Genomic DNA, 57,671 nt, shown 5'->3' on the forward strand with positions numbered 1-57,671 from the left:
AAAATACAAAAGATAATCATTTAAATCTCTAATAAATACCCACCTTGCCACTACTGAATCGACATAGACAAAATGAGAACTTATGCAAATATTTGTCTATATTTTTAGTTATAGTTAATTACTCTGTTCATTATTAAAATCATTCGTGCTTGGAATAAGCCTTAAATTAATAAAACCACATACACCTTATGGCGTATGTGGTTTTTTAGTGAGATCAAGACGATGTAAAATGAATCTTGTCTTTACACTGCACAAACTTAGTAGCGCACCTGATCTACATCAATTTCAACACGTTTTGCAGGTTTGTGGTCTACATCCACTTCACCAATTAAAGTTACAGGCGTTTTGGCAGAAACTGCTTTGCCATTCCATAAATCATCATCAATATCAACAGTGATGGTGCCCGTGCTATCACGGAACTGATATTTTTCATCACCAATGGCTTTAACGACATAGCCTTTTAACTGCACTTTGCTGTCATCTTTTAAGCTTAGGGCTTGTTTCACCGTCACATTTTTATGCAGTGCTTGGGTGTTAATAGTGTCATCTGCCATCGTAACTGATGCTGCTGCCATTAAACCCGCCATCAATACTGCTTTCATTGTAAATTTCATTGCTTCACCTTTTTTGTGTGGCTCATTTCGTTAAATGTATTAAAACAAAGTAAGATGAGCTGAATCTTAAGATTGCATCATTTTTTTAATTTAATGGCACCACACGCAATACTTCTTCTAATGTAGTCACGCCTTCCAAAACTTTTCGTGCGCCTGCAATACGCAAGGGTTCAATCCCCTCTTTTTTAGCTTGCTGACGCAATTCATTTAAATTGGCATTAGCGCTGATCAATTGTTTGGTATCCAAACTTAAAGGCATAAATTCGTAAATTCCGACTCGACCTTTATAGCCAGTTTGACGACATTCATCACATCCAACCGGTTTAAATACCTGTGCTGGCATTTCCATAATGTAGTCAAAGGTCAAATGTTCCCAATCTTTTTCATTGATTGAGCCTTCCTGTTTACAGTGTGGGCATAGTTTACGCACCAAACGCTGCGCCAAGACTCCTAAAATTGTGGCGGCTGTTAAAAACGGTTGCACACCCAAATCATGCAAACGAGTCAAACTTGATGGTGCATCATTGGTATGTAGTGTAGATAAAACCAAGTGCCCTGTGAGCGCCGCTTGAATTGCCATGTTTGCCGTATCATGATCACGAATTTCCCCGACCATAATAATGTCTGGGTCTTGACGCATTAAGGCGCGTACCCCATCGGCAAAGCCAAGATCAATTGCGGTATTGACCTGCATTTGGTTAAAACTCGGTTCTAACATTTCAATTGGGTCTTCAATAGTACAGACATTGACTTCTTCTGTGGCCAATTGCTTCAGAGAAGAATACAAGGTGGTGGTTTTACCCGAACCTGTTGGGCCTGTCACTAAAATAATGCCATGACTATGTGCCGTCAGTGCATACCATTCGTTCAGTAAGCGACTGTCAAAACCGAGCTGCTGAAAGCTGCGCACCAGAACTTCAGGATCAAAAATACGCATGACCAGTTTTTCACCAAATGCCGTGGGTAAGGTCGATAAACGCAGTTCTGTTTCTTGTCCTTTAGGTGTTCGGGTTTTTAAGCGTCCATCTTGCGGCTTGCGTTTTTCAGCGACATTCATGCGACCTAAAATTTTAATTCGGGAAATTACTGCTGTGAGCGTATTGGCCGGCATGTTGTAGATGGTATGCAGCACCCCATCAATACGAAAACGCACTTTACCTGTGTCTTTACGTGGTTCTAGGTGTATATCACTTGCACCCTGCTCAAAGGCAAATTGCAGCACCCAATCCACCAATTTCACAATATGCTGATCATTGGCATCTGGGTTTTGGGTGTCGCCCAATTGCAATAATGCTTCGACCCCTTTATTTTCACGGTCATGCGCAGAAGATTTTTGCGAAGAATGAACAGCGCGACTGACTTGGTAATATTCAACCAAATAACGCTGCAGTTGATCTGGACTGAGCAAAACTCGCTGAATTTTTTTAGGCAATAAACTACGTTCTAAATTTGCGACCCATTCATTTTTATAAGGTTGGTCTGTCGCAATCAGCACCGCATCTGCGGTAATTTCAACGGCTAATATGCGATTACGCAATGCAAATTCTTGTGACATCACTGCCGTTAAAGCAGCAACATCGGCTTTTAGAGGATCAATAATATAAAATGGTAAGCCTGCTTTATCGGCCAGCCACTGGCATAAACGGTTGAGGGTAAGTGTCGTTTGGGGATGGCTTTGATCGACCAAATTAAAGTTTGCAATCCATTGCAGCGGATGCCATTTTAACTGGTCACGCTGACGATGCGTGGTTTGTACCAAAGCCTGATCGCGCTCGGTAATTTTGCCATCTTTGACTAATTGTTCTAAGCACCAAGTACTGTCTATCTCAAAATTAAAATTCATTGTTATTTGCCCCAAAATCTGGGTTTACTATAGCAGAGTTTACTTTCAGGACTGAATGTCTTCTTCAACTCATGTATGCCGTATTGTTTAATCTAGTCAGGAATTTACTGGAAAAATCGATTCTTAAATAGCGATAAGCGCATTTCAAATATATGATGTTTAAAATAGCGTATTGTATTTGGAATGTTGCAGTGGATTCACTTACACCACCCTCTTTAATCACAACCAATTTCCCCGAACTGCTCACCATTTTTGCAGCAGCGCTAGGCTGTGGTTTACTCATTGGTTTAGAGCGTGAGCGCAGCAAGAGAAATGGACAACATCATCACTTCGCGGGAGTGCGTACCTTCGGTATTTGCTCGCTGTTAGGTGCAATCTGCTTTTTATTTGGCACACCGCTCGCTATTGTGGGTGCACTGATTGTTGGTGGAATTGGTTTGTACTCCCTTAAAAACCAAACGGAAGATGACCCCGGTGCAACCACCGAATTGGCCTTTGTTATGACCTATTTTATAGGCGCATTGTGTTTGTGGAATATTCCACTTGCTGCGGGTTTGTCGGTTATTTTGACTGGCTTACTCATGACCAAACACACCATGCATGGTATTGTCAGCCAATGGATTACCGAAGCAGAACTGCGTGATGGCTTGTTCTTATTGGCCCTAGTGCTGATTGCTTTGCCATTGACTCCCAATACACCTTTATGGGGCAATGTCCTTAATCCTTATGTGATTTTAAAACTGCTGATTTTAATTTTAAGTGTGCAGGCGTTGGCACATATTGCTAAACGCTTACTTTCCAGCAGTAATGCGCTCATGCTTTCTGCCATTGCTTCAGGTTTTGTTTCCAGTACAGCAACCATTGCTAGTTTAGGCATGGAAGTGCGTGCAGGTCGTGGTGATGCACGTGCTAATGCTGGTGCAGCTCTGATGTCTTGTGTTGCAACACTTGCGCAAATGCTAATTATTGTGGCGGGAGTCAATTTGGCATGGTTTAAGCTGTTAATTCTGCCATGTTTAGCAGGAATATTGGTGCTCACTGTTGCAGGGGTATGGCTGCTCAAAAAGCATAAAAGCACCACAACAACAAAACCTGAAACCGACACACGTATGTTCAGCCTAAAAGAAGCTGCAATAATTGTAGCGACTTTAACAGCCATTCAAGCAATGGTTTACGGCTTAGAACAAACCTTGGGCGATGCAGGCTTAATCATTGGGACCTTACTCGCATCTTTATTTGAAGTTCATGCCGCCATTGCAACAGTGGTGATGCAAGGCCCACCTAGCCAGCAAACATTACTCTATGCCTTAATTTTAGGTGTGGTTGCGCATGCCATTGCCAAATGTGTGAATGCTGCGCTGATTGGTGGTTTGCGATTTGCCTTATATTTTGCCCCGACCCAAATTTTACACATGCTGGTTTTGGTCGGTATTTTATATATGTTGGTTTAATCCGTATGAAGTAAGACGATTTTGCAAATATAAACGCAGTTCAGATCAACTTTAAAACTCACATCAAAATCTGCAAAACGCATATTGTAAATTCGCTCAGGGTCATCCTGATATGCAGGTCGTGGGTCTAAAGCCAAGACCTGTTCCAGTTCCTGCACAATCTGCGGCTGCAACAAGCCTAAACTGAGCAACTCAGCTTTTTGTATTTCAGCAGTCTCCATCCACAATACTGTTTTTCGTATCGGCTCATCTTGCGCATAGCCACTTTGTGCATGAGGCACAGCATCTGAATATTGAATATAGGGCTTAATGTCTAAAATAGGCGTACCGTGGAGTAAATCTGCCCCTGTCACATAAATTCGGAGTGACTTACCCACTTTTTTGACCTGTTTAAATTGCACCACAGATAAACCAATGGGTGCAGGACGATACATACTGCGTGTCGCAAAGACACCTATTTTTTGATTACCGCCTAAACGTGGCGGGCGCACTTGGGCACGAAACTTATTGTTTTGCTGGGTTGATGCTGTTTGCTGATCTTCAATTTGATTTTTATTGTCATGAAACTGCCAAATTAACCATAAATGACTAAATGCTTCAATCCCTTCAAATGCCAGTGCATCATTATACGGCGCCTGCATTTCAATATAAGATTCGACCTGTACCAGATTCGGTTGACGAGGAATACCAAATTTTTCTCGGTAGGGAGAATGCATAAATCCGATTATTGGCATTTTTAGATCAGTCTTCATCACTTTTTCTGATAAGCTCAATTAAATATATTCAGTTTATAGAGAATGAATTTAGATTAGAATAGCAAGCTGTTCTAATTTGATAATTTATTGAGACCTTTAATGGCTGCTTTCAACGTCGAAAAGATTACTCACGTACACCACTGGAATGACACCCTATTCAGTTTTAAAACTACCCGTGACACGTCACTGCGTTTTAAAAACGGTCAATTTGTGATGATTGGTCTGGAAGTCAATGGCAAGCCCTTAATGCGCGCTTACTCAATTGCCAGTGCTAATTATGAAGAAGAACTAGAATTCTTCTCTATTAAAGTACCTGACGGCCCGCTTACTTCAATTTTACAAAAAGTGAAAGTTGGCGATGAGTTACTTGTTTCTAAAAAGCCAACAGGAACTTTGGTACTTGACGATTTAAATCCAGGTAAAAACTTATACTTGCTTTCATCTGGTACAGGTTTAGCACCGTTCTTAGCAACCATTCGTGACCCAGAAACGTATGAACGCTTTGAAAAAGTCATTGTCGTACACGGTACTCGTTTTATTTCTGAATTGGCATATCAAGACTTAATCTTAAATGAACTGCCAAATCATGAGTTTTTCCAAGAACTTGGTATTCGTGAAAAACTTGTGTATTACCCAACAGTGACCCGGGAAGAATATCCAAACCAAGGTCGTGTGACTACAGCAATCGAGTCTGGCGAAATATTTGAAAAAATTGGTTTACCACGTTTTAACCCTGAAACTGACCGTGCAATGTTATGCGGTAGCCCTGCTTTCTTAAAAGATGTTGCATCTTTGCTTGATCAGCACGGTTTAAAAGAATCACCACGTATGGGTGAACTAGGTGACTATGTGATTGAACGTGCTTTCGTTGAAAAATAATTGAATGTAGAAATAGTCTATTTAAATAAAAAACCGAGCATTGATGCTCGGTTTTATATTTAATATCAATTAGCGTACACTACGGCCTTCTTGGTTGGCACGCCCTTCACAGTGTGCACCACCGCCAATTACAAAACCACGCTCTGCTTGACATGAACCAATTACACGACCACTCGAATCATAAGTCGTAACTTTTGAAGCACAACCTGTCATTAAAATAGCCGCTGTTAATGCGATTAAACTAGAAATTTTCATTGGATTACCCCTCTTAAAAAATTAATCTTGTTGCAGCGAAATCTGCGTATTGGTCGGTACGGCAGGCAATAAACCCGTACGTTCATCTACTTTAGAATAGTTAATCCCTTGTAAATTGGCACCGCCATAACACACCGCTTTTGCCCCTAAAATAAAGCCCTGTGTCGCCACACATGAACCAATTACCTGCCCCGCAGTGTCATAAGTAACAACTTTAGAACTGCAACCAGCCAAAGCAACTAGGCTTGCTATAGAAATTAGTTTGATTAGTTTCATTAAACCCTCAATTCAAAAAAAATAATAAATATAATTTTTAAAATCATTTAAAATACATCAATTTATTTTTAATTTTAGATATATATTATTTTTTGTAAATAGCAATTCAGCATAACTTTCAAATATTTTTGACGTCAAATTCAACTTTCTCAACCATTAAAAAAACTCAGGAAAGTGTTTGACCTGAGTTTTCTAAATTAGATTTAAAATTTATTCTTTTATTCAGGCACATTCATCCGTCTCTCCGCCAAGGCTTGTTGAATCACATGATAACCTGCGGTTAAACCTAAACTGGCCATAATCACTGCTACCACAAGGTCAGGGATTAAACTGCCTGTGCCAAACACACCAATGGCCGCTAAAATCACTGCAAAATTACCAATCGCATCGTTTCGGCTACACAGCCAAACCGATTTCATATTTGAATCACCATCACGGAAGGTAAATAAAATATAAGCAGTAAATACATTGGCCAACAAAGCGATTGTGCCAATAACACCCATGGTCATGGCTTCAGGAGGAATGTCTTGCACATAGGCATATATCACCTTGCCCAACACAACAACACCGAACAAAGCCATAGTCATACCTTTCAGCAATGCCACTGTAGCACGCCAATATAAACTTGCGCTCAGCACTGCCAGTGAAATACCGTAATTCACAGCATCGCCGAAAAAGTCCAGCGAATCTGCCCATAAAGCAGATGAATGTGCATAAGCACCACCAATCAACTCCACCACAAACATGCTCAGGTTAATCACCAAAGCAATCCACAGTGCTGTTCTAAATTTACTGTTGGGTTTAATGGGTGCAGGTTCATGACTACAAGTACAGGCCATAGATACACCTTCTTTCAAAATACAACTGAGATGATGCTGCTGATTTAAAAAGACAAACTAGTCTTTATTTCATTTTAACAAATAAGATTATGCCTTGCTGATGATTGAGCAAAACTGTCATATTTAGCTACCCTGATCAATCTGCAGCATTTCTTTTTGAGTTCATCACTTATTTTTAAATTTTAATCCACAGCAAACCTATCTTTGATATCCAAATATTGATGGTCAACATGAGTTTTCTTCTGAATCCCGAGCTATTTACTAGGTTGAATCCTAAATTTAGATTCATACAATAAAGCCATATTTCTGCTATTGCTTTTTTGATCATGACCATTTCCCACGTCACCGAACTTCTTTCTCCTGCTGGCTCTTTAAAAAATATGCGCTATGCCTTCGCTTATGGGGCAGATGCTGTCTATGCAGGGCAGCCGCGTTACAGTTTACGCGTGCGCAACAATGAATTCGATCATGACAATTTAGCCATTGGCATTCAAGAAGCCCATGAATTAGGTAAAAAGTTTTATGTAGTGGTCAACATCCAGCCACACAATAGCAAACTGAAAAACTTTATTCGTGACCTAGCACCTGTGGTGGCGATGCAACCTGACGCCCTGATTATGTCTGACCCAGGTCTGATTATGATGGTGCGTGAAAACTTCCCTGACATGCCTGTGCATTTGTCGGTACAGGCCAATGCCGTGAACTGGGCCACGGTGAAATTTTGGCAGAATATGGGACTCACTCGTGTCATTCTTTCACGTGAGTTGTCGATTGATGAAATCGAAGAAATTAAAAACAACGTGCCTGGCATGGAAATTGAAGTATTTGTACATGGCGCATTGTGCATGGCCTATTCAGGTCGCTGCATGCTTTCAGGCTATATGAATAAACGTGATGCCAACCAAGGTGCATGCACCAATGCCTGCCGCTGGGAATACAAAATTCACGATGCTGTTGAAGATGAAACAGGCGACGTGATTCCTGTCAAAAATATTTCAGCAGAAGCCGATGCAGATGAACAGCACATGCAGGCGCAGCATCAATTCAACGAACCTGTACTGTTACAACGTAATGAAGAAGATATGTTTGCTGCCGAAGAAGATGAGCACGGCACTTACTTTATGAATTCTAAAGATTTACGTGCGGTACAACACGTAGATCGTTTAACTAAAATGGGTATCCACTCCCTTAAAATTGAAGGTCGTACCAAGTCTTATTTCTACTGTGCACGTACCGCACAAATTTACCGTAAAGCCATTGATGATGCGTTGGCAGGTAAACCATTTGACCCAGCGCTTATGACACAGTTAGAAGGTCTAGCCAACCGTGGTTATACCGAAGGTTTCTTGCGTCGCCATGTTCACAGCGAATACCAAAACTACGAAACAGGCTCATCTAGTTTTGATCATCAACAATTCTGTGGTGAAGTTTTAGAGCGCAATGGCGACTATATTAAAATTGATGTGAAAAACCGTTTTGTGGTGGGCGACTCGTTAGAATTGATGACACCACAGGGCAATATCTACTTCAACTTAACCGAAATTAAAGACAAAAAAGGTAATTTGATTGAAGATGCCAAAGGTTCAGGGCATATTGTAGAAATTCCTGTTCCTGCGGATGTTGATATGCGTTATGCCCTGCTCATTCGCAACCTGCCAAATTCGACTGCCGATATTTCTGCGTCTTCTTTGGCCTATCAAGCCTAAGTGGCAATGAACTAAGCGAGTTTCTGCAATGGCACTACTGATTACCGATCAATGCATCAATTGCGATATGTGTTTGCCAGAATGCCCGAATGAAGCGATTTATGAGGGTGAAAAGGTCTATGAAATTGATGTAGATCGTTGCACGGAATGTGTTGGATTTTACGACTATCAAACCTGTGTATCTGTCTGCCCAATTGAATGCATTATTCCGCATCCTGAGCATGTAGAAACCAAGGAGCAACTGCAAGAAAAGTTTAAGCAACTGAATCTGTTTGGACAAAATAATCCAAGTCATTAAAGCAAGCCTGGAACTATCTTCAGAAAGTCCAATCGTAACTTAGAAATAAAGCGGACTATTTAAGAAAAAAAGAACTGAGTTGTTAGCCGACTCAGTTCTTAAAACAAAAAATAGAATAAATAATCAATACTGTGCAGATACGCACTTTAGCGAATATAGCGCCTGAGTATTGGGGAACTCAGGCGCTATCCTTTTAGTTCGATGGGTTCAGCACTTACTGACCTGAACGGATGATGTAATCGAATGCTGAAAGTGATGCTTTCGCGCCTTCGCCAGTTGCAATAATGATTTGCTTGTACGGTACAGTTGTACAGTCACCCGCAGCAAATACACCTTTTACATTGGTTTCGTTGCGCTCATTAATCACAATCTCACCACGATTCGTTAACTCTACTTTTGACTCTTTTAAGAAGTCCGTATTTGGCAATAAACCAATTTGTACGAAAATCCCTGCAAGTTCAACCGTATGCTCTTCATCTGTCTCGCGGTCTTTGTATTTCAATGCAGTGACCTGTGCACCATCACCAATCACTTCAGTCGATAATGCATTGGTAATCACGGTTGTATTTGGCATGCTATTTAATTTGTTTTGCAAGACTTGGTCAGCACGTAATTTAGTATCGAACTCAACCAAAGTCACATGCTCTACAATTCCTGCAAGGTCAATCGCAGCTTCTACACCAGAGTTACCACCACCAATTACTGCAACACGTTTGCCTTTAAATAATGGACCATCACAGTGTGGGCAATACGCTACACCACGAGTACGGTATTCTGCTTCACCCGGTACATTCATTTCTCTCCAACGTGCACCTGTAGATAAGATGACCGTTTTCGATTCAAGTACTGCACCATTTTCCAAAGTCACTTCAACCAGACCATTGGCAGTTTCATCAGCACCTTTAATTGCAGATACTTTTTGTAGATTCATAATATCTACATCGTATTCACGCACGTGTGCTTCCATTTCTGCTGCAAATTTTGGACCTTGGGTTTTCTGGATTGAGGTAAAGTTCTCAATGTCCATCGTATCCATAACCTGACCGCCCATGCGCTCAGCCACAATACCGGTACGGATACCTTTACGTGCAGAGTAAATTGCAGAAGTATTACCTGCAGGGCCACCACCAATCACCAAGACATCAAACGCTTCTTTGGCATTCAATTTTGCAGCATCTTTGCTTGCAGAATCTGTATCCAATTTAGCCACAATCTCTTCAAGTGTCATACGACCTTGACCAATATGGTTGCCATCTTGGAATACCATTGGTACAGCCATAATTTTGCGTTGCTCAACTTCGTCTTGGAAGAAAGCACCATCAATCATGGTTGCAGTTGTACCTGGGTTGTAAATCGCAATCAGGTTCAACGCTTGCACCACGTCTGGACAGTTATGGCAGCTTAGCGATACAAACACATCAAAGTTAGATGCAAGATTTAATTCTTTGATTTGCGTTAAAACTTCATCCGATACTTTTGGTGCATAACCTGAAGTTTGCAATAAAGCCAAGATTAATGAAGTGAATTCATGTCCCATTGGCAAACCTGCGAAAAATACGCGCGGTTGCTCACCTACTTTTGCAATCCCAAAACTTGGTGCACGTGAATTTTGACCGTCAAAACGTGCAGTAACTTGAGGCGAAAGTGCCGCAATTTCTTCGACCAATTCTTTAATTTTGGCAGATTTATCTGAACCATCTAAAGTCGCCACAAGTTCAATCGGGCTTTCAAGACGTTCTAATAAAGTTTTAAGTTGTGCAGAAGTATTTTGATCTAACATGGCTAACGTCTCCAATGGAGTAAAATTATGTCGTTGAAGTTATCTTACGAAAATTTCATGTATAGGTGAAACGGTTTATTTTTATATTTATGATCGTTTTTTCAAATGGTTGCTCAATTTTACAAATACTGCATAAAATTTAGCGACACTCATTGAACACAGCAACTACACCTAAATCATTCATATTTCACAATAACATAATTTAGGTGTGACTGCTGAAGCGATTACTACGAAATCACGTTTTAATCCTACTTTATTCTAAACGCTGTTGAATACGGTAGATGCGCTGCTGCAAGTGCCATGATAAAAACCACAAAAATGCCGAAACAATTGCCATCATAACAATGAGCGCAAGACTAAGATAATGTGCCACTGTATTGAATTGTTCGGCTTGCTGCACTTGTTTACTTACACTTTGTGCCATAGGCGTTAGTGCTTTTCCATAAACCTGTTGCTGCATCGTCCATAACTGCTCAGGCTTAAAGCCATAATGTAAAAACTGAGGGTCTAGCTGTTCTGCTTTAACCAAATTCAGCACTTGTGGAATAGCTGCATCTTTATCTGCAGGATGATGCATCAGCGCAGTTTGTGCCAACAAATAGGCTTCCACTGGTGCAGCAAGGTCGGCCTCTTGTAAATAACGTGCCAGTTCGCTTTCCTGAATATTGCGCTCATAATGCACAATTTTGGCATACACATCCTGCGTATCATCTTGCAGATCATGCTGTACATAGCTCAAAGCCGACCATAACACAATAAAACTGATTAACCAGCCTACAAATTTCAGCACAAAAGACTGAAAGCGAATATAAAAAAAACGTATTTTTTTAAGCAAATAAATAAGGAAAAATGCGCCAATGAATGAGACCGATAATTTCAGTATCAGCCAGCCAAACCAAGACAACAAGCTAAAAAAATAATCAGGCTGCTGCCCTAAATTGGCTAATGTCGCATCCACACTTGCTGGCATGTGTAACTGCTGAACTTCAGTGCTTAAGCCAAAAAAACTGTAAATTACGTCTTGCTGAATAAAAAAGCCGATCACCGATGCTAGCAAAAGTGTCATAGACACTACTGCCAAAATACCCAGCTTTTTTTGGCGCTGCTGTAATGCCACAACACCTGTTTGCAACTGTTGTGGCTGGATGGCATATTCATCGAGTGGTGGCAAAATTAAACTCCTATTCAGCAATTTTCAGATTAAATTTACAATACCTGCCCATTAATGGCCTGAATGTTGACTGGAACTAATGACCAGTTGATTCAGATTATCCTGCAAAGCACGCAGACGTGTAGTTGCTTCAGCACGTTTTTGCATCCCCTCTTTTTGCACCTGAATCACATCATTAACCGTTTTAATGAGGGTATTTTGTACGTGTTCAAGGGTTTCAATATCAATCACCGAACGTTGATTGGCTTTGGCGGTATCTACAGAATTTTGATGTAATAAGTCTGCATTACGGCGTAGCAATTCATTGGTGGCATCATCAATACTGTTGGCCAACTGCACACTATTTTTCTGCTCGTTTAGAGAAATTGCTAAACTGATCTGGTTTTTCCACGCTGGTAAAGTAATGTTCTTAATCGCATAAAACTTATCGACCAACATTAAATTATTGGACTGAATAATCCGAATCATAGGTAAAGTTTGCATGGCAGATTGCTGCAACACTTGTAAATCACTGACCCGTTTTTCCAAATTATTGGCAAGATGATTCAGGTCATAAATTTTTTGCGTTGTGGTTTGGTCTTGGGGTTGTGCTGAAAATTCAGCGAGTTGCTGCTGAATTTCCTGCTGCTTTAGTTTGCCCGCTGCAATATAAACTCCTAGTTGCTTATATTCATCCTGCACACCCTGAAACATTTGATCAAGCGTGTTTACACGGGTTTTTAAACCATTTTGTGAGCTTTCAATTTCAGTGACTAAACTATCAATCTGCTCTTTGGTACTGTTAAAATTTTGATCAAAACTTTGCTTAGCGCCTTTGAGTTTATTGAATAAACCACCTAAGAAACCACTACTTTTTTGTGGATTTAAAATACTGTTGGTATTTAACTGCTGTGCAACCTGCACCACCTGATTCAGCTTCTGCCCAGTCACATCTAAATCTTTATTTTGTACTAAGCCTAAAAGCTCATCGGTATAAGCTGAGGTTTTACTGGCAATATTTTTTCCATATTCTGCAACTGCATGATGATTCAAATCACTCAACTCTTTACGCACAGCCAATACCTCTTGAAAATCTTCAGCCTGCAAACCAATTTCCTGCAAATTAAGTTGCTGAAACTGCTGTTCAGCCTGCGCATCACTCACTTGGACAGATAGCTGATGTTGTTCAGAAGTTGACATATTTTTACCTCTCTATAGTGCAAGACTGAACGCATTACGATTGCGCAGGCTTTTCTAAGGATTTTCTTAAACTCTTAATTAAATGTTCACGACTATGATCCAGCTTTTCTAACTGACTGTGCGAACCACTTTGCTGACTTTGTTTAACATGATATTGCCATGCAGGAATCAACACCTGTTGTGCTTCTTTAAAACGGTCTAACAAACTAAAAGAAAGTTGCTGTGAAAGTTGCATTTGTGTAATGGCAATATCATTGCTGCTTTGCAACGTCTTTAAACTATAAATTTTCTTGGTCAGTCTTTCGTTAAAATTATCTAAGGGATGCTGATTACGCACAAACTTAGGATATTCCAATAAAAATTCATCAGCCGCTTGAATATATTTGGCCATTTGCTCACGTAAACCAATAAGCTGCTGAAAACGTGATTGGGACTTTTGAATCTCAATTTGTAGCTTCTGACTCAGCGTATCTGCTTGCTGTAACAAAACATCTAGATGCTTATAGTATTGCACCTGCCCTGCACCATATTCCAAATCAATACCCAGCCACTTTTGCAGCGCATTGAACTTACGTTGCTTCAACACTTTTTTAGAATTACCCAAGGCTTGTATGAGTTGCTCAATGGTCGCACTCAATTGTTGGGTTAAATGCGGATCTACACCATCCAACAATACTGCTTGTGCCTGAATCAGCTGATCTGCATAATGATTTAAACGATATTGATCATTCAGCAAAGGCACCAAGTCATTACGCTGAATAGCCAATAGCTCAGTACGATCGACTGGAATATCTTGCAAGGCTGGTAAAATTTCAAACTGAGACATAGACCAATACAACCCTCGTTTCTGATTTTATAGTACGTGTTTTATGGCTAAGGTCATGTAATATTTTGCAATTTTTTATTTCGATCTGCATTCAAGGCTAATTAATATTCATGCTCACTCATCCATGTGTTAAAGCCTAATTGATAATTTCAGTGCATAAAAAAGCCATGATCTACATGGCCTTTGAATGTTCCAAACGCAGGATTATAAATAATCCCCTTCGCGCTCTGGTTGATACAGAATTTTCTCAATCTTGACTCTCATCAAATGACCGTCTGGCTGTGGCCATTCAATTTCTTGCCCTTCAGCTAAACCTAAAATGGCCGTGCCTACAGGTGCAACCACATTCACCTGTCCTTTCTCACCTTTAAAATCATGTGGATAAACCAAGGTAATTTCAGTCGGTTCTTTTGCAGGTGCAATGGTAATCAACGCACGGGCATTCATACTCACTACATTTGCAGGTACGTCTTGAGGAGCAACGACTTCGGCACGTGCTAACTCATCTTCTAAATGTTGCATCGTAGGCGTCAATTTTGGTTGATGCTCAAGCATTGTTTCTAAACGATGCAAATCTTGTTCTGAAATAATAATCTTTGGTTTAATCATTTACTTATATTCCTGTCATTAGACAAACACTGAATCAATCAGCTTATCTACCCTCATATTCAATACGCTTAAGTTATAACAGAAATTCAGCTTATTGAATGAAGAATCATTTTTTTACATCCATAAAAAAAAGCCCCTTGAGGGGCTTTTCTCAAGGATGTGCTTATTTTGCGTAAACTGGGAATTTCGCGCAAACAGCTTCAACTTTTGCTTTTACAGTATTAATTACAGCTTCGTCACCTTTGCTGTCAAGAATGTCTGCAATCCAACCTGCAAGATCACGCACTTCAGCTTCACCAAAACCACGTGTAGTTACTGCTGGTGTACCAATACGGATACCAGAGGTTACAAATGGAGAACGTGGGTCATTTGGTACTGAGTTTTTGTTAACAGTAATGTGCGCCGCACCTAACCATGCATCTGCATCTTTACCAGTAATATCTTGCTTGATTAAAGAAAGCAAGAACAAGTGGTTTTTCGTACCGCCAGATACCACATCATAGCCACGTTCAATAAGAACTTCAGCCATTGCTTGTGCATTTTTCACAACTTGTTGCTGATAAGCTTTGTATTCAGGCGCCATTGCTTCTTTAAAGCAAATCGCTTTTGCTGCAACTGCGTGTACCAATGGGCCACCTTGGTTACCTGGGAATACAGCAGATTGTAATTTTTTCTCGATCTCTTCGTTGGCTTTAGCAAGGATTAGACCAGAACGTGGACCACGTAATGTTTTGTGTGTAGTAGTGGTCGTTACGTCTGCAATTTGTACAGGGTTAGGATAAACACCTGCTGCCACTAGACCCGCAACGTGAGCCATATCTACGAATAAATATGCGCCTACTTTGTCTGCGATGTCACGGAAACGCTGCCAGTCTACAATTTGGCTATACGCAGAGAAACCCGCAACGATCATGCGTGGTTTGTGTTCAAGCGCCAAACGCTCTACTTCTTCGTAATCAATTTCGCCAGTTTCTGGGTTTAAGCCGTATTGAATAGCATTATACGTTTTACCAGAGAAGCTTACTTTTGCACCGTGAGTCAAGTGACCACCGTGAGCCAAGCTCATGCCCAATACAGTATCGCCTGGGTTAAGTAAGGCTAAGTAAACTGCAGAGTTTGCTTGCGAACCTGCGTGTGGTTGAACGTTAGCATAATCTGCACCAAAGAGTTCTTTAGCACGGTCAATCGCCAGTTGTTCAATAATATCTACGTACTCGCAACCGCCGTAGTAGCGTTTGCCTGGGTAGCCTTCTGCATATTTATTGGTAAGTTTTGAACCTTGTGCTTCCATTACTGCAGGTGAGCAGTAGTTTTCAGAAGCAATTAACTCAATATGAGCTTCTTGACGCGCATCTTCATTGGTGATCGCTTGAGCTAATTCTGGATCAAATTCGGCAATAGAAATATTGGCAAACATTAGCGAGGTCCTATTAATTTAGGGCTTTTAAGCCGTGCTAAGATTGGCGCGTATTGTAGCATAAAGTTTGCGAACTGAGAGAATGAACTTTGCTCAGTTTTACATAAAAATAGCTCATGTTTCGGATAAAACACGAGCTATTTCAGATCAATTCAATATTATATCGGTATTCAAAGACTTATTGAATAGGCATTAAAGCTTTTACATCATTAACGATATATTCAATATTATTTGTTAAGACCGTGTGGTGATCCCAAGTTGCTTCTGCATGATATTGAATACTCGATTGCTTTGCTGCTGCACCACTCAACAATAAATCTGTTGCAACTTTAGGTACCACCGCATCAGCTCCACCTTGGTAAATAATAACTAGCTAATTAACTTTGACTTGTAATGGTTGTGAATCTTTCGATAAAAATTGACTCACATCTGCCAAGCTTAAGAAATTCGGTTGCGTCCGAGGATACCCATCGATACTCCACTCATTTCCAGCAGCGTATTGCCCCATTGCCACCCCTAGTTTAACACCTAAAATATCAGAATATTCAGTGTCTGCAAGTGCAGCAATCCCATCAGTTGGAGATTTAAACACTTGCTGATAACTTAGACTAGGATTTTTATTTCTTAGACCCGCCGTAATCAGTGCTGTATATGTATCCAGCATAGCTAAAGTATTAATTTTTGCTTCTAAATTTGTTAATTGAGCTGCCTGCTGTTCTCCCATGGTCAAAATCGCAGCTAAATTAGAAGCAGGGGCTATCGCAATCGTACCTTTATAATCCAACTGAGCACGTGAAGCATACTGCGCAGCCCCTAATGCAGCATGTCCACCTTGCGAATGTCCTACAGTCATCCATTGTTTAGCGGCTTGATTACCCAAATAATTACGTGCTGCAACCACCGCGTCTGTAATAGAAAATGCAGTACTCTGCAAGTTTAAGAAAGGATGGGCTTCATTTTCACTTGGCTCACCTAAACCCTCATAGTCTGGGGCGACCACGACATAACCTGCTGCCAGTAATTGATCAATCATCCCCTTAATATACATATTTAAAGGTGCTTTACTCGGTGCACAATCATCTGCCACACCTGTCGTGCCATGAGCCCAAACCACAATAGGCCAACCCGTGATTGGTGGTGCTGTTTTAGGTGTAAATAACAAAGAAGTCGCTTGTACTTCATTTCCATTTACCCCTAACATTTTATAGGTCATTATGACACTTTCCGCTGCTGTTGCTGACATATCTGACGCATCATAAGCTTTAGGTGTAAGCACCAAAGGATTGATAATACTATGTTTCGGAATACCATCATCAATTACTACAACGCTAGTATCGTCATGATCATCATTACATGCTGTTAACAACAAACTACTGCTGGCCAAAGCCACACTCAGCCATATTTTTTCATTGCTTCGCCCTTCTCTTAATATTGTTATGTATGCGTCCTTCGCAATTTATAGTTGTACGCTTTTTTAGCAATTCAAGCAAGATTACGTCAATTAATATGCAAATGCATTTTATTTAAAATCAAATACTTACAAATAAAATGCAAGATTCATCACACATCAAATATCCAACATCAATCTAATTCAATTTGTCATACGTACATGCAAATGTTAGATTGCTTTTTTCACTATTCAGCAAGCGAATCAGGACATGCAAGCCATTATTCTCGACACCGAAACCCATACCTTAAATGGTCAACCGATTGAGATTGCCTATGCCCCTATTCAAATTGAAGATGGAAAAATCAGCTTAGATAAAAGTCAAATTTTCGATCAGCTGTATCAAGTCGATGAGCCGATTTCATTTGCAGCGATGGCAGTTCATCATATTTTAGAGTCAGATTTGGTCGATCAACCACACTACAGCAGTTTTGAGTTGCCTGCTGAAACGACCTATATCATCGGTCACAATATTGATTATGATATTCGTGCACTGGAAAAATGTGGTGTAGATACCCGTAATATCAAAGCGATTTGCACGCTGGCGTTGGCACGTCGTGTTTGGCCGAATGCCGAAGCACACAATATTTCAGCCTTAATTTACATGATAACCAAAGGCAGTGAAAAAGCCCGAGACATGATTAAAAAAGCACATCGTGCCGATATGGATATTATTTTAACGGCCAATATTTTGATGCATGAAGTTCATCAACTCCAAATTAAAAGTCTTGAAGAGTTGTATGTCGCTTCTGAAGAAGCGCGTATTCCACAAATCATTAATTTTGGTAAACATCGCGGGACTGCAATTGCAGAACTCCCTGCAGATTATGTGCAATGGTTATTACGTCAAGAAGATTTAGACCCATACTTACGCAAAGCCTTAGAAAATACCCGAATTCAAACTTTATAAAAGTTTCAAGTGAAATTTATTGCATTTACTTGTCATAAATTGTTCATATTAATGTAATTATCAACATTTAAGCTGTGCCTTAATTTATTGGGGAATAAATTAAGGTCATGTTTAATTATCAAAAAACTCAACTCGGTTTAGATGCTCTACAACAACGCACTCGTGATTTAAATGCACGCCAACGTCGTTTGTTAGTACTCATAGGTACTGAAGATTTTGATTTATTGGGTGATCAGTTCAAGCAACGCCTTGCACCACCTGAACTCATTGAGCAGCTTTTAGATATGCAACTCATTGCGCCTGCTGCGCTTGATGAAACCCCAGACTTAACACTTACAGCAACAATCGAAAATACACATCAAGCAGAAACTACTTCTGCCCCGCAGGTTTTTCAAACTGAAATTCAAACTCATCTTTCCAGTGCTCCCCAGCCCTCTCATGCAGAAAGTTTGGCAGCGCCGATTCAAACACAACATTTACACCTTACCCCACCACGTGTAAATACAGAAACATACGCCGAAGCTGTAACATCCACAGAAACAGTGGTAGAAGAAAAAACTGTACAGCATGAAGCAGCTCAACTAGAAATTTCAGCCCTAAGTTTTGAAGATATTAAATTTTTAATGATGGATACTTTGCAGCGTCATTGTGGGCTCATGGCCAAGCAATTAATTCAGCGCATTTTACAATCGCAAGATATTCGCAGTTTAAAACTATGCCAAATGCAGTGGATTACCTCTTTGCAAGAAACGCGTTTGCCACCTAAAGAGTTAAATCGAGTTTTGCAGCAAATTAATTATTCTTTACAGAAACTTAATCCTACTTAACGCTTAGATGTTTTTAATTCACTCTAAGTCTTTTAAACGATTAAAAAACCATAAATAAACTTAGGTCTATTCTATTTTTTATTATTTTTCATATAGATTTGAAATCTAAAATAGACTGTAAGTATAGTATTCCAGCATAAACTAAGACTTTAGATGCATAGCTCTAAGCAATCCAAATCAGCGATATAGGGATTATCCAAAATTGTTGAAGCTAGGGTTTAGGCATGGGCAATGCATTTTTTTTAGAGTTTGATGCTTACGACAATCCAATGCAATTAAGCAAAGTGGGCAATTGGGTTATTACCTTTTTAAGCCCGAAAGACCAAGAGCATCAAGTACAACTGGCAATCACTAATGTATTGCCACGTCAAATTTCTGCACAACTGCAACCTCGTCGAATTGTGATTCAACAAAGCGCTGACGCACAGCAATGGCAAATTCAGCAAATTGAATGTTTTGATAGTCAGACGAATCAGGAAATTAGTTTTCAGGCCAAAGATTCAATAGGACAAACAGTCATTCAGAAAGTTATTCAAGAATTTGATAAATACGATGTAAGTATTCAGCTGATTGAAAATGGCAAATGATCAAATCGAATCGATTGATATTTTAATAATAAAGTTGGTCAGCATATTGCTGCATTTGCTTCTGTAAAAAATATCGACCCAAAACAAAAGAAGCTCATCAAGGTGAGCTTCTTTAAACGAATCTTGGAATCACAAAAATTTACTCCAAAACACGGAAAATACTGTCAGATTCACGACTTTCAAATAAAAGTTCGATACTTGGCAAAATCACTTCACCCTCTACAATAATATGTTCAATTTTGTGGAAAAGTGCCAAACCCGCGGCCAATGAGCTTTCTGGAATATTACGCAGCAATGCCTTTGCTTCGTAAATATGGCTGAATTGGTCCTTAACTTTAATATCGACTAGTTGCGTCATTGTTGTTCCCTTTTTTTCTTGACGGAAATTTTTTATACCATAGCTTATAAATTTTTTAAAAAAGTGAGATGTTAAATTGTTTGACAATGTAGTAATTTTTTAAAGAACAATTTAATTATCGTTATATTTCAACATCATATTTTTTAAAATTTTTATTTACAACTTACAAAATCACTGTAAAGTTGCTTGGTCTTTATTCTAGCATAGAAAAAGCTCGCATTGCTGCGAGCTTTTTTATGTTGGAAGGCTAGTGCTGATTTATTGTTTGAACCTATGTTGCAAACTCAACGAGCTGTCATTGATCCGTCCAACTTCATCGTAGCGTCTATTTCATTGAATGACCTACTGTAGTTTTAATATAGGTAAAGTTTTTGATCGCCACAAGGCCCTACTACATTTCAATACGATTGCTCAGCACAAATCATCTTGATTAGTTTGGTATTTACTGCATAATTTTATGCGCTTGCCACAACAAGCAAAATATATATAACTACAATGCAACCTCAGTAAAAAATTAATTAAATTCTTACTCTATCAATTCAATTTCATAATCAACATCTTGCACCATATCTTTGTTATACATTTTCGCCATAGCAGTAGCTGCTGCATAGTCATAAAATAAACCTTCAGCAACCGCTTTACTTCGAAATTCTGTTGTACCAATTTCATTATCATGTGGCACAAAATAAAGATTTTCTGGTATGAGTTTAACGATATAGCCCATCTAGCAGCCCTCAGATGTTTGAGTTTTTAAAATATGTGAGCTTTATAGGCTGAAATAATCAAACACGCTATGGCAAATAGCATCGAACGTTTATCTTAATTTTTTATATACTTTTCAAGTATTTTTATATTTCAGCTAGGTTGTGCTTTTCTTTTATGGAAATTTGGTGCGCTCAGCGGGACTCGAACCCACGCCACAGGCTTCGGAGACCTGTACTCTATCCAGTTGAGCTATGAGCGCGCGCTGCACATCATAACAAAAAATTGCTCAAGGTAAAGCAACTATATATAAGTTGAACAATTTTATGCTTATGCTTTAAGCAATGTTCCAAAGTTGCAACATAGAATTCCATGCTGCTCACTTGGTTTATTGCGCAAGATCGCTCACAATAGTTGCTCTATTCCTCAAGTGAGAATTTCATGACTGATGCATTGACGTTAAGGGACGTATCGAAAACCTATCGAAATGGCTTCCAAGCGCTTAAGGGCATTAATTTGAGCGTACCTGAGGGTGAGTTTTACGCCCTACTTGGGCCAAATGGTGCAGGTAAATCTACAACCATTAGCATCATCAGTTCTCTCACCAAAAAAACTTCAGGCACAGTAGAAATTTTTGGTCATGATCTAGATACACAGCCATCGCAAGCCAAGCAGTGTTTGGGTGTTGTTCCGCAGGAATTTAACTTTGGTCAGTTTGAAAAAACCTTTGATATTTTAGTTACTCAAGCAGGTTACTACGGTATTCCAAAAAAGATCGCAGAACAACGTGCAGAAGAATATTTAGAAAAACTTGGGCTTTGGGATAAACGCGCCACTCAAGCCCGCATGTTATCGGGTGGGATGAAACGCCGCTTGATGATTGCACGTGCCATGATGCATGAACCGAAATTACTGATTTTAGATGAACCAACTGCAGGTGTTGACATCGAATTACGTCGTTCTATGTGGGATTTTCTCACGGAGATGAATGATAAAGGCACCTCTATCATTCTGACCACACACTATTTAGAAGAAGCAGAAATGCTGTGTCGTCGCATTGCGATTATTGACCGTGGTGTGATTAAAGAAGACACCTCTATGAAAAACTTCCTCAATCAACTGAATGAAGAATCTTTTATTTTTGATTTGGCTGAACCCATTCAACCGATTGAACTGGACATCATTGGGGTTCGCTTTAATCTAATCGATGCTGTGACTTTAGAAGTCACGATGGATAAAGCCCATAGCCTGAACGATTTGTTCCAACTGTTAGAAGCACAAGGTATTCGGGTGCGCAGTATGCGAAACAAGTCGAACCGTCTAGAAGAGTTATTTGTCAAAATGGTCGAAAAGAATTTAGATGGAGCTGCGCAATGAATTTTACCCAACTGCGTATTGCACTCTACACCTTAGTTCATAAAGAAATTCGTCGTTTTATGCGGATTTGGCCGCAAACCTTATTACCACCTGCCATCACCATGAGTTTGTACTTCGTAATCTTTGGTAATTTGGTTGGCTCACGTATTGGTGAAATGGGCGGCTTTAGCTATATGCAATTTATTGTGCCTGGCTTAATTATGATGGCTGTCATCACCAACAGTTATGCCAACGTATCTTCAAGTTTTTTTAGTGCAAAATTCCAAAAAAGCATTGAAGAGCTGATTATGAGTCCTGTACCTTTACATGCCATTTTATGGGGCTATGTATTGGGTGGCGTCTGCCGTGGTGTATTGGTCGGCATTATTGTGACAGCAATGAGCCTTTTCTTTACAGACCTTTATATTACCAATTGGTTCGTGACTATTTATACTGTTTTAATCACCTCCTTTTTGTTTTCTTTAGGTGGCTTTATTAATGCAGTCTATGCCAAATCTTTTGATGATATTTCCATTATTCCAACGTTTGTTTTAACACCCCTGACGTATTTAGGCGGTGTGTTCTATGCAATTAGCGCTCTCAGTCCATTTTGGCAAAACTTATCTTTAATTAACCCAGTCGTGTATATGGTCAATGCGTTCCGTTACGGCATTCTAGGTCATAGCGATGTAAACGTGACGATTTCACTCACAGTGATTACACTATGCTGTGCCGCGCTGTATGGCATCGCCTATCATTTACTTTCTCGTGGCTCAGGAATGCGTGAATAATGAGTGTTGAACAATCTCTCCTTGGTAAAGACACCAACTACCCAACCGAATATCAACCCGATATTTTATTCCCTATTTCACGTGCGGCTGCACGTGAAAAATATGCTGACGTTGAAGGCATCCAACTCGGTCAGGACTGGTGGCACGTTTTTGAAATTTCTTGGCTAAATGCTGAAGGTGTCCCTCAGGTTGCGATTGGTCGTATTAGCTTACCTGCATCCTCGCCTAACCTGATTGAATCTAAATCGCTAAAGCTTTACTTCAACAGTATGAACTTTACCCGTTTTCAATCTCCTGCCAATTTTATTGAAACGGTAGAGCATGATTTAACTGCAGCAGCAGAAGCACCAGTTACGCTAACGCTATTTCAGGTTGATGATTTAGCCATCAGTCAGCCTGAGGGCATTTGCATAGATCAACTTAGTCCTGAACGCTTGGAGCAACATCCTGATCCAAGCTTATTACAGTTTGATTTAGAACAGGCAGAAGATGTAGAGGTACAACTTTACTCTCATTTATTGCGCAGTAATTGCCCAGTCACTGGACAACCTGACTGGGGTACAGTTTTTATCCGTTATCAAGGCAAAAAACCTTGTTATCGCAGTATTTTGGCTTATATTATTTCATATCGTCAGCATAATGGTTTTCACGAACAATGCGTGGAACAAATGTTTGCAGATATTTGGCAAAAATTTGCACCAGAAAAGTTGATGGTATATGCAACCTATACACGTCGTGGTGGTTTAGACATTAACCCATGTCGTGTATCGGACTTAACATGGATGCCTCGCCCTATTCGTTTAGCGCGACAATAAAAACATTGAGGTTTTACAATGCCATTTTTTGGATTTATTCCATCTGCAGAATTATTAAATACAATTGAAACTGCACAACAGAAAAAAAATTCAAGTGAACCGCTGTACCCGCTTCGTGACAAAACAGCACTCATGATTAATGATGAAATCATTGATGCAATTTTAACGGAGTTGGTACGCCGTTTTCCTGCCAGTGATAAGCGTGACACTGCCGAAAAACTTGCGGGTTATATCAAATCTACCGTTGCGGTATTGCTTAAACAATTATTAAGCAAAGCACCGAATGATGTCGTCAAACAATCGATTGAATTTTCTGAGCGTAGTAGCTTTAAAGATGCGGCAGGCAATGCACGCATCGGAGAAACACTAGATGCGAGTTTGGTGACCAGCCTTAAACACAACTATGCCGAAATTCAAGCAGGCAATGAAGTCAATAAAGCGGCTTTAACTGAACTGTATAAACAGTTCGCAGAAGCGACAGTACGTCACTTTATGAGCGACTTTAATAAAACCTTAGATTTAGGCATGATTAAACGTAAAGCTGCAGATATCGGTGCTGCTGCGGTAATTAAAGCCGTTCATATTGCTGTTGATAAAATCATTCCAAATCTTAACAAAGAAGAGCTGATGGTATTAGCGGAATATCACGACACTTTATTCCATCCTTAATATAGATACGTACATACATCTTAATCATGTAATGAACTGACAAAATGCCTGATTTCGATCAGGCATTTTTATTCGGAGAATAAATACTGTCAAATCTGTCCGTTTTTAGACAATTGCAGCAAGTTTTTGTGATGCGTTTTAACTTTGTTACAAATCCTGCGCGCTTTTTACACATTCTTTGTCTATTTTTGTATAAGTTTTTACAAAGCAAGCGCGCTTGAATGCTATCTTAGCCGCTGACTTCGCTTTAGCGCTTTAAGGTCAATCTAAGACCTCTTCTTCTATATAAGTACAAACTTATTTACTGCATATAAATAAGTTGTGCAAATCATCAATTTGGAATTTTGCCCAATATGTTCAAACTTGATTTTTATAACAAACTAAAACGTGTTTCTTTACTGATCGGTGCATTTTCTATCACCAGTTTCTGTCAGGCCAATGATTTTCAGCAACATCCGTCTTATGCCAGTTTTAAACAAAAAACGATGCAAACTTATGGCTTGAGCGAAGCGCAAGTTGACTGGGCAATGAATGGTTCTAAAAATTTACCCAATATCATCAATATTATGAACCGTCCAGGCGAAAGTAAGCCTTGGTATGCCTATAAAACGAATTTCCTTGCAGAAAGCACTATTCAGCGTGGTGTACGTTTTAAACAGCAGTATGCAGATACACTCAATCGTGCTGAGCAGCAGTTTGGTGTGCCTCAAGCCATCATATTAGGTATATTGGGCGTAGAAACAGGCTTTGGCAGCAATAAAGGTTCATTTATTACTCGTGACGCTTTAGCAACGTTAGGTTTTGGCTACGAACGTCGTGCTGAATACTTTAAAGATGAACTCGCTGCACTCATTGCATGGTCATATAAAGATGGTATTCCAACCTCTTCTGTGGTCGGCTCTTATGCAGGTGCAGTCGGCTACCCTCAATTCATGCCAAGCAACATTCCAAAATTTGGGGTGGATTATGATGGCAACGGTCATATCGACCTTCGTAATTCAGCAGTAGATGCGATTGGCTCAATTGCAAATTACTTGGCACAGCATGGCTGGCAGCGAAATCAACCCATTGCATTTGCAGCACGTTATACAGGTAACAATCCTGACAGCGTGATTGCCAAAGATTTAACCTTACCTACACCTTATGGTGTCTTAAAATCGCAAGGCATCGCACCGCTGAATCCTATTGTACAAATAGATGATCTGGATTTGGTGAATGTCATTCAATTGCAAGAGAATTATGGGCCAATTTACTATATTACTTACCCAAATTTTCAGGTGATTACGACCTATAACCGCAGCCGTATGTATGCAACTGCGTTATGGTTACTCGGTACTGAAATTGCCAGCCGATAAACCCCACACCCAAACCAAACAAGTAAAGTCAAGAAATATTTTTGACAATTTGATCACAAAATCATCTTTTTAAATATATTGTTACAATATTGATTATTTTTTAATCAAACAAAGTTGTTTTTTGGTACTTTTTGTCATTATTTTCGTATAAAGACTAGACACCTTTGGTAAGGGATGAATATTATCCATTTCGTCAAATGTAGTCAAAAAAGTGAAATTACAGACAGGATTACCACTATTTCAATCAGTTAAGAGCGAAATAAGTTAAAAATTCTGTCTTCAGGAGTTCAAACCATGCATAGTTCACTTAAATACTTACTTGCACTTTCTGCAGCTGTTGCCCTAAGTCAGTCGCAAGCTGAAATGGTGCAATCATCATTCAATAATGACAATGAGTCATCTAGCCTTGCTGCACGTGTACTCAATAAAGAAGCTCAAAGTTTTAATTCACATTTCTCAAATTTAAACAGCCTTTCAATCACCGAACGTTCAGGCGACCAAATTCGTCGTCAAACGATTGCAGCGAAAATTGAAATTCCTGCAGAAGAACCTTCAGTGATTGAGAAGTTAAACACTGTGGCTTCAAATACTGTACGTAAATTTAGCCAAACAGGTATGGCGTCTTGGTATGGTCGTCAATTCCACGGTCGTAAAACTGCAAGCGGTGAAACATTCGATATGAATGCAATGACCGCAGCACACCGTAGCCTACCGCTCAACTGTTATATTCGCGTGACCAATAAAAACAACGGCAAAAGCGTTGTTGTAAAAGTAAATGACCGTGGTCCGTTCCATGGCAACCGTGTACTTGATCTTTCTTACGGCGCTGCGAAGCAATTGGGTATTACCAATGCAGGCGTAGGTAAAGTGAGTATTGAGCGTGTTGAAGGTCCTAACTCTTAAAACTTCGCTTTACTCCTGAACATTTGACAAAAAAAGCCACTTTATGTGGCTTTTTTAACATCTAAGCTTTTTGCCCTTAAATCTTAGAGCAAAATATAGATCTACCCCCTTATTCACCACGCTATACATTTGACCGCTGCATCGTTCTACGCTATATTTTATTCAGTCTAAAAATAACAATGAATCGTTTTCTACAGGAGTAGAGCATGAAGACTGTAACAGAGTGGTTTGATGAGTATAGTGAAAGCCATCAAAATAAAACCAATAAACTTATTCATTGGGTATGCGTACCCACAATCTTTTTTTCAATTGTGGGTATTCTGGCGCATTTTAGCGCGCTACTCACCACGTTGCTGTTAGTCCTTAGTTTTATTTTTTATGCGCGACTCGATTTAGTTTTAGCTGTCGCCATGGCGGCACTCATGCTGGTGATGGCATGGTTAATTTATATTTTACCTGTAGGTTCTGGTTTCTATATTGCCTTGTTTGTTCTGGCTTGGATTGGCCAGTTTTATGGACATAAAGTAGAAGGTAAAAAGCCTTCATTCTTTAAAGACGTCCAATTCCTTCTCATTGGCCCAATTTGGTGCATGGATGCATATTTAGGTAAAATCCTACCTTCTTGGCAAACACGGCAAAAAACGAGCGATTTGCGCGTTTAAACGCTATATCCAATTAGAATAATCGGAAGAACCTTTATTGATAGGTTCTTCCTTGGTGTTTTAACCATCCACTCACATGCTTATCGGCTGGGTCATGATGCGTCCAATGAATTACCCCACCCTTGTCTGAATATTCATATTCACCAAAAAACTCAACCTTATCGTCTTTTTGAATATTGGCTATACGAGGCGCCAAATCAATATTGTGTGCCACTAAAAGTGTTTGTTCATTGCTAAGTTTCAAGATAAATTTTTGATGACGTGAACCCTCATTATCATCAGGTAAAATTGCAATTACCCGACCACTAGCACGAACTTGCACATCACGCTGTTTTAGCCGAAATGCTCGCTCAATCTTGGCAACATCATCTGACCCATTTTCATGCTTAAAAGGTGTTTGAGCATCCTTAGATAGAGTAGATTTTGTGCTTTCACTTGAAATGGATGGGTCATGGCGTGTTTCAGTTTGAAACTGCTGTAAATCTATGCCAAAAAATGCTGCAATTAAAATAACAATAATTGCACCAACACCTAAATTCTTTTTATTTGCCATATTGTCATCACACTTTTAGTCTAGTTTGCATTTCGATATTTATACCCGAACACCGCTCATAAAAAAGCCCCAAATAAACTTGGGGCTTTTTTACAAAATATTTTACGACAGTAAAATTATTTCGCAGCAGCTTGAGCAGCAGCAACTTCTTCAGCGAAGCTCATTTCTGCTTTCTTCTCAATACCTTCACCCACTTCAAAACGAACGAATTGAGCAACTGTAGTACCTGTTGCTTTTAATACTTCAGCAACTTTCTTCTCGTTGTCAATTACGTACATTTGACGATCAAGCGCAACTTCGTTCAAGTATTTTTCTACTGAACCAGTTACCATCTTCTCTACGATGTTTGCAGGCTTACCAGATTCGATTGCTTTCGCTTCTGCAATTTCTTTCTCTTTTGCGATAAGATCAGCAGGAACTTGCTCAGCAGTAACAGCAACTGGGTTGAATGCAGCAACGTGCATTGCAATGCCTTTACCAGTCGCAGCATCACCTGTATAAGAAACAACAACACCAATTTTTAGACCGTGCTTGTATACAGCAAGGTTTTCACCTTCAACGATTTGTGCACGACGTACTTGGATGTTTTCACCAATTTTTTGAACAAGGGCAATACGTGTTTCTTCAACAGTTGCGCCATCTTCAAGTTTAAGCTCAGCAATTTTAGCAGCATCAGTTTCGTTTGCAGCCAATGCAGCAGCAGCAACTTTTGCAGAGAAACCAGCAAAGTTTTCGTCTTTAGCAACGAAGTCAGTTTGGCAGTTTACTTCTAAAAGAATTGCTTTGTTGCCTTCTTGAACGATAGTGATTGCACCGTCAGCAGCAATGTTGCCTGCTTTTTTAGCAGCTTTTGCTTGACCAGATTTACGAAGGTTGTCAATCGCTAATTCGATGTCACCGCCTGCTTCTGTCAATGCTTTTTTACATTCCATCATTGCTAGACCAGTACGATCACGCAATTCTTTAACCATGCTTGCTGTAACTGCAGTCATGTTAATCTCCTAAAATCGGTAGAAAATGAATTCTCTTTTTAACAGAAACGGCCCAGAGGGTGTCTCTTGGGCCGTCTGCATACATGACGCTTACTTTGCCACCATCACATGTCGCAAAAATGACAAGCTTGCGTCAAAACGCATTAAGCCTCAGAAGCAGGAGCTTCTTCGCCTTTCGCTTGAGCGTTGGCTTGAGTTTGAGCGTATTCTTTACCAGCAATGATCGCATCAGCCATTGCAGAAGCATAAAGTGTTACTGCACGGATCGCATCGTCGTTACCCGGAATAACGTAGTCTACGTTGTCTGGGTTAGAGTTTGTATCAACGATACCGATTACAGGAATACCTAAGTTTTTCGCTTCTTTAATTGCAATTGCTTCGTGGTCAACGTCAATTACGAATAATGCGTCAGGTAAACCACCCATGTTTTTCACGCCGCCTAAAGCACGCTCAAGTTTTTCCATTTCACGGCTACGCTCTAAAGCTTCACGTTTAGTAAGCTTAGCGAAAGTACCGTCAGTAGATTGAACTTGAAGATCTTTTAAACGGTTGATAGATTGGCGAAGTGTTTTCCAGTTCGTCAACATACCACCTAACCAACGGTGATCTACATATGGTTGACCAGCACGTTGAGCTTGTTCACGGATGATTGCAGAAGCAGCACGTTTAGTACCTACGAACAAAACTTTGTTCTTTTTGCTAGCCAAGTTGTTAGCAAAGTTCAAAGCATCATTTAACGCTGGAACAGTGTGTTCAAGGTTGATGATGTGAATTTTGTTACGCGCACCAAAGATGTATTGACGCATCTTTGGGTTCCAGAAACGTGTTTGGTGACCAAAGTGTGCGCCAGCTTGAAGAAGGTCGCGCATGCTTACGTTGTAATCTGCCATTTTCTTTACCTTAAAGTTTGGGTTAGGCCTCCATATATCCGCATTCTCCACCCCAAAGGGCACCCAGAGTAATGTGACGATATATGTGCGGATTTTGTTGCCCCATCGCACAATGCCCGCGAAATTTATTCACGAAAAAGCATTTGATAAAATGGGCGGCTATTTATACCATAGTCACATATAAATTTCCAAAAGTTTTTAGAGATCATGAACAGTACTTATCAAGCGCCTCGTCGATTAATTAAAACCGCAGATGAAATTGAGAAAATGCGGGTAGCGGGACGACTGGCAGCGGAAGTTTTGGATATGATCAAGCCACATATCAAACCGGGTGTAACCACACTTGAGCTTGATACGATTTGTCACGATTATATTGTCAATGTACAAAATGCCATTCCAGCCTGCCTGGGCTATGGTGCAGCCCCAGGTCGTCCAGCCTTCCAGCATACCATCTGTACTTCGGTAAACCACGTGGTGTGTCACGGTATTCCATCTGAAAACAAGACATTAAAAAAAGGCGATATCCTGAATATTGATGTCACGGTCATTAAAGATGGTTACCACGGCGATACCAACATGATGTACATCGTTGGTGGTGAAACTTCTATTCTTGCCAACCGTCTATGCAAAGTAGCACAGGAAGCTATGTACCGCGGTATGGAAGTTGTAAAACCGGGCGCGACCATTGGTGATATTGGCCATGCCATTCAGAAATATGTCGAATCTGAGCGCTTTAGTGTGGTGCGCGAATATTGCGGTCACGGCATTGGAACAACCTTCCATGATGAACCGCAAGTGCTGCATTATGGCCAGCCAGATACCGGCATGATTTTAGAAGAAGGCATGACCTTTACCATTGAACCAATGGTAAACGCGGGTGTTTGGCAAACCAAATTACTTGGCGATAAATGGACCGTGGTGACCAAAGATCACAAACTTTCAGCGCAATATGAACACACTATTTTAGTGACTAAAGACGGTCTGGAAGTCCTGACTGCACGTCCTGAAGAAGACCTGTCACGTTTCCAGTCTTAAGCTGTCATTGGCGTAAAAACTAAAAAAATTGTCAGAAAGGTCACATTGATGTGGCCTTTTTTATCGCCTAAAACTTCAACTTAAAATAAATAAATCAAATACTTATATCAATATTCAGGTTTCATCCCTAAAAACCGTATTACCATTTCTAGCTACACAAGTCATAAATAAGTCACAGAGCAGCAAAGTTATTTCAAGAATGTTACAAATGTAATAAAACAATCTTCTTCAAAAACAACAGTCTTGCTTTATCTAACTATTAAATAATGGCCCTTATAAAAACGAGCAACAAATTGGACATGGAGTCCCTTATATGAAGAAGACCTTATTATTTGCCAGCACGCTATTGGCCTTACCTGCTGTTTCTTATGCCTCACCGTATTTTAGCCTGCAAGATGGTGATGGTTTTAAACGTTTTTCTGTATCAGTGGGTGCTTTACATGTGATGCCACAAGGTAAAGCGCAGCCATTCAAAGTTAATACTGCTGCCTATGAAGGAATACAGTCTGACGTTGGAGAAATTTCATCGCAGGCAGTCATTGATAACCGCGTAGAAAATTCATCTGGTTTAGCGAATTGGTTAATTGATTTAATTAATGGCATCAATCCAGATAGTACCTTACCTGCGTTCATGAGCGGTACAGCACAAGTTTATGGCCTAGAGAACTGGACGAATCCAGGCACTGGATTAGAGGCTGATGATGTTACCACTTTAGGCATTATGACCAACTATTTTTTTACCGATAATATTTCGTTTGAAATGAAAGCTGGCATTCCACCTAAAGTAGACTTACAAGGTAAGGGAAAAATATATGCTCCATTCAGTGCTATAGCTTCCCCACTTGTGGGCTCCATTGAGTTAGACAATGATATTTTTATTACGGATTTAGAAGCACATGGCCCTGCCGCTTCAGCTCGGGCATGGACGCCTGCTTTTGAATTTCAGTATCACTTTGGCAAGACTGGCGTAAATAAATTCCGTCCTTATGTTGGCGTAGGCTTAATGTATGCTTATTTTAATGAACTGGAAATTAATCCACAGACTGAAAAAGACCTGATTGCTGCAGGACATATGATCGCTAATATTCTGGATAATAAAGCCGGAGCATCACTAGATGGGTCACCGAATGACAAAGCCAATCCTAAAGTCAAAGTTGAAGCAACAGATGCCTTTGCTCCAGTAATCACAGCAGGCTTTACTTATGACTTTAATGAAAAATGGTTTGCGGTTGGTTCGCTGTCCTATGCACATCTGCAAAATGACACCACCATTACCGTGACCGATGCCACACATGGCGAACTTATTCGTTCTAAGGCCGATATTGAAGTGAATCCGATTCTGGCCTATGCCGGTATTGGTATCCGTTTCTAGGCTTTAATTTTCAGTCCATCATCAGGCAGCCTTTCGGGCTGTCTTTTTTGATGCAGCCATAAAAAAATTTTATCTTTTATTTAATTTTTATTCTATCGCCTCCCACGCGGCAATCTACTAACATAAGCAGGTCTTTCCTGGCTGCCGGACTTTTTATGTCAGATACCCGTTTTTCCAAAGCCCTGATTTATATGCTGATGGGAAGTGCCATTATTCTGGCGCTGTCATTGGGGGTACGACATGCCTTTGGCCTGTATCTGGTGCCAATGAGCCATGAATTTGGCTGGGGGCATAATGTCTTTAGTCTGGCTATTGCCATGCAAAACCTCATTTGGGGTGCAGTCCAACCCATTACAGGCGCTTTTGCAGACAAATACGGCAGTAAAATTGTGGTGGCCGTAGGCGGTGCGCTGTATACCATTGGCTTATTACTCATGGCCGTCAGCTCAACAGGCTTGTTGCTAAATTTGAGCGTGGGTTTAATTTTAGGTCTCGCTTTATCTGCCACTTCATTTCCTGTACTACTTTCAGCAGTTGGTCGTGCGGCACCACCTGAAAAGCGAAGCCTTGCGATGGGTATTGCCAGTGCAGCAGGCTCTTTTGGGCAATTCATTATGCTGCCATCGACCTTATTGTTATTACAAAATGTTGGTTGGTCGGGTGCTTTAATTGTCAGTGCTATTTTAATTGCATTGATTGTTCCTTTGGCATGGATGCTCAAAGCACCCATGTATCAAAGCCCAAGCTCTGCGTCGTCCACGCAACCAGCTTTGGGATTTAAGCAAATTCTGATCATCGCTAAAAATCACAAACCATTCTGGTTTTTGGCACTAGGCTTTTTTGTCTGTGGTTTTCAGGTGGTATTTATTGGCATTCACTTACCAGGTTATTTAATTGACCATGGTTTTGATGCCACCACAGGAACCATTTTTCTCGCCTTGGTTGGTTTGTTTAACATTGTTGGGACATACACAGCAGGTTGGTTAGGCGGTCGCTATTCCAAAGCACATTTGTTGATGTGGCTGTACGGGCTACGTGGCATTGCGATTATCGCATTTTTAGCCCTGCCATTGAGCATCTGGACAATTTATGCATTTGGCATCATCATGGGCTTATTGTGGCTATCTACTGTTCCGCTAACCAATGGTATTGTGGCCAATATGTTTGGTATCAAATATCTGACTATGCTTAGCGGCATTGTGTTTTTTACCCACCAAGTCGGTTCTTTTTTTGGGGGATGGCTCGGTGGCTTAAACCACGACCTAACAGGCAACTATAATGCAATTTGGATCGTTTCAATTGCCTTAAGCGCATTTGCGGTCTTGGTGCATTTCTGGGTCAATGAGGAGCACGTTATTCATGACTAATTCTTTATTTAATTTTAAAGTGCTGCTCGCACTAGCGGTTATTGTCCTGCTCGTCTTTTCAATTTTTTTATGGATGCAAACGCCTCAACTGTTTGAGTATTTTAATCAGGCATTCTGTGCGCATTAATCGCTTAAGTCACTCGATTTCATTATCAATGTATTAATACTAAAGGAGCAACTGATATAACTTGTTCCATAGACTACATTGCATTTAAACAGCAAATCTATGCAAAATAAGTTAAATGGTTCAAGATCATACATTTATTTAAAAAATAATGTTTTTCATAAGTTTAGCATTTCTTTTAATTTTATCTGATGACTGTTTTTACTTAAATTTTCTTGACCATATACCAAGAAAGAGTAAAAACCAATGAGCAGTCTAAGCCCGCTTTCTCAAGCGATTCACGATGCACCACGTTGGCATCAAGCCGATTCATTACAAAATCCTAATGATATTCAAATACAACCTTTAGCAGGTGCTGCCTTAGGTGCTGTCGTGACAGGGCTAGATGCGAAAAAAGCCCAAACAGGGGCAACTATTTATCGTCTAAAACAAGCTTTGGCACAACATCTAGTTTTGATTTTTAAACAACAACATTTAGATGATTTACAGTATTTAGCATTTGCCAGTTACTTTGGTTCTATTTTCCGTCCAAGTTCAGACAATCCTGTTTTGGGCAGTCAAGCCGACACAGGTACACCGCCTGATGTAGTGCCAGTATCAAATGCTGTTGGGCAAGGTGATTATACGGGACATGCAGAACTTAAACCGCATGCAGACCATCAATGGACACCGTTACCCTCTTTTGCCTCGCTGCTGTATGCCATAGAAATTCCAGAACAAGGCGGACAAACCACGTGGTACAACACCATTAAAGCCTACGATGCCTTAGATGAAACCACCAAAGCGGAGATTGATCACCTTCAACTCATTACATACAACCCTTTTGTGCGTGCGCAAAATACGACTGCGACAGGCAGCTATGGTAATTCACCGCTGTATCGTTTTCATGATCAACCTATTGTTGGTCATGGCTATCCACATCCTTTGGTGAGAGTCCACCCTGAAACTGGACGTAAAGCCCTTTGGCTGAACACCCATTCTGAAGTGGAGTTGCTCAATTATGATGATCAGGCAGGCAGTGAATTAATTGCTCGGCTACGCGCACATATTTTAAAGCCAGCCTTCCGCTACACGCATCATTGGGAACAAGGGGATTTGGTATTTTGGGACAATCAAGTGACCTTACACTCTAGGGAGCCATTCCCTGCCGAGCAACGGCGCTTACTTAAAAGAATTAGTTTGGCGGGTAGCCGACCATTTTAATTTGTTCATCATGCAGATAATCTATCGAGCCATTATTGGACTCAAATAAAATGACGTACCAAAACTAAAACACCAAACGAATAACTTAGAATAAGAAAACCCGTAAAGCCTAAACTTTACGGGTTCTTCTTTTAATGAACTTTAAGCGATGTTGCAGCAACTTAGAATAAGCGGTTCATACCATTTAAAGTTGCTACACGGTAGGCTTCAGCCATAGTCGGATAGTTAAATGTTGTTTCAACAAAATACTTAATTGTATTGTTCGGGCTGTTCATCACGGCCTGACCAATGTGAATAATCTCTGCAGCATTATTACCAAAGCAATGCACACCCAACACTTCTAAAGTATCACGGTGGAACAGAATCTTTAATTCACCTACGGTATCACCCGTAATTTGCGCACGTGCTAAATGACGGAACGACGCCTGACCAACTTCATACGGAATTTTCTCTTCAGTTAATTCCTGTTCGGTCTTACCAATCGAAGAAATTTCTGGAATGGTGTAGATCCCTGTTGGAATATCAGTTACAGGTACCACATTTTCTTCGCCACTCATATTCGCACCCGCACAACGACCTTGGTCATACGCAGCAGATGCCAATGATGGCCAACCAATCACATCACCCGCAGCATAAATATTATCTACTTCGGTTTGATATTGATCATTAACTGTTAACTGACCACGGCTGTTTGGCTTGAGTTCGACATTTTCAAGACCTAAACCATCGGTATTACCTGAACGACCGTTACACCACAGAATTGCATCGGCTTTAATTTTTTTACCACTTTGCAAATATAAAACCACGTGATCATCAAAAGTTTCTAAATGATCAATTTGCTCATTATGGCGAATCAACACACCCTGCGCACGCAAGTGATATGACAGCGCATCGGAAATTTCATCATCCAAATAGCTGAGTAATTTATGCTGTGTATTGATCAAATCGACTTTGTGATCTAAACCAATAAAAATAGACGCATATTCACAGCCAATTACCCCTGCACCGTAAATAATAATTTTTTGGATAGAAAAGTCCAAATCCAAAATTTTGTCCGAATCAAATACACGTGGATGGTTGAAATCTAAAATTTCAGGACGATACGGACGACTACCCGTTGCAATCACAATTTGCTGACAAATAATGGTTTCTTTAATGCCGTCTGCACTAAAAACCAAAACTGTATTTTTATCTTGAATATAAGCACGGCCATGATAAATCGCAATTTCATTGCGATCATAAAAACGTGAGTGCGTTTCAACCTGCTGTTGAATTACTTTATGTGCACTTTGAAGCACTTGCTTCATGGTAAACTGACGCCAGTCACCCATTTTTTTAAACATTGGGTCACGACGGTAACGAATAATATTAGACACCGTCTGACGCAGTGCTTTACTCGGGATTGTACCCACATGCGTACAGTTACCACCGAGTTGTTCACGAATATCTACAATCGCAACACGCTTACCTGATTTGGCAAGTTTCATTGCCGCGCCTTCACCCGCAGGGCCTGAACCGAGAACGACCGCATCATACTTCACGAAAGTTCCACTAACGACCTCTTTTTTACGTGGCATTCAACGCTCCTTTTCTTTAAATCTATCTTTTCAATGGGCCATATTATGACGTAAATCGTTTGAATTTTCTGTATTTAGTGTGCATATATTACGTGATAACCACATTTTTTATATGAATATCGTTTTTACCCAATTTAAGCACAATTTCGTTATAATAATATGCTCTTATGATGAATGTTCGTTGACATTTTACCGTGCATGTTGGAATTGGCATATTTTGCTTCAACATTCTGTAAAATGTAAGCCATACTAAATCTCTCCCCTTCAAAAACAGTGGAAAAGTTGAATATGTCTGCAAACCGTAAACCTGAACAGGGTGTCAAACTCCGTGGTGCTGAAAAAGTCGCACGTATTCCTGTAAAAGTTGTTCCTACGGTTGAAACGCCTCGCAAGCCTGACTGGATTCGGGTCAAAATGACGGCACCTGAAGAAGTTCAACGCATTAAAACCACTTTGCGTCAGCAAAAATTACATACCGTTTGTGAAGAAGCCGCTTGCCCAAACTTACCTGAATGCTTTGGTGGTGGTACTGCAACCTTTATGATTATGGGTGATATTTGTACCCGTCGCTGCCCATTCTGTGATGTTGCCCATGGTCGACCAAATGCGCTTGACCCTGAAGAGCCACGTCACATGGCAGAAACCATTGCCAATTTAGGCTTAAAATATGCCGTGATCACCTCTGTAGACCGTGATGACCTATTAGATGGCGGTGCGCAGCATTTTGTAGATTGTATTAAAGAAACCCGAGCGCTCAGTCCAGACACCTTATTGGAAATTTTGGTGCCAGACTTCCGTGGTCGTATGGATATTGCACTACGCATTATGACTGAATGTCCGCCAGATGTTTTCAACCACAATATTGAAACTGTGCCACGTTTATATAAAGCCATGCGTCCAGGTTCAGACTATCAACACTCTTTAAACTTACTCAAAATGTTTAAAGAATACTGTCCTGATATTCCAACCAAATGTGGTTTGATGGTGGGCATTGGTGAAACTGAAGAAGAAGTGATTGCGTTATTGGATGATCTTAAGGCGCACGACGTAGATTACGTGACCATTGGCCAATATTTGCAACCGTCTAAAGAACATGCGCCAATTGACCGTTTTGTAACACCAGAAGAATTTGAACGCTACACCGCACATGGTCAAAAGCTTGGCTTTAAAAATATTTGGGCAGCACCAATGGTGCGTTCAAGTTATTTTGCAGACCGTCAATACTATGGCGAACCTGTTCCAACTGTACGCCGCAAAGCAGACCCTGCTAAAAAAATTAGCGTGCAAACCATTGAGGCTTAACACTCGCTTATTTCCAAATTTGCGATAAAGCCAAAACAGCCCCGACTTTATGTTCGGGGTTTTTTATACCTTGTGGATATATTAAAAATAGATAGATGTGAATATTTTTTGATGGTCTACGACCAAGTGCGCATGGTGTCATCGCCATAAATTGTTAATCTATGCACTTAATCTATACACCGAGCTCAAACAATAAAACAGGGATAGTAAAATGTCACAACAAGACTATGACAATGGCTTAAAAGTTCGCACTGAAGTCATGGGCGAAAGCTTTGTAAAACGCGCACAGGACAACACTGTACCATTTACCCAACCTTTGCAAGACTGGATTAATGAACATGCATGGGGTTCAACTTGGCAACGTGAAGGTGTGCTACCACGCAAATACCGTTCCTTAATTACTATCGCCTTTTTAACTGCTTTAAAAAGCCCGACAGAGCTTAAAGGACATATTCGTGGTGCGCTAAATAACGGGGCAAGTGTCGAAGAAATTCAGGAAGTCTTGTTACACAGCTTGCCTTATTGTGGCGCACCTGCAACTCAGGAAGCTTTTCGTGCGGCGTTGGAAGTTTTGGCAGAACACACTCCAAATACTTAAACGCAATCTAAATCAAAAAATATAAATACTCGACATTTCACTGAAACTATTCCGTGAAATGTCGATGTGATTGAGTTTTAAATCCAATACACATTAAAGCTATAAAAGAACTCATTTAACTCAAAGCGCACCTGATAACCTAAATCGGTTAATTGTGCCGATAAATTACGAACATCTTCTAAAGGTAAATGTTTTGGCAGCACGGTAAAAACTGCGGTATTGCCCTGCTTGGCATTCTCTTCGATTAAAGACGCCAAACGCTGCTTATATAATTCAATATCTAGCTTGGCATGATCTGAATAAACTTTTGCTTGTTCAGCAGTTAAAAAATTTGCCATCTTATTGTTCTCATTATGACCATGTTTAACATTCAGCATATTGAAACTTGACGATATGGCTCAAGTGATTTTTTGTTATTGTCTGCATAAGTGAAAGATCAACAGACCCTCATTTTAGAAAATAAAATCACACCGAAGATGGCTTTTTCCCGATAGACCTTTTAGGCTATCGCTCATTCAAAAGTTCAAAATTGTGTTGGATGGCGTTATGTCAGAATCTGTTTCTATTCCTACTGCACTAATTAACCGCGCGATTGCTGGGCAAGCTGAAGCTCAGTTTGAAGTTGCCGTGCTGTATATGCAAAGCGATTTTGATGAAGATATTGAACTGGCCGAAGAATGGGCACTCAAAGCAGCCGCAAATGGACATATCGAAGCCATGTACTGGCTGGGTGAAGGCTACACTGTTTATGCCAAAGAGCTACGTGAAAGTGATCCTGAAGAATCGAAAACCTACTTTGAACATGCACACCATTGGCTCAAACAAGCTGCCGAGCAAGAGCATGCTGCCGCAATTTTAGAATTGGCTGGTTTTTACCGTCGTGGCGATGTGGTTGAGCAAGATACAGCTCGCTCTATTGAATTGGTGGAGCAAGCAGCAACACTGGGCGATGTCCAAGCCATGCGTGATATTTCGTTTATTTATGCCAATGGTTTAGGTATAGATGCCAATGAAGAAAAAGCCGATTACTGGACTGAAAAAGCAGAAGCTGCTGAGAAAACTGAATAAGAAATAAGCCGAGTATTTACTACTCGGCTTTTTTAAATCTATCTTATAAATGCACATATTTAACCTGAATGAGCTTTGTATGCTTGCTGCTCATGCATGGTATTTTTTGGGCTAACCGCTTTGACATTATAGGGTAACCCCATAAAAGCCTGATCCTGTTTCTCTTTCCAACGCTTCCAAATAGGATACATTTTGACAAGAAATGTGAGCAGTGCTGCGCCCCCCATAAAATCATAAAAATGTCCAACGGTGATACCGTACCCTTTAAACATCATCATTTGTGCAGCATCACCGCTGAGTAATGAATGAAATCCCAAAATAAGACCAATGGGGACAATCAATAGACCAGTCAGCACCAGCAATAAAATATTACGCTGCTCAAGTTCTTTTTCTGTCATTGCTATAGGCAGCTCTGGATGCACCACCAAATTGACAATTTCACCTTCTTTGTATTGCTGCGGTGCGGATGCATCTCCTTGTAGCTGCCACGTCTGTCCTTTATGTGGATATTCAATCACAGGAAGCTGTACTGTATAGCTACCCCCACCTTTAGGTCGCTGCATGGTTTTTTCTTCAAGAGCCACCACACGTCCAATTACCTTGAGCCCATGTTGCTTAAAAAATTGATTTTGCTTTTTTACCCAAATCACCAAAGTAAGTAAGCCGCAAAAAATAAGCGCAAATAAAATATAAGTCATTGTTCATTCTTCTTTTGTTGAGTTGATCTAGATTCTTTTTTATATATTGTCAATTTCTCCGTCTTAATCAGGCTGCTCTCGTCATTTCTCTTGACTCCTGTGCTATTGATCGACCAAATCCGTGTTTTTCTCCAATGGTATGCCAGTTAAAGCAATTTTAAAGATTTCAGAAAATGCGGATGCTGCTTTAATAACAGCGATAAAAAACATGATAGAAAAAAACAGCTCTGCATAAAACATTGGATGAGCCACTGAAATTTTGGCAAGCTCAATACCATCTTTAAAATACACATTTGCCACCACTAAACCAACAATACAGGTCACAAGACCAATCGCAGTGAAGATATAGCCCACTGCTTTTATTTCCTCAATAAAATGTACGGTCATTGCCGTGTCTAAATGAGATTGAAAAACATAAATTTCAATATTTTGGTTCATTTTTACAGGTGTCATTTGCCCCGAAAATTGATCAACAAAACGACGTTTCTGTGCTTGAAATTGATATTCAATGATCGGAAGTCGGCGACTCGAATCCTTTGTTTCAGATGAAAAATCGACAATACGTCCGTAAATTTTTATCCCGTGTTGCTGAAAAAATGTATTACGCCATAAAATCATAGCGCCAACAAAGGTAAAACAAGCACCGACAAAAAAGACTCCAATAAATGTGATTATTTCAAGCATTGACCTCCCTCCACTCGTTCATTTTCGAAGCACTACATTTTTATATCGAATGGTCTGATCCCTGTTCTAGGCAAATTGCATTATCAGTTAAGCCCCATTTTTTTGTCGCATTGGGCAAGTTGAACATCCATAAAAGGTTTTCACGCTGCCAAAACAAAGTAAAAAACATCACGATAGCAATCACGCCCATCCCGATAAAAAACTTTTCGTCCAATAAACTGATTTTAATGTCGTTAAAATTATCGATGATTAAATGCAGACCTAAACCATTAAAAAGCAGACCTAAACCTAAACAAATAAAAATTAAAATATGACCATCTCTCAGATCTGGCTCACTTCGAACCAAACTCGGATGCTCAGGCTTGAAATGTAATCTGACAAAAGCATCTGTATTTTGATTGTATTGGCGGACGTCATATTCTGCTTCGTATTGCCAAGTTTTACCCTGAAAAACATAGTGAATAATGGGTCGATGTACAATACGCTGGGTTTTACTTGAACTGAATTTTCGAATCTGAATATCGACTATACGTCCCTGCACTTCAATCACATTACTTTTAAAATACTGTGACTGTTGATACAGCACCCATGCTAAAAATAGTGTGCCCATCCCAACCAAGAAAAAAACCAAGCTAATCATGGCTGACGTCCTTATTTTTTAATTTTTAGAACGGCTATAAAAATAGATTAGATTTTGTCATAGCACTTTAATGGTGCAAGTATCGCCAATAATGCGTGTATTTACAAAACTGCTAGATTTTTCATTAAAATTTTTTTGATATAAATCAAAAAATATGTTGTTGATCCTGTTCAAAGTCTTACAGATGAATGCATGGAATATTTACTTTTTCATCTAGGGATGAATGATGCAACAGAAGGAAAATTCCAGTATTTTCAAGTGAAAGAATGATCTGAAATTTTCCTGATTTTTGAATTAATAACGACGTGTGGTATCTAAAAACAAAATATTTAAATCTTGCTGAGGTGTAAATTTTTTCTCTTGAATTTGGAATCTCGTTGGACTGATCTTCTTAATTTTACCATCCCAACATAACGAAATCAGTTCGCTTGCATCACGCTCAATTGTCAATTTAAAATTTTGTATTGGCTTTGCCCAATTGGCACCTGTAGTCAAGATATAACCTAAAGTTGCTATGGGTGCATGTTCCGCATTCTTCTTTTTTAGACCATTTAAAAAAGCACGATCCATACAAAAGTCTTTCGCATCTTGTTCTAAATACATAGCAACTGAACCACCCACTAAAGGACGATACTCATGTTGTACCCGTGTCATTGCTCCTGCTTTAAAGGTCTGCGGCCAGCTATAAATCACTTCTGATGACCACTCTAGTGAACCTTGATTATCAGTAAAATATTTCTTTAATTTTGGATGCTTACATTGTTGTACTTTTTCCCAGTAATAGTCAGAATCACGGACTTTACGTGTCCAAGGATTCAGTAAATCCTGCTGTGTGAAGCCACATTGTTTAAATTCAGTGGTGACATCAACATATTGTGGATTCTGCCAATCACCCAATTGTAGATAAGCACGCACATGCATGCTGGGCTGAATCTTTTTCCCATCGACTTTCACCTGAAAACTTTTCAACAAGCCCTCAGTATCTGCAAAGTCCGAGTCAAAGAAATTTTCCACCTTCGGCAAAGGAAATAAAATATTTTCCTTGATGTCTTTGTTGCTTAAATTTTTAAATTGATAATCAACTTTGATGATTTTTTTACTGATATAGAGATCTTCGCTATACATCTGAATATCTTTATTTTTCAGGTACTGTACGCCACTGGTTGCCACATAACCTGTGCTATCGTTGGCTTGAACCATATTCAACATCAAGCTACCCATTACAATCCCGATGAGGTTGAAAATTATTTTTGTTTTCATCTGATTTTCCCCATTTTTATTATGTTTAACTCTGTTAAACACAATTTCAAACCACTGCTCTGCTGAGAAACAGTGAGAACTTTCAATTTTTTGTGAATCATTTCACCTCAAATCATAACCGATTAAACGCCAAAATCAGGCTCAATAAGAACGACAAATTTCGATTTCTTAATACGATAACCAATTTTCATGTACATGCAGGGCATTTATTGCTTGTTTTTTATATAAACAATTTAAGATTGGAACTAAAACTAAATCCAAGTACAATACCCCGCTAGTCGAGGGATGCTGCGACGTTTTTACAGGCACATAAATGTAAAATCGCTAGGCTCGACCATCGGTTTAAATGTTCATTTAGACCAACAACGGCATCCGCGAACATAATGATCATTTATTTTTTTCTATAAGGAGATCGTGATGAACGCGGTTAATGCTTCATTTACAGATTATAAAGTTGCCGATATTTCACTTGCTGACTACGGCCGTAAAGAAATCAAACTTGCAGAAGCTGAAATGCCAGCCCTTATGGGTCTGCGTAAGCGTTATGCTGCTGCTAAACCACTTGCTGGTGCTAAAATCTTGGGTTGTATCCACATGACAATCCAAACTGCGGTTTTAATTGAAACTTTAGTTGAATTAGGCGCAGAAGTTCGTTGGACATCGTGCAACATTTTCTCGACTCAAGACCATGCTGCTGCTGCTATTGCTGCTGCGGGTATTCCTGTATTTGCTTGGAAAGGCGAAACTGAAGAAGAATACGTATGGTGCTTAGAGCAACAAATTAATGTAAATGGCACACCATGGGATGCCAACATGATTTTGGACGATGGCGGTGACTTAACTGCACTTGTTCACGAGAAATATCCTGAATTATTAGAGCGCATTCACGGCATTACTGAAGAAACCACTACGGGCGTACAACGTCTAATTGAAATGTGGAAAGATGGTTCTTTAAAAGTGCCTGCAATTAACGTCAACGACTCTGTGACTAAATCTAAAAACGACAATAAATACGGTTGCCGTCACTCTCTCAACGATGCCATTAAACGCGGTACAGACATGCTATTGTCTGGTCGTCGTGCATTAGTGATTGGTTATGGTGACGTAGGTAAAGGTTCTGCGCAATCTTTACGTCAAGAAGGCATGATTGTACGTGTTTCTGAAATTGACCCAATTTGTGCAATGCAAGCATGTATGGATGGCTACGAAGTTGTATCTCCATATAACAATGGCGTGCAAACAGGCAACAAAGCCGATGTCAACCAAGAACTTCTTCAAAACACTGACTTGATTGTGACCACTACAGGTAACTATCACGTGTGTGATGCTGCCATGCTTGATACCTTAAAAGCAGGTGCGGTTGTATGTAACATTGGTCACTTCGACACTGAAATCGACACCAACTACCTACGTGGCTATAAGTGGGTTGAAGTGAAGCCTCAAGTACACCAAGTGTACCGTTCAGAAAACGAAAACGATTATTTAATCTTACTTTCTGAAGGTCGTTTAGTGAACTTGGGTAATGCGACAGGTCACCCATCACGTATTATGGATGGTTCATTTGCAAACCAAGTGTTGGCTCAAATGCACTTATTTGCAGAAAAATTTGCAGACCTACCTGCAGAGCAAAAACAAGCAGCTATTCGTGTTGAAATCTTACCTAAAAAACTAGATGAAGAAGTTGCTGCAGCAATGGTTGCTGGTTTCGGTGGTGTATTAACTCAATTGACCCAAGTTCAAGCGGACTATTTAGGGGTTGCAGTTGAAGGTCCATTTAAAGCGGACGCTTATAAATACTAAGTTTTCAATTCCTCTCCCTAACCCTCTCCTGAGCGTACTTCAAGCACTGCTTTGAAGTTCAACGCAAGAGAGGGAATTATTCATTGTTTAATGAATGTATTCGAGGGTAAGTCCTCTCCTGAGCAAGTTTAAAGCACTGCTTTTAAACCCAGCGCAAGAGAGAGGATTTAGGAGAGGTGAAAGAATATAAATAAGTATTTATAAAAAGGATTTAACTATGTCGAAACAGGTTCCTATTTCATTCGAATTTTTCCCATCTAAAACCGATGTAGGTGCAGAAAAACTCAAAGTTGTACATCAAGAATTACAACTTCTAAAACCTGAATTTTTCTCAATCACTTATGGTGCTGGCGGTTCAACGCGTGAGCGCACGTTATCGGCCATTAGTGATTTAAATGGTAAAGGCACACCTGTCGCACCGCATTTATCTTGTATTGGTGATGACAAAGCACGCATTGCCGAATTGCTTGATATCTATAAAGCTCAAGGTATTGATCGTATTGTGGCTTTACGTGGTGATTTACCTTCAGGTCAGGTCGGTTTAGGCGAATTGCCATATGCGTCGGACTTGGTACGCTTTATTCGTGAACATTCAGGCGATCACTTTCACATTGAAGTTGCGGCTTATCCTGAAATGCATCCTCAAGCAGATAACTTTGATCACGACATTCAAAACTTTGTGACCAAAGTCAATGCAGGTGCAAATGCTGCCATTACCCAGCTCTTTTTCAATCCAGATGCTTACTTCTATTTTATAGAACGTATTCAAAAGCAAGGGGTGAATATTCCTGTTGCACCAGGCATTATGCCTATTACCAATGCCAGCAATTTAATTCGCTTTGCTGACAGCACAGGTGCAGACATTCCACGCTGGATTCGTAAACAGTTGGCAACTTATGGCGATGATACTGCGTCAATTAAAGCCTTTGGCCATGAAGTGATTATCAAGCTATGTGAACGCCTAATTGCAGGTGGTGCACCAAGTTTGCATTTTTATACCATGAACAATACTGAACCAACACGTCAGCTAGTGACTGATCTTGGTTTGGCTTAATCCTTTACCTTTTATTCACCTGAACGAGTAAGACCTATGCCCCGTTTTTATATTGAGGCTGATTTAGCAGTAGATACGCAAGTTGATCTGACTGAAACAGTATTTCATCACTGGGTTAAAGTCTTGCGTGCTCAAGTGGGTGATTGCGCCACCTTGTTTAATGGACAAGGTGGTGAATATCAGGTTGAGCTTACCGAAATTGCAAAAAAAACAGCCTGTGTCCAAGTTCAAGGCTTCAATCCAGACAATCGCACACCTCGCTTTAGCACTGTATTAGGTCAAGTCATGAGCAAGGGTGACCGTATGGATTACGCAATTCAAAAAGCAGTGGAGCTTGGGGTGACTGAAATTCAGTTACTGACTTCAGAGCGTTGTGAAATGCGTTTGAAATATGATCGAGATCAAAAAAAACTGGATCACTGGCAAGGTATTGCCATTGCAGCTTGTGAGCAATGCGGTATGAATCTTGTGCCTAAAATTTTAGCGCCCTTAAGTCTATCTGACTGGTTGAATGGTGATTTACCACACACCAAGCTGGTTCTTGCGCCGAATAAAGAACAAGTGAATGTATTGGATAACGCAAGCCAAGATTTTGCTTTGTTGATTGGCCCTGAAGGTGGATTAAGTGATGCTGAAATTGCTGCTGCAAACGCTGTTGGCTTTCAGAACTGGTGTATTGGCGCACGTGTTTTACGCACTGAAACCGCGCCAGTAGTAGCATTATCGATTCTAAATTATACGATGGATAAATAATTTATCTGTTTTTGCAGATTTACCCTGTAAACACGTTGCTTTTTACGATTTACATGATTAATCTCAAGCCATATATTAAAAATATCTGTCTAAAATTCAATCACAAAACACCGAGAATTTTAGCAGCAACAAGTTATTTAAAAATAGAAGTCATTTGATCATTTGTTAGACTTTGGGGATATATGTCAGACGTTCAGGATGAGTTGTTACAGCAATATTTATATGCTGCGCAAATAACCAATACGATTCGACTGCTGCGCTTTTTTTTAGTCAGCATCGCAATTGTCTGTCTGTATGTGTTTTTTATTTACCAATATTCTTTTGCTCATTCATCTATTTATTTTAATGTGTGGTTTATTCTGACCGAATTAACCATAGGTTCGTGTCTACTTTTAACCGCAGTCCATTTTAAAGCAGGACAATATCAGCTAGAGCATGCGCATAGCTGGTTAAAATTGGTATGTTTTCTGACAGGCACGGCCATCGCATTTGGCGTCAGCTTACTGTACTACTATTTGCCGCAGCACAATCTTGAACTCAGCAGCTACGAAGCCATTATTTTAGCGGCATTGCTGATTATTGTCAGTCAGACCTTTGCCCTGACCTTCTTAACGCAACGTCTCAGTTATTTTTGTTGGGTGTTTATACCTGCGATTTTACCTTATATCGCTGCGCAATTTTTAATTCGCACAGAAAACTCGGCCTTCTTTTTCGTGGCCACTAACTTTGCTCTCATTACCTTGCTCATTTGCGCCAATACTTCTATGCACATGCATCGGCGTTTATCGAGTGTTTATTTTAAAAACAACCAATTCAAAAAAACGGCCGAACAACAAGTGGAATGGACAGATCAGCTCTGCCAACAATTACAAGCTGAAATAAACAAGTCCAAAGACATTGAGCAGCAACTCCAATTCAACAATCAAATGCTAGAACAAAAAGTAAGAGAACGTACCTTTGACTTAGAACAAACGCACCAAGATTTAATCAATCAACAACATAGTTTAATTTTGGCACATGAAGCCGCAGGTCTAAAAGCATGGGACTGGAATATACGGCAACGCAGTATTGTCTTTGGTAGTGGCGCACAGCAAACTCCTTTAGAGAATACTAAACAGCATCGGAATAAATTACAGCAACTGATTCACCCTGATGATATTCCGCACTTTCACCAAACCATGAAACAACATTTACGGGGTCTAACTGAACGCTATCAAGCCACATATCGCGTACAACATAGTTCAGGTCAATGGTATTGGGTGCATGATATTGGGCGGGTGATTGAGCGTGATCCTGTCACCAATAAACCTTTACGCATGGTGGGGATTCGCCGTGACATTCACCAAGAACGGATTGGGCAAGAACGCTTAAAACTCACTGCCAGCGTACTTGAACAGGCAGCCGAAGGTATTTTTATTTTAGATGAAAACCTACGCTATATTGAAGCCAATCCATTCTATGCACAAATGAGCGGATTTAAACGCGACCATATTTTAGGCAAATATCTGTTTGATTTGGTCGAGTCCCACAAAGCACATCAACGCATTACGCAAGAAGAAATTCTTCAACAATTGCTCAGCACAGGTAAATATGATGCTGAAATGAATACAAGATTCCGCTCTGGTAAAGAACTCGCAGTTCGTGTGCATATCAATGCCGTCACCGATGAGCAAAACCGCATTATTAATTATATTGGGATTGTGTCTGATTTAACCGAACATAAACTACAAGAACAACGTCTATCCTATTTAGAAAATTACGACCCACTGACCGACTTGCCTAATCGCTTTTACTATAATTATCAACTACATCAATATCTTATTTCGCAGCAAGATTCATTGCAGCAATTGGCGGTCATTCGACTCAATATTGACCGTTTCAGACCTTTAAATGAATATTTAAGCAATAATGGTGGCGATGAATTACTCCGTCAAGTGGCGCAGCGTTTACGCATCACCAATGCCGAAGCGCTGTTTGTCGCGCACTTAAATGGCGATGATTTTGCAATTGTGTATGAAATTTCTCATATTCGCCCTTCTATACAGCAGCACTGTGAACGCATCACCAAAGCCTTTAATTTGCCGTTTAATGTGCAGGGACAAGAACATATTATTACCCTGTCGATGGGGGTTTCCCTCTATCCTGAACATGGACGCCAGCTGGATTATCTGAATAATTGTGCAGAACAAGCCTTGTCTGAAGCCAAGCGTTTGGGTGGTAATACCGTTAAATATTACGCTTTAGACAACACCAAACTGCTAGAACAAGATGTGCATTTAGAGCGTGACTTACGCCAAGCCATTAAAAATGATGAGTTAATTGTATATTATCAACCTAAAATTGATTTCCATAATTATCAGGTAGTTGGGTTTGAAGCATTGGTGCGCTGGAAACATCCAACCAAAGGCATTATTCCACCGAACCTATTTATTCCTATTGCGGAACAAACCAGTTTAATTTCCGATATTGGTCGGGTTGTAATTCAACAAACTGCCAAGCAAATTCGTGAATGGAATCTGTTAGGTTTTGATCATATCCAAGTATCGGTTAATGTAGTTGCACAACAACTGCAACGTGGTCAATTGCTGCAAGATTTAGATGATGCGATTAATACCTATCAAATTTCAGGTGCAAGCTTAGAATTAGAAATTACCGAATCCTCTTTAGTGGAAAACTCCACAACCGTGAAGTCTTTATTAGATGAAATTAAACAACGTGATATTCATATCGCCTTAGATGATTTTGGTACAGGCTATTCTTCACTTTCTTACTTAACAGACTTCCCAATTGACAGTTTAAAAATAGACCGTAGCTTTGTTTCTAAAATTGGGAATACCAAACAAGAAGCCATTGTTAGTGCCATGATTGCTATGGGCAAAGCCATGGGCATGAGTGTGGTGGCTGAAGGGATTGAAACTGAACAGCAGTTACAGTATTTGCAGAATTTGAAATGTGACATTGCGCAAGGCTATTTATTTTCCAAGCCTTTACCTGAACAGGAAGCAACGCTGTTTCTACAAGCACGTCAGGACTCACGCGCTTATAGCTCCTTAATCTGAAACTAGACCCGAAAGCTCTAAGTTTGCTCTAAAAATAAACAGCAACGACTGTGCTAATAGGGCAAGTAATGGTATATTCGATAGGATTCATAAAAATCCACCAGCACCGCTGGCTAACTTGTCACATACGAGATTCAGATGGACGATCAATCATTAAAACAGCAGGCACTTTACTATCACGAATTTCCAACACCAGGAAAAATCAGCGTTACACCAAGTAAGCAGCTGGTCAATCAACGTGACTTAGCGCTCGCTTACTCCCCAGGTGTCGCAGCACCATGTTTAGAGATTGAACGTGATCCTTCAAAAGCAGCACTTTACACCGCACGTGGTAACTTGGTTGCTGTAGTCAGTAACGGTACAGCTGTACTCGGTTTAGGGAATATTGGTCCTTTAGCCTCTAAACCTGTAATGGAAGGTAAAGGCGTACTCTTCAAAAAGTTTGCTGGTGTCGATGTCTTTGATATTGAAATTGCTGAAAATGATCCAGACAAAATTGTCGATATTGTTGCCGCGTTAGAACCGACTTTTGGCGGGATTAACCTTGAAGATATCAAGGCGCCAGAATGTTTCTACATCGAGAAAAAACTACGTGAACGCATGAACATTCCTGTGTTCCACGATGACCAACACGGTACTTCAATTATTGTAGGTTCTGCCCTACTCAATGCCTTGTTACTCAATGGCAAAAAAATTGATGAAATTAAAATCGTCGCTTCAGGCGCAGGTGCAGCAGCACTATCTTGCTTGGACTTGTTATGTGCCTTGGGTGCAAAAAAAGAAAATATCATTGTTGCTGACTCTCGCGGCCTAATCACCACTAAGCGTGAAGGTTTAGATGAGTCGAAAAAACGCTATATGCAAGATATTGAAGGAACACAAATTGCCGATGTCATTGGCGGTGCTGATATGTTCCTTGGCCTTTCTGCAGCAGGAATCTTGACCAAAGCCATGGTTAAAGAAATGGCTGAAAATCCAATCATCTTTGCTTTGGCCAACCCAGACCCAGAAATTTTGCCTGAACATGCGCATGAAGTACGTCCAGATGTCATCATGGCGACAGGTCGTTCTGACTATCCAAACCAAGTGAATAATGCACTGTGCTTCCCGTATATTTTCCGTGGCGCGTTAGATGTGGGTGCAACCACCATCAACGAAGAAATGAAAATTGCGTGTGTACATGCCATTGCGCGTATGGCGCACATCGAAGCGGATGCCGCTACCTATGGTGAAAAATCTGCATCTTTCGGTCGTGACTATTTAATTCCACGTCCGCTTGATCAGCGTTTGATTCTTGAAATTGCACCTGCTGTTGCTCAGGCAGCAATGGACTCTGGCGTTGCAAGCCGTCCAATTCAAGACTTCTCAGCGTATCGTCAACGTCTATCTGAGTTTGTTTACAACTCAGCATTTATGATGAAGCCAATTTTTGCACAGGCTAAAACTGATCCAAAACGTATTGCTTATGCCGAAGGTGAAGATTTACGTGTATTGCGTGCAGTACAAATTGCAGTAGATGAAGGCTTGGCAAAACCAATTTTGGTGGGTCGTACTGCGGTCATTGAAGCGAATATCAAAAAATTAGGTTTGCGTCTTGAACACGGTGTCAATATTGAAATCGTTGATCAGGAAAACAACCCAAATTACGAAAAATTCGCAGAAGATTATTACACCACTATGCAGCGTAAAGGGGTTACACCTGAGTATGCACAACGTGAAGCACGTCGTCGCTCTACCCTTATTGCGTCAATGTTGGTGAAACATGGTTTAGCAGATGGTATGTTGTGTGGTACTTACTCAAGCTATGACATTCACCTTGATTTCGTGAAAAATGTAATTGGTTTAAAAGAAGGCCGTACCAACTTCTTTACCCTAAATGCATTAATGCTTGAAGACCGCAACCTGTTTATTGCAGACACCTATGTCAACACCAACCCAACTGCTGAGCAGCTTGCTGAAATGACTATTTTGGCTGCTGAAGAAGTACGTCGTTTTGGTATGACACCACGTGTTGCTTTATTGTCACACTCTAGCTTTGGCTCTGACCAACAAGACCCAAGCGCACAAAAAATGCGTAAAGTGTTTGAAATTTTGAGCGAAATTGCACCTGAGCTTGAAGTTGAAGGTGAAATGCACGGTGATGCAGCATTAGACGAAAATATCCGTCAATTTGCTTTCCCGAACTCACGCTTCAAAGGTTCTGCAAACTTGTTGATTATGCCTAACTTAGATTCTGCAAATATTTCATTTAACTTGTTGAAATCTACTTCTGGTAACAATGTCACAATTGGCCCAATCTTATTGGGTGCAGCGAAACCTGTACACATCTTGACGCCAACTGCTACGACACGTCGTGTAGTGAATATGACTGCGTTAACCGTTGCTGAAATTCAACAAACGGAACGTGACAGCCTATAATTTATAGATACTCCATGCAATTCTGAGCCATTGACTCAGAATTATGGACTTGAGAAAACCTCTATTCTGTAGCATGATTGCTTGAAGAATAGAGGTTTTTTCATGCAAGTTTATTTAGTAGGCGGTGCAGTTCGAGATCACTTGCTCGGTCACCCCTATCACGAAAAAGATTATGTTGTAGTTGGTGCGACACCCGACCAACTCCTGACTCAAGGCTTTCAGCCTGTGGGCAAAGACTTCCCTGTTTTTCTACACCCAGACACCAAAGACGAATATGCACTTGCCCGAACTGAACGCAAGTCGGGTCATGGTTATCATGGTTTTGAGTTTTATACAGACCCGAGTGTGACTTTAGAAGAAGATTTAATTCGTCGTGACCTGACCATCAATGCTATGGCGATGGATGATGAAGGCACTGTTTACGACCCGTACGGTGGGCAGCAAGACTTATGCAATAAAGTCCTGCGTCATGTGTCTGATGCCTTTGCAGAAGACCCTTTGCGTGTATTACGCATTGCACGATTCGCTGCACGTTATCACGGCTTGGGTTTTCAGGTTGCCCCTGAAACCTTGTTGCTAATGCAGCAACTTGCAGAATCAGGCGAACTACAGGCGCTGACACCGGAGCGTGTCTGGAAAGAAACTTCGCGTGCTTTGATGGAAGAACGTGCTGATGTTTATTTTGAAACTTTACGTGCCTGTGGTGCTTTAAAAGTTTTATTCCCTGAGTTGGATGCACTGTTTGGTATTCCACAACGTCCTGAGTATCACCCTGAAATTGACAGTGGTTTGCATACCATGATGTCGCTGCAGCAAGCTTGTCGTGCCAATTATTCACTGGATGTACGTTTTGCAGTGCTTCTACATGATTTAGGCAAAGCCCTGACCCCTGCAGATGAATTGCCACGTCACATCATGCATGAAGAACGTGGTTTAAAACCTGTTACAGAAGTGTGTGAGCGACTTAAAGTACCAACAAACACCAAACAACTGGCGCTTGCGGTATGTAAGGAACATTTAAAATGCCATCAGGCGCTGACTTTAAAGCCTGGCACTTTATGGCGTTTATTACAGCGTTTAGATGTATTACGTCGCCCTGAGCGAGTCGAAGCCTTTGTACAAGCCTGTGAATGTGACTCACGAGGTCGCTTGGGTTTGGAAGATCGTGACTACCCGCAAGCACAATATGTGTTAGAGGCTGTACAAGTTGTGCGCAGTATCAAAGCGCAGGACTTACCTGCGGATATTCAAGGTCCAGATATTGGTGAAATGCTGATTGAACGACGTATTAAAGCCATTGAGCAATTAAAGGCACGTCATTTAGCAGTCACTGCTTAAACCATTGCTTCATCTCTTTACCTAGACCAGTTTTAAATAAAAAGCCGCTAGCAATACAACTAGCGGCTTTTATATTCAGGCTGAGCCCTGAGGTTTTATCTACTCAATCAAATTCAATATCAAGCTCTGACGAAACCTAATGATGCCCCAGCATCATGCTTTAAGCCAATTGAGCAGGAAAACTAATCACCTGTTCTAAACGCATCTGTTTTGTTGCGACCATTAGTAAACGATCTATCCCCAAGGCTATACCTGAACAAGCAGGCATATTGGGCAAAGCTGCCAACAAATATTCATCAATTGGCATCACATGCAAACCGAGTTGTGCGCGATCAGCATTATCGGCCTCGAAACGTGATCGTAATACCGCTGCATCAATCAGCTCATCATAGGCGTTTGCAAGTTCTAAACCTTCGATATATAACTCAAAGCGAGCAGCGACCAATTCACCATCTGCATCGTTTTTTGTTTTAGCCAATGAAGCCAACTCAGGTGGAAAATCGATTAAAAAAACAGGTGCATCAAACCCTAAACTCGGTTCAACAAAATGAGAGAATAACAGATCGATATATCCTAGACGGTCATCCCCCAAGTCCAAATTCAACCCAAGTCGATGACAACAATCTTTCAGTTGTTGCAGACTCGCCTGCAGTGGGTTTAAATCTAAACGGTCCATAAATGCATGTTTATAACTCAGCAGCGTAGGTCGCACTTCGCCAAAACGCTGTTCTAAAGTCAGATTTAGCAAATCTGTGACCTCAAACATTAAATCCTTCAGACTAAACTCAGGGCGATACCATTCCAACATGGTAAATTCGCTATTGTGTTTTCGACCGTGCTCATCATCACGAAACACTTTACAAATTTGATAAATCGGCCCACTGCCACTTGCCAATAAACGCTTCATGGCAAATTCAGGAGAAGTTTGCAAATAATGCGTATGTAGTTTGCCCTGCACATGACGAAGTGCCTGTACAGAAGCCAAATGGACGTCGGTCACCCCTGCTTGTGATAACACGGGTGTTTCAACTTCAAGCACCTCACGCTCAGCAAAAAACTGACGAATTTGTGCATAAAGTTTGGCACGCGCACGCATGCTGTTTAAATCACAGGTGGGTTGATACTGAATTATCGAACTCATGCCTGCGGGCCCCCATGTGCTGCCCATTCACGACGCAAAGGATAGGTTTTTCTTAAATGATCAAAAGCCTGCTGCTCGACTTTGCCATCTTTTAGGCAAGCACGTAAATTGGCATCATCTCGTGCAATATTATAAATTTGAGTTAAATGTGCTTGTAAACTGCTTTTCAGGTCTTGCTTTTGAAAATAGGTTTCACAAGCAGGCAACTGACTTTCAAAGGTTTTATTTGCTTCCAAATCGAAAGTTTGGCAGAACGCCTGATAGATCATTTGAGTGCCTCGCGCTTTACCTTCCAAGCTATAACCCGCAATATGTGGCGTTGCCAAAGCCAGTAAAGCTAGCAGTTCTGCGGAAATTTCTGGTTCGTGTTCAAACACATCTAGTACCACTAGACGCTGGGTACGCTGAATATCATGTATTAACGCAGCTTCTTCAACCACTGGCCCGCGTGCAGAATTAATTAAAATAGCTTGAGGCTTCATACATGCCAATCGTGCTGCATTAATTAAGTGATAAGTTGGATGCTCTCCCGTATCAGTTAAAGGCACATGAATAGAGACAGCGTCTGCCTGTTTTAATAATTCGTCCAAGCTGAATTGTTGAACCTGTGGCAGTTGCACAAAAGGATCATGTGCAATTACATTCCAACCTAACAATTGTGCCATTTTGACCAATCTGGAACCGACATTACCTAACCCAATCACACCAAGCGTAAAGTTTTGATTGGCATGTAGTAATTCAGGCTTGAGATGAAGCAATGCGGTAATCACATACTCACTCACCGCTTGCGCATTACAACCTGCGGCATTTGACCATGCAATACCGTGTTGCTCTATCGCAGGAATATCCAGATGGTCAGTACCAATGGTGGCGCTGCCAATAAATTTAAGCGGAGTATTTTGAATGAGTACTGCATTCACTTGGGTAACGGAACGGACTAATAATGCATCGGCATTTTGAACATCTTCATGCGTCAGGCGGCGCCCTGCTTTATGCTGTATTTCTGCCAAATCTGCAAAGAAATAATCGGTATATGCCAGATTTTCATCTGCAATGATTTTCATATTGCCATCCCATGTGTATTTGCCTGCTTATGATAGCTTGTGTTGTTCGGGATGACTATTCGAGCTGAGATAATCTGAATATGTTTTGTCTATGCTACTTACATTGCATAACCCAAAAACAATAAAGCCCTGACATTGTCAGGGCTTTATTGCTGATATTTGGCGGAAGCGGTGAGATTCGAACTCACGGAGGACTCACACCCTCGTCGGTTTTCAAGACCGGTGCATTAAACCGCTCTGCCACGCTTCCATGTGCGCAATCATACGAAGCTTTTGATTTGATGACAAGTAAAAAATAGCACCCAGTCATTCAAATGAATATTGTTTCACCAAATTATCTGTATGTTTCATCAAAACAACAGCATAGCACCTAAACTTTTTAAAGTTGTGCTGCCAACTCTGCGCCTTCACGAATAGCACGTTTTGCATCCAACTCTGCAGCAAGTTTCGCACCGCCAATAATGTGATAGTTTGCCAAGGTGTTTTCATCTGCCTTCGGCATTAAGTCTTTTACAGATTCTTGCCCTGCACAGACGACAATACTATCTACACGCAACAGTTGCGATTGCCCAGCCATTTCAATCCACAAACCTTCGTTACTAATGGCTTTATACTGCACCCCACGTAACATACGCACTGCATGTTTTTTCAATTGTGCACGATGCACCCAACCTGATGTTTTACCCAAACCCGCGCCTAAAGCTGTAGTTTTACGCTGTAATAAGTAAATTTCACGAATAGGTGGATGTACTTCTGCAGCCAACATCCCGCCTTCGGTCACATAGTTAGGATTTGGATCTACTCCCCACTCACGCTGCCAATCTACTAATGGTTGCGGCTGTGGCTGATTTTCAGGTTTTAATAAAAACTCGGATACATCAAAACCAATACCGCCCGCACCAATGACAGCAACTTTTTGACCAACCGGTGCGCCACGCAATACTTCAGCATAAGACAATACTTGTGGTGCATCGCTCCCTTCAATTTTTAAGGCGCGTGGTACCACACCTGTTGCAATTACAACTTCATCAAAACCTTCACGTTCTAGTTGTTCACGATTCACTTTGGTATTTAAACGTAAATCGACCCCAGTTTTTTCAATTTGTACTTTAAAGTAGCGAATGGTTTCGTGAAATTCTTCTTTCCCTGGCACAACTTTCGCCAAGTTGAATTGTCCGCCCACTTCATTGCTTGCTTCAAACAAAGTCACTTGATGCCCACGGCTAGCAGCAACTGTAGCTGCAGACATTCCCGCAACACCACCACCGACTACCGCAATACGTTTTGGCTGTTTGGTTTTTTCATAGACCAATTCAGTTTCATAAGCTGCACGTGGATTGACGAGACAGGTCGCACGTTGATTTTTAAAAGTATGATCCAAACACGCTTGGTTACAAGCAATACAGGTATTAATTTCATTGACACGATTGGTTGCAGTTTTATTGACCCAAAACGCATCTGCCAATAATGGGCGTGCCATTTGAATCATATCCGCCTTACCTGCTGCCAAAATTTCTTCTGCTGTATCAGGCATATTAATACGGTTAGAGGCGATCACAGGAATTTCCACATGCTTTTTCACCTCTGCGGTGTAATCCACAAAAGCGGCACGCGGTACAGATGTCACAATAGTTGGAATACGTGCTTCATGCCAGCCAATGCCGGTATTGAGTAAGTTCACCCCTGCCTGCTCTAACGCTTGGGCAACTGTAATTACTTCCTGCATGGTATTACCATCATGCACTAAATCGAGCATAGACAAACGGAAGCAGATAATAAATTTTTCACCAACTTCGGCACGAATGGCTTTTACCACTTCTAAAGCAAAACGCGTACGGTTTTCAATCGAACCGCCCCACTGATCTTCACGCTGATTGACATGACGACTTAAAAACTGATTCAGCAAATAGCCTTCAGAGCCCATAATTTCTACACCATCGTAGCCCGCCATTTTGGCTAAATTGGCAGTTTTGGCGTAGTCCTGAATGGTATTTAAAATTTGTCTTTCACTCATTTTACGGGGTTTAAATGGTGAAATTGGTGACTTAATTGGACTTGCAGAAACCACAAAGGGTTGGTAGCCATAGCGCCCTGCATGCAGAATTTGCATTAAAATTTTGGCACCGTGCTTATGTACCGCGTGTGTCACTAGTCGATGCGGTGCAACATCACCCAGGGTATTCATGGTGCCACCTGCAGGCAATAACCAGCCTTGACGGTTAGGTGAAATACCCCCTGTGATAATCAAGCCCACACCACCTTTGGCACGTTCACCAAAATAAGCTGCAAGCTTTGGATAATTATAAAAGCGATCTTCCAAGCCCGTGTGCATTGAACCCATCACGACACGGTTTTTGATGGTGGTAAATCCTAAATGTAATGGTTTTAGAATATTTGCATA

General features: G+C 40.5%; 54 protein-coding genes, 2 tRNA genes and 1 pseudogene (1 of these 57 running past the window's edge). 28 read left to right on the forward strand and 29 right to left on the reverse strand.

Annotated features, from left to right (window positions below; genetic code table 11):
- Positions 1-257: 257 nt before the first annotated feature.
- Positions 258-614, reverse strand: coding sequence for a NirD/YgiW/YdeI family stress tolerance protein (locus HHA41_RS07135; protein WP_168419244.1), 357 nt, complete (start codon positions 612-614; stop codon positions 258-260).
- 85 nt (positions 615-699) lie between these two features.
- Positions 700-2,457 carry a GspE/PulE family protein gene (locus HHA41_RS07140; RefSeq protein WP_168419243.1) on the reverse strand — a complete coding sequence of 586 codons (1,758 nt, stop codon included), beginning with the start codon at positions 2,455-2,457 and terminating at the stop codon, positions 700-702.
- Between the two features lie 191 nt (positions 2,458-2,648).
- On the opposite strand from HHA41_RS07140, the gene HHA41_RS07145 reads away from it, so the two are divergent.
- Entirely contained in the window at positions 2,649-3,908 is a 1,260-nt protein-coding gene (locus HHA41_RS07145) for a DUF4010 domain-containing protein (protein WP_171525587.1), read from the forward strand.
- Here the strand turns inward: HHA41_RS07145 and tsaA are convergent.
- Entirely contained in the window at positions 3,905-4,660 is a 756-nt protein-coding gene (gene tsaA / locus HHA41_RS07150; protein ID WP_168419242.1) for a tRNA (N6-threonylcarbamoyladenosine(37)-N6)-methyltransferase TrmO, read from the reverse strand. The genes HHA41_RS07145 and tsaA overlap by 4 nt on opposite strands.
- A gap of 102 nt (positions 4,661-4,762) precedes the next feature.
- On the opposite strand from tsaA, the gene HHA41_RS07155 reads away from it, so the two are divergent.
- Positions 4,763-5,542 (forward strand): ferredoxin--NADP reductase, encoded by a 780-nt coding sequence (locus tag HHA41_RS07155; protein WP_168419241.1) that lies wholly within the window; start codon positions 4,763-4,765, stop codon positions 5,540-5,542.
- A gap of 69 nt (positions 5,543-5,611) precedes the next feature.
- Here the strand turns inward: HHA41_RS07155 and HHA41_RS07160 are convergent, their stop codons facing one another.
- The 3 genes from HHA41_RS07160 to HHA41_RS07170 form a co-directional block, all read right to left on the reverse strand.
- Positions 5,612-5,797 (reverse strand): hypothetical protein, encoded by a 186-nt coding sequence (locus tag HHA41_RS07160; protein WP_168419240.1) that lies wholly within the window; start codon positions 5,795-5,797, stop codon positions 5,612-5,614.
- A 21-nt stretch (positions 5,798-5,818) separates the two neighbouring features.
- Positions 5,819-6,073 (reverse strand): hypothetical protein, encoded by a 255-nt coding sequence (locus tag HHA41_RS07165; RefSeq protein ID WP_168419239.1) that lies wholly within the window; start codon positions 6,071-6,073, stop codon positions 5,819-5,821.
- Positions 6,074-6,291: 218 nt separating this feature from the next.
- Complete coding sequence (locus HHA41_RS07170) at positions 6,292-6,912, reverse strand: cation transporter (protein ID WP_168419238.1); 621 nt, start codon at positions 6,910-6,912, stop codon at positions 6,292-6,294.
- Between the two features lie 326 nt (positions 6,913-7,238).
- Here HHA41_RS07170 and yegQ point away from each other — a divergent pair, with 326 nt between their 5' ends.
- Positions 7,239-8,618 (forward strand): tRNA 5-hydroxyuridine modification protein YegQ, encoded by a 1,380-nt coding sequence (yegQ, locus tag HHA41_RS07175; RefSeq protein ID WP_168461162.1) that lies wholly within the window; start codon positions 7,239-7,241, stop codon positions 8,616-8,618.
- A 28-nt stretch (positions 8,619-8,646) separates the two neighbouring features.
- Entirely contained in the window at positions 8,647-8,916 is a 270-nt protein-coding gene (locus tag HHA41_RS07180; protein WP_168419236.1) for a YfhL family 4Fe-4S dicluster ferredoxin, read from the forward strand.
- Positions 8,917-9,130: 214 nt separating this feature from the next.
- Here the strand turns inward: HHA41_RS07180 and ahpF are convergent, their stop codons facing one another.
- From ahpF to HHA41_RS07215, 7 genes and pseudogenes are all read right to left on the reverse strand, one after another.
- A complete protein-coding gene (gene ahpF, locus HHA41_RS07185; protein ID WP_168461164.1) occupies positions 9,131-10,696 on the reverse strand; it encodes an alkyl hydroperoxide reductase subunit F in 1,566 nt (521 codons plus the stop codon).
- A 253-nt stretch (positions 10,697-10,949) separates the two neighbouring features.
- Entirely contained in the window at positions 10,950-11,867 is a 918-nt protein-coding gene (locus HHA41_RS07190; RefSeq protein ID WP_168419234.1) for a hypothetical protein, read from the reverse strand.
- A 51-nt stretch (positions 11,868-11,918) separates the two neighbouring features.
- Positions 11,919-13,046: a toxic anion resistance protein gene (locus HHA41_RS07195; protein WP_168461167.1), complete on the reverse strand. Its 1,128-nt coding sequence runs from the start codon at positions 13,044-13,046 to the stop codon at positions 11,919-11,921.
- Between the two features lie 34 nt (positions 13,047-13,080).
- On the reverse strand, positions 13,081-13,872 hold the full coding sequence (locus HHA41_RS07200) for a tellurium resistance protein (protein WP_168461169.1): 792 nt from the start codon (positions 13,870-13,872) through the stop codon (positions 13,081-13,083).
- 204 nt (positions 13,873-14,076) lie between these two features.
- The gene (gene rnk / locus HHA41_RS07205) at positions 14,077-14,481 is read right to left on the reverse strand and encodes a nucleoside diphosphate kinase regulator (protein ID WP_168461171.1); all 405 of its coding nucleotides are present in this window, start codon (positions 14,479-14,481) and stop codon (positions 14,077-14,079) included.
- Positions 14,482-14,644: 163 nt separating this feature from the next.
- Positions 14,645-15,898, reverse strand: coding sequence for a serine hydroxymethyltransferase (gene glyA / locus HHA41_RS07210; RefSeq protein WP_019836649.1), 1,254 nt, complete (start codon positions 15,896-15,898; stop codon positions 14,645-14,647).
- Between the two features lie 178 nt (positions 15,899-16,076).
- A pseudogene (locus tag HHA41_RS07215) lies at positions 16,077-17,330 on the reverse strand (alpha/beta fold hydrolase).
- 226 nt (positions 17,331-17,556) lie between these two features.
- Between HHA41_RS07215 and HHA41_RS07220 the strand changes: the two are divergent.
- The 3 genes from HHA41_RS07220 (at position 17,557) to HHA41_RS07230 (ending at position 19,669) form a co-directional block, all read left to right on the forward strand.
- On the forward strand, positions 17,557-18,255 hold the full coding sequence (locus tag HHA41_RS07220) for an exonuclease domain-containing protein (protein ID WP_168461173.1): 699 nt from the start codon (positions 17,557-17,559) through the stop codon (positions 18,253-18,255).
- A gap of 107 nt (positions 18,256-18,362) precedes the next feature.
- Positions 18,363-19,082: a hypothetical protein gene (locus tag HHA41_RS07225; protein ID WP_168461175.1), complete on the forward strand. Its 720-nt coding sequence runs from the start codon at positions 18,363-18,365 to the stop codon at positions 19,080-19,082.
- A gap of 224 nt (positions 19,083-19,306) precedes the next feature.
- Complete coding sequence (locus HHA41_RS07230) at positions 19,307-19,669, forward strand: hypothetical protein (protein WP_168419227.1); 363 nt, start codon at positions 19,307-19,309, stop codon at positions 19,667-19,669.
- Between the two features lie 139 nt (positions 19,670-19,808).
- Here HHA41_RS07230 and HHA41_RS07235 read toward each other — a convergent pair whose 3' ends face one another.
- From HHA41_RS07235 to HHA41_RS07245, 3 genes are all read right to left on the reverse strand, one after another.
- On the reverse strand, positions 19,809-20,027 hold the full coding sequence (locus tag HHA41_RS07235) for a hypothetical protein (RefSeq protein WP_168419226.1): 219 nt from the start codon (positions 20,025-20,027) through the stop codon (positions 19,809-19,811).
- A 526-nt stretch (positions 20,028-20,553) separates the two neighbouring features.
- A complete protein-coding gene (locus HHA41_RS07240) occupies positions 20,554-20,751 on the reverse strand; it encodes a hypothetical protein (protein ID WP_168461177.1) in 198 nt (65 codons plus the stop codon).
- Positions 20,752-20,915: 164 nt separating this feature from the next.
- Positions 20,916-20,991 (reverse strand) — tRNA-Arg (locus HHA41_RS07245).
- A gap of 179 nt (positions 20,992-21,170) precedes the next feature.
- On the opposite strand from HHA41_RS07245, the gene HHA41_RS07250 reads away from it, so the two are divergent.
- From HHA41_RS07250 to HHA41_RS07280, 7 genes are all read left to right on the forward strand, one after another.
- On the forward strand, positions 21,171-22,106 hold the full coding sequence (locus HHA41_RS07250; protein ID WP_168418075.1) for an ABC transporter ATP-binding protein: 936 nt from the start codon (positions 21,171-21,173) through the stop codon (positions 22,104-22,106).
- On the forward strand, positions 22,103-22,876 hold the full coding sequence (locus tag HHA41_RS07255; protein ID WP_168418074.1) for an ABC transporter permease: 774 nt from the start codon (positions 22,103-22,105) through the stop codon (positions 22,874-22,876). Before HHA41_RS07250 ends, HHA41_RS07255 begins: the two co-directional genes overlap by 4 nt.
- A complete protein-coding gene (queF, locus tag HHA41_RS07260) occupies positions 22,876-23,691 on the forward strand; it encodes an NADPH-dependent 7-cyano-7-deazaguanine reductase QueF (protein WP_168418073.1) in 816 nt (271 codons plus the stop codon). The genes HHA41_RS07255 and queF overlap by 1 nt, the downstream gene beginning before the upstream one ends.
- 18 nt (positions 23,692-23,709) lie before the next feature.
- Positions 23,710-24,360, forward strand: a complete 651-nt coding sequence (locus HHA41_RS07265; protein ID WP_168461179.1) for a hypothetical protein — start codon at positions 23,710-23,712, stop codon at positions 24,358-24,360.
- 353 nt (positions 24,361-24,713) lie between these two features.
- Positions 24,714-25,715, forward strand: a complete 1,002-nt coding sequence (gene mltB / locus HHA41_RS07270; RefSeq protein ID WP_168418071.1) for a lytic murein transglycosylase B — start codon at positions 24,714-24,716, stop codon at positions 25,713-25,715.
- Positions 25,716-26,009: 294 nt separating this feature from the next.
- Positions 26,010-26,618, forward strand: a complete 609-nt coding sequence (locus tag HHA41_RS07275; protein WP_168418070.1) for a septal ring lytic transglycosylase RlpA family protein — start codon at positions 26,010-26,012, stop codon at positions 26,616-26,618.
- Between the two features lie 206 nt (positions 26,619-26,824).
- Positions 26,825-27,280 (forward strand): Mpo1-like protein, encoded by a 456-nt coding sequence (locus HHA41_RS07280; protein WP_168461181.1) that lies wholly within the window; start codon positions 26,825-26,827, stop codon positions 27,278-27,280.
- 34 nt (positions 27,281-27,314) lie between these two features.
- On the opposite strand, the gene HHA41_RS07285 is transcribed toward HHA41_RS07280, so the two are convergent.
- The 3 genes from HHA41_RS07285 to rpsB form a co-directional block, all read right to left on the reverse strand.
- Positions 27,315-27,833, reverse strand: coding sequence for a DUF3465 domain-containing protein (locus tag HHA41_RS07285; RefSeq protein ID WP_168461183.1), 519 nt, complete (start codon positions 27,831-27,833; stop codon positions 27,315-27,317).
- Positions 27,834-27,949: 116 nt separating this feature from the next.
- Positions 27,950-28,825: a translation elongation factor Ts gene (gene tsf / locus HHA41_RS07290; protein ID WP_168461185.1), complete on the reverse strand. Its 876-nt coding sequence runs from the start codon at positions 28,823-28,825 to the stop codon at positions 27,950-27,952.
- Positions 28,826-28,968: 143 nt separating this feature from the next.
- Positions 28,969-29,715, reverse strand: coding sequence for a 30S ribosomal protein S2 (gene rpsB / locus HHA41_RS07295; RefSeq protein WP_168418066.1), 747 nt, complete (start codon positions 29,713-29,715; stop codon positions 28,969-28,971).
- A 207-nt stretch (positions 29,716-29,922) separates the two neighbouring features.
- On the opposite strand from rpsB, the gene map reads away from it, so the two are divergent.
- From map to HHA41_RS07315, 5 genes are all read left to right on the forward strand, one after another.
- Entirely contained in the window at positions 29,923-30,750 is an 828-nt protein-coding gene (map, locus tag HHA41_RS07300) for a type I methionyl aminopeptidase (RefSeq protein ID WP_075166964.1), read from the forward strand.
- Positions 30,751-31,063: 313 nt separating this feature from the next.
- Positions 31,064-32,122 (forward strand): OmpW family outer membrane protein, encoded by a 1,059-nt coding sequence (locus HHA41_RS07305; protein WP_104473685.1) that lies wholly within the window; start codon positions 31,064-31,066, stop codon positions 32,120-32,122.
- 155 nt (positions 32,123-32,277) lie between these two features.
- Positions 32,278-33,489 carry an MFS transporter gene (locus HHA41_RS07310; protein WP_168461186.1) on the forward strand — a complete coding sequence of 404 codons (1,212 nt, stop codon included), beginning with the start codon at positions 32,278-32,280 and terminating at the stop codon, positions 33,487-33,489.
- Positions 33,482-33,616: a hypothetical protein gene (locus HHA41_RS13190; RefSeq protein ID WP_266096372.1), complete on the forward strand. Its 135-nt coding sequence runs from the start codon at positions 33,482-33,484 to the stop codon at positions 33,614-33,616. Before HHA41_RS07310 ends, HHA41_RS13190 begins: the two co-directional genes overlap by 8 nt.
- 243 nt (positions 33,617-33,859) lie before the next feature.
- On the forward strand, positions 33,860-34,816 hold the full coding sequence (locus HHA41_RS07315) for a TauD/TfdA family dioxygenase (RefSeq protein ID WP_154320511.1): 957 nt from the start codon (positions 33,860-33,862) through the stop codon (positions 34,814-34,816).
- A gap of 161 nt (positions 34,817-34,977) precedes the next feature.
- Here HHA41_RS07315 and sthA read toward each other — a convergent pair whose 3' ends face one another.
- On the reverse strand, positions 34,978-36,393 hold the full coding sequence (sthA, locus tag HHA41_RS07320) for a Si-specific NAD(P)(+) transhydrogenase (protein WP_168418062.1): 1,416 nt from the start codon (positions 36,391-36,393) through the stop codon (positions 34,978-34,980).
- 288 nt (positions 36,394-36,681) lie between these two features.
- Here sthA and lipA point away from each other — a divergent pair, with 288 nt between their 5' ends.
- Positions 36,682-37,695 (forward strand): lipoyl synthase, encoded by a 1,014-nt coding sequence (lipA, locus tag HHA41_RS07325; RefSeq protein WP_168461188.1) that lies wholly within the window; start codon positions 36,682-36,684, stop codon positions 37,693-37,695.
- Between the two features lie 211 nt (positions 37,696-37,906).
- Entirely contained in the window at positions 37,907-38,293 is a 387-nt protein-coding gene (locus HHA41_RS07330) for a carboxymuconolactone decarboxylase family protein (protein WP_104852271.1), read from the forward strand.
- Between the two features lie 77 nt (positions 38,294-38,370).
- On the opposite strand, the gene HHA41_RS07335 is transcribed toward HHA41_RS07330, so the two are convergent.
- Positions 38,371-38,631 (reverse strand): hypothetical protein, encoded by a 261-nt coding sequence (locus tag HHA41_RS07335; RefSeq protein ID WP_104852272.1) that lies wholly within the window; start codon positions 38,629-38,631, stop codon positions 38,371-38,373.
- 208 nt (positions 38,632-38,839) lie between these two features.
- Between HHA41_RS07335 and HHA41_RS07340 the strand changes: the two genes are divergently transcribed.
- On the forward strand, positions 38,840-39,361 hold the full coding sequence (locus tag HHA41_RS07340) for a tetratricopeptide repeat protein (protein ID WP_168461190.1): 522 nt from the start codon (positions 38,840-38,842) through the stop codon (positions 39,359-39,361).
- A 59-nt stretch (positions 39,362-39,420) separates the two neighbouring features.
- Here HHA41_RS07340 and HHA41_RS07345 read toward each other — a convergent pair whose 3' ends face one another.
- The 4 genes from HHA41_RS07345 to HHA41_RS07360 form a co-directional block, all read right to left on the reverse strand.
- Positions 39,421-40,059, reverse strand: a complete 639-nt coding sequence (locus HHA41_RS07345) for a DUF3592 domain-containing protein (RefSeq protein ID WP_104852274.1) — start codon at positions 40,057-40,059, stop codon at positions 39,421-39,423.
- A 102-nt stretch (positions 40,060-40,161) separates the two neighbouring features.
- Positions 40,162-40,743, reverse strand: a complete 582-nt coding sequence (locus HHA41_RS07350) for a hypothetical protein (RefSeq protein WP_104852275.1) — start codon at positions 40,741-40,743, stop codon at positions 40,162-40,164.
- Positions 40,744-40,783: 40 nt separating this feature from the next.
- Complete coding sequence (locus HHA41_RS07355) at positions 40,784-41,383, reverse strand: DUF3592 domain-containing protein (protein WP_104852276.1); 600 nt, start codon at positions 41,381-41,383, stop codon at positions 40,784-40,786.
- 294 nt (positions 41,384-41,677) lie between these two features.
- Complete coding sequence (locus HHA41_RS07360) at positions 41,678-42,604, reverse strand: DUF4424 family protein (RefSeq protein WP_167846472.1); 927 nt, start codon at positions 42,602-42,604, stop codon at positions 41,678-41,680.
- A gap of 456 nt (positions 42,605-43,060) precedes the next feature.
- Between HHA41_RS07360 and ahcY the strand changes: the two genes are divergently transcribed.
- The 6 genes from ahcY to HHA41_RS07390 all read left to right on the forward strand — a co-directional run bounded on the left by ahcY (position 43,061) and on the right by HHA41_RS07390 (position 53,065).
- Positions 43,061-44,443 carry an adenosylhomocysteinase gene (ahcY, locus tag HHA41_RS07365; RefSeq protein ID WP_168418059.1) on the forward strand — a complete coding sequence of 461 codons (1,383 nt, stop codon included), beginning with the start codon at positions 43,061-43,063 and terminating at the stop codon, positions 44,441-44,443.
- 217 nt (positions 44,444-44,660) lie between these two features.
- Positions 44,661-45,497 (forward strand): methylenetetrahydrofolate reductase [NAD(P)H], encoded by an 837-nt coding sequence (gene metF, locus HHA41_RS07370; RefSeq protein ID WP_136144190.1) that lies wholly within the window; start codon positions 44,661-44,663, stop codon positions 45,495-45,497.
- Between the two features lie 36 nt (positions 45,498-45,533).
- Entirely contained in the window at positions 45,534-46,250 is a 717-nt protein-coding gene (locus tag HHA41_RS07375; protein WP_168418057.1) for a 16S rRNA (uracil(1498)-N(3))-methyltransferase, read from the forward strand.
- 182 nt (positions 46,251-46,432) lie between these two features.
- Complete coding sequence (locus HHA41_RS07380; protein WP_168461192.1) at positions 46,433-49,309, forward strand: EAL domain-containing protein; 2,877 nt, start codon at positions 46,433-46,435, stop codon at positions 49,307-49,309.
- Positions 49,310-49,447: 138 nt separating this feature from the next.
- Positions 49,448-51,727 (forward strand): NADP-dependent malic enzyme, encoded by a 2,280-nt coding sequence (locus tag HHA41_RS07385; protein WP_168461193.1) that lies wholly within the window; start codon positions 49,448-49,450, stop codon positions 51,725-51,727.
- A 102-nt stretch (positions 51,728-51,829) separates the two neighbouring features.
- Positions 51,830-53,065 carry a multifunctional CCA addition/repair protein gene (locus HHA41_RS07390; RefSeq protein ID WP_168461195.1) on the forward strand — a complete coding sequence of 412 codons (1,236 nt, stop codon included), beginning with the start codon at positions 51,830-51,832 and terminating at the stop codon, positions 53,063-53,065.
- A 160-nt stretch (positions 53,066-53,225) separates the two neighbouring features.
- On the opposite strand, the gene epmA is transcribed toward HHA41_RS07390, so the two are convergent.
- The 4 genes from epmA to HHA41_RS07410 form a co-directional block, all read right to left on the reverse strand.
- Entirely contained in the window at positions 53,226-54,206 is a 981-nt protein-coding gene (gene epmA / locus HHA41_RS07395; protein WP_168461196.1) for an EF-P lysine aminoacylase EpmA, read from the reverse strand.
- Positions 54,203-55,270: a 4-phosphoerythronate dehydrogenase gene (locus tag HHA41_RS07400; protein WP_168418052.1), complete on the reverse strand. Its 1,068-nt coding sequence runs from the start codon at positions 55,268-55,270 to the stop codon at positions 54,203-54,205. The genes epmA and HHA41_RS07400 overlap by 4 nt, the downstream gene beginning before the upstream one ends.
- A gap of 160 nt (positions 55,271-55,430) precedes the next feature.
- A tRNA-Ser gene (locus tag HHA41_RS07405) sits at positions 55,431-55,520 on the reverse strand.
- Between the two features lie 129 nt (positions 55,521-55,649).
- A protein-coding gene (locus HHA41_RS07410; protein ID WP_168461197.1) for an NADPH-dependent 2,4-dienoyl-CoA reductase crosses the window boundary here: on the reverse strand, positions 55,650-57,671 show its 3' portion. The gene runs 12 nt beyond the window's last position; the window shows 2,022 of its 2,034 coding nt (coding positions 13-2,034); its start codon lies beyond the right edge, outside the window — the gene reads right to left on this strand; it ends in the stop codon at positions 55,650-55,652.

Source organism: Acinetobacter sp. A1 (assembly GCF_012371315.1).
Taxonomy (GTDB): Bacteria; Pseudomonadota; Gammaproteobacteria; order Pseudomonadales; family Moraxellaceae; genus Acinetobacter.

What these genes read in the sequence shown, in the direction of transcription:
- HHA41_RS07310 (WP_168461186.1), top strand. Translation starts at nt 32,278, where the DNA reads ATGTCAGATACCCGTTTTTCCAAAGCCCTGATTTATATGCTGATGGGA.
- HHA41_RS07385 (WP_168461193.1), top strand. Translation starts at nt 49,448, where the DNA reads ATGGACGATCAATCATTAAAACAGCAGGCACTTTACTATCACGAATTT.
- lipA (WP_168461188.1), top strand. Translation starts at nt 36,682, where the DNA reads ATGTCTGCAAACCGTAAACCTGAACAGGGTGTCAAACTCCGTGGTGCT.
- HHA41_RS07135 (WP_168419244.1), bottom strand. Translation starts at nt 614, where the DNA reads ATGAAATTTACAATGAAAGCAGTATTGATGGCGGGTTTAATGGCAGCA.
- HHA41_RS07240 (WP_168461177.1), bottom strand. Translation starts at nt 20,751, where the DNA reads ATGGGCTATATCGTTAAACTCATACCAGAAAATCTTTATTTTGTGCCA.
- HHA41_RS07360 (WP_167846472.1), bottom strand. Translation starts at nt 42,604, where the DNA reads ATGGGTAGCTTGATGTTGAATATGGTTCAAGCCAACGATAGCACAGGT.
- HHA41_RS07160 (WP_168419240.1), bottom strand. Translation starts at nt 5,797, where the DNA reads ATGAAAATTTCTAGTTTAATCGCATTAACAGCGGCTATTTTAATGACA.
- HHA41_RS07355 (WP_104852276.1), bottom strand. Translation starts at nt 41,383, where the DNA reads ATGATTAGCTTGGTTTTTTTCTTGGTTGGGATGGGCACACTATTTTTA.
- HHA41_RS07330 (WP_104852271.1), top strand. Translation starts at nt 37,907, where the DNA reads ATGTCACAACAAGACTATGACAATGGCTTAAAAGTTCGCACTGAAGTC.
- HHA41_RS13190 (WP_266096372.1), top strand. Translation starts at nt 33,482, where the DNA reads ATGACTAATTCTTTATTTAATTTTAAAGTGCTGCTCGCACTAGCGGTT.
- HHA41_RS07165 (WP_168419239.1), bottom strand. Translation starts at nt 6,073, where the DNA reads ATGAAACTAATCAAACTAATTTCTATAGCAAGCCTAGTTGCTTTGGCT.
- HHA41_RS07340 (WP_168461190.1), top strand. Translation starts at nt 38,840, where the DNA reads ATGTCAGAATCTGTTTCTATTCCTACTGCACTAATTAACCGCGCGATT.
- HHA41_RS07280 (WP_168461181.1), top strand. Translation starts at nt 26,825, where the DNA reads ATGAAGACTGTAACAGAGTGGTTTGATGAGTATAGTGAAAGCCATCAA.
- rpsB (WP_168418066.1), bottom strand. Translation starts at nt 29,715, where the DNA reads ATGGCAGATTACAACGTAAGCATGCGCGACCTTCTTCAAGCTGGCGCA.
- HHA41_RS07400 (WP_168418052.1), bottom strand. Translation starts at nt 55,270, where the DNA reads ATGAAAATCATTGCAGATGAAAATCTGGCATATACCGATTATTTCTTT.
- HHA41_RS07230 (WP_168419227.1), top strand. Translation starts at nt 19,307, where the DNA reads ATGGGCAATGCATTTTTTTTAGAGTTTGATGCTTACGACAATCCAATG.
- ahpF (WP_168461164.1), bottom strand. Translation starts at nt 10,696, where the DNA reads ATGTTAGATCAAAATACTTCTGCACAACTTAAAACTTTATTAGAACGT.
- HHA41_RS07375 (WP_168418057.1), top strand. Translation starts at nt 45,534, where the DNA reads ATGCCCCGTTTTTATATTGAGGCTGATTTAGCAGTAGATACGCAAGTT.
- HHA41_RS07335 (WP_104852272.1), bottom strand. Translation starts at nt 38,631, where the DNA reads ATGGCAAATTTTTTAACTGCTGAACAAGCAAAAGTTTATTCAGATCAT.
- HHA41_RS07305 (WP_104473685.1), top strand. Translation starts at nt 31,064, where the DNA reads ATGAAGAAGACCTTATTATTTGCCAGCACGCTATTGGCCTTACCTGCT.
- HHA41_RS07275 (WP_168418070.1), top strand. Translation starts at nt 26,010, where the DNA reads ATGCATAGTTCACTTAAATACTTACTTGCACTTTCTGCAGCTGTTGCC.
- HHA41_RS07390 (WP_168461195.1), top strand. Translation starts at nt 51,830, where the DNA reads ATGCAAGTTTATTTAGTAGGCGGTGCAGTTCGAGATCACTTGCTCGGT.
- tsaA (WP_168419242.1), bottom strand. Translation starts at nt 4,660, where the DNA reads ATGAAGACTGATCTAAAAATGCCAATAATCGGATTTATGCATTCTCCC.
- rnk (WP_168461171.1), bottom strand. Translation starts at nt 14,481, where the DNA reads ATGATTAAACCAAAGATTATTATTTCAGAACAAGATTTGCATCGTTTA.
- yegQ (WP_168461162.1), top strand. Translation starts at nt 7,239, where the DNA reads ATGACCATTTCCCACGTCACCGAACTTCTTTCTCCTGCTGGCTCTTTA.
- epmA (WP_168461196.1), bottom strand. Translation starts at nt 54,206, where the DNA reads ATGAGTTCGATAATTCAGTATCAACCCACCTGTGATTTAAACAGCATG.
- sthA (WP_168418062.1), bottom strand. Translation starts at nt 36,393, where the DNA reads ATGCCACGTAAAAAAGAGGTCGTTAGTGGAACTTTCGTGAAGTATGAT.
- HHA41_RS07285 (WP_168461183.1), bottom strand. Translation starts at nt 27,833, where the DNA reads ATGGCAAATAAAAAGAATTTAGGTGTTGGTGCAATTATTGTTATTTTA.
- HHA41_RS07350 (WP_104852275.1), bottom strand. Translation starts at nt 40,743, where the DNA reads ATGCTTGAAATAATCACATTTATTGGAGTCTTTTTTGTCGGTGCTTGT.
- glyA (WP_019836649.1), bottom strand. Translation starts at nt 15,898, where the DNA reads ATGTTTGCCAATATTTCTATTGCCGAATTTGATCCAGAATTAGCTCAA.
- tsf (WP_168461185.1), bottom strand. Translation starts at nt 28,825, where the DNA reads ATGACTGCAGTTACAGCAAGCATGGTTAAAGAATTGCGTGATCGTACT.
- HHA41_RS07225 (WP_168461175.1), top strand. Translation starts at nt 18,363, where the DNA reads ATGTTTAATTATCAAAAAACTCAACTCGGTTTAGATGCTCTACAACAA.
- ahcY (WP_168418059.1), top strand. Translation starts at nt 43,061, where the DNA reads ATGAACGCGGTTAATGCTTCATTTACAGATTATAAAGTTGCCGATATT.
- queF (WP_168418073.1), top strand. Translation starts at nt 22,876, where the DNA reads ATGAGTGTTGAACAATCTCTCCTTGGTAAAGACACCAACTACCCAACC.
- HHA41_RS07235 (WP_168419226.1), bottom strand. Translation starts at nt 20,027, where the DNA reads ATGACGCAACTAGTCGATATTAAAGTTAAGGACCAATTCAGCCATATT.
- HHA41_RS07380 (WP_168461192.1), top strand. Translation starts at nt 46,433, where the DNA reads ATGTCAGACGTTCAGGATGAGTTGTTACAGCAATATTTATATGCTGCG.
- HHA41_RS07200 (WP_168461169.1), bottom strand. Translation starts at nt 13,872, where the DNA reads ATGTCTCAGTTTGAAATTTTACCAGCCTTGCAAGATATTCCAGTCGAT.
- map (WP_075166964.1), top strand. Translation starts at nt 29,923, where the DNA reads ATGAACAGTACTTATCAAGCGCCTCGTCGATTAATTAAAACCGCAGAT.
- HHA41_RS07195 (WP_168461167.1), bottom strand. Translation starts at nt 13,046, where the DNA reads ATGTCAACTTCTGAACAACATCAGCTATCTGTCCAAGTGAGTGATGCG.
- HHA41_RS07170 (WP_168419238.1), bottom strand. Translation starts at nt 6,912, where the DNA reads ATGGCCTGTACTTGTAGTCATGAACCTGCACCCATTAAACCCAACAGT.
- HHA41_RS07140 (WP_168419243.1), bottom strand. Translation starts at nt 2,457, where the DNA reads ATGAATTTTAATTTTGAGATAGACAGTACTTGGTGCTTAGAACAATTA.
- HHA41_RS07180 (WP_168419236.1), top strand. Translation starts at nt 8,647, where the DNA reads ATGGCACTACTGATTACCGATCAATGCATCAATTGCGATATGTGTTTG.
- HHA41_RS07155 (WP_168419241.1), top strand. Translation starts at nt 4,763, where the DNA reads ATGGCTGCTTTCAACGTCGAAAAGATTACTCACGTACACCACTGGAAT.
- HHA41_RS07265 (WP_168461179.1), top strand. Translation starts at nt 23,710, where the DNA reads ATGCCATTTTTTGGATTTATTCCATCTGCAGAATTATTAAATACAATT.
- metF (WP_136144190.1), top strand. Translation starts at nt 44,661, where the DNA reads ATGTCGAAACAGGTTCCTATTTCATTCGAATTTTTCCCATCTAAAACC.
- HHA41_RS07250 (WP_168418075.1), top strand. Translation starts at nt 21,171, where the DNA reads ATGACTGATGCATTGACGTTAAGGGACGTATCGAAAACCTATCGAAAT.
- HHA41_RS07345 (WP_104852274.1), bottom strand. Translation starts at nt 40,059, where the DNA reads ATGACTTATATTTTATTTGCGCTTATTTTTTGCGGCTTACTTACTTTG.
- HHA41_RS07315 (WP_154320511.1), top strand. Translation starts at nt 33,860, where the DNA reads ATGAGCAGTCTAAGCCCGCTTTCTCAAGCGATTCACGATGCACCACGT.
- HHA41_RS07255 (WP_168418074.1), top strand. Translation starts at nt 22,103, where the DNA reads ATGAATTTTACCCAACTGCGTATTGCACTCTACACCTTAGTTCATAAA.
- HHA41_RS07220 (WP_168461173.1), top strand. Translation starts at nt 17,557, where the DNA reads ATGCAAGCCATTATTCTCGACACCGAAACCCATACCTTAAATGGTCAA.
- mltB (WP_168418071.1), top strand. Translation starts at nt 24,714, where the DNA reads ATGTTCAAACTTGATTTTTATAACAAACTAAAACGTGTTTCTTTACTG.